At 40.6% G+C, this 56,270-nt stretch carries 63 protein-coding genes and 1 other RNA gene (1 of these 64 only partly in view); 17 read left to right on the forward strand and 47 right to left on the reverse strand.

The features are described from left to right. From NSQ70_RS09440 to NSQ70_RS09470, 7 genes are all read right to left on the reverse strand, one after another. A protein-coding gene (locus NSQ70_RS09440; RefSeq protein WP_342502124.1) for a YndJ family protein crosses the window boundary here: on the reverse strand, positions 1 to 340 show its 5' portion. It extends 1,286 nt beyond the left edge of the window; the window shows 340 of its 1,626 coding nt (coding positions 1-340); the start codon lies at positions 338 to 340; its stop codon lies off the left edge, out of view. After that, the gene (locus tag NSQ70_RS09445; protein ID WP_061419336.1) at positions 333 to 938 is read right to left on the reverse strand and encodes a DUF4166 domain-containing protein; all 606 of its coding nucleotides are present in this window, start codon (positions 936 to 938) and stop codon (positions 333 to 335) included. The genes NSQ70_RS09440 and NSQ70_RS09445 overlap by 8 nt, the downstream gene beginning before the upstream one ends. After that, entirely contained in the window at positions 901 to 1,782 is an 882-nt protein-coding gene (locus NSQ70_RS09450) for a hypothetical protein (RefSeq protein WP_096881530.1), read from the reverse strand. The genes NSQ70_RS09445 and NSQ70_RS09450 overlap by 38 nt, the downstream gene beginning before the upstream one ends. 151 nt (positions 1,783 to 1,933) lie before the next feature. Next, on the reverse strand, positions 1,934 to 2,506 hold the full coding sequence (locus NSQ70_RS09455) for a TetR/AcrR family transcriptional regulator (RefSeq protein ID WP_135009155.1): 573 nt from the start codon (positions 2,504 to 2,506) through the stop codon (positions 1,934 to 1,936). A 3-nt stretch (positions 2,507 to 2,509) separates the two neighbouring features. Beyond that, on the reverse strand, positions 2,510 to 3,229 hold the full coding sequence (locus tag NSQ70_RS09460; RefSeq protein WP_268373094.1) for an MBL fold metallo-hydrolase: 720 nt from the start codon (positions 3,227 to 3,229) through the stop codon (positions 2,510 to 2,512). A gap of 38 nt (positions 3,230 to 3,267) precedes the next feature. Next, on the reverse strand, positions 3,268 to 3,744 hold the full coding sequence (locus NSQ70_RS09465) for a GyrI-like domain-containing protein (protein ID WP_046526860.1): 477 nt from the start codon (positions 3,742 to 3,744) through the stop codon (positions 3,268 to 3,270). A 54-nt stretch (positions 3,745 to 3,798) separates the two neighbouring features. Beyond that, positions 3,799 to 4,722: a YafY family protein gene (locus tag NSQ70_RS09470; protein ID WP_342502125.1), complete on the reverse strand. Its 924-nt coding sequence runs from the start codon at positions 4,720 to 4,722 to the stop codon at positions 3,799 to 3,801. Between the two features lie 118 nt (positions 4,723 to 4,840). Between NSQ70_RS09470 and NSQ70_RS09475 the strand changes: the two genes are divergently transcribed. Further along, complete coding sequence (locus tag NSQ70_RS09475; RefSeq protein WP_144665611.1) at positions 4,841 to 5,365, forward strand: mother cell-specific membrane sporulation protein; 525 nt, start codon at positions 4,841 to 4,843, stop codon at positions 5,363 to 5,365. A 35-nt stretch (positions 5,366 to 5,400) separates the two neighbouring features. Here the strand turns inward: NSQ70_RS09475 and czrA are convergent, their stop codons facing one another. Then, positions 5,401 to 5,730 carry a Zn(II)-responsive metalloregulatory transcriptional repressor CzrA gene (czrA, locus tag NSQ70_RS09480; protein WP_007500691.1) on the reverse strand — a complete coding sequence of 110 codons (330 nt, stop codon included), beginning with the start codon at positions 5,728 to 5,730 and terminating at the stop codon, positions 5,401 to 5,403. Positions 5,731 to 5,917: 187 nt separating this feature from the next. Between czrA and NSQ70_RS09485 the strand changes: the two genes are divergently transcribed. Continuing rightward, a complete protein-coding gene (locus NSQ70_RS09485; RefSeq protein ID WP_342502126.1) occupies positions 5,918 to 7,243 on the forward strand; it encodes an APC family permease in 1,326 nt (441 codons plus the stop codon). Positions 7,244 to 7,340: 97 nt separating this feature from the next. Beyond that, positions 7,341 to 8,003 (forward strand): lysozyme family protein, encoded by a 663-nt coding sequence (locus tag NSQ70_RS09490; RefSeq protein ID WP_017359484.1) that lies wholly within the window; start codon positions 7,341 to 7,343, stop codon positions 8,001 to 8,003. Between the two features lie 34 nt (positions 8,004 to 8,037). Here NSQ70_RS09490 and prpB read toward each other — a convergent pair whose 3' ends face one another. From prpB to NSQ70_RS09510, 4 genes are all read right to left on the reverse strand, one after another. Continuing rightward, the gene (prpB, locus tag NSQ70_RS09495; RefSeq protein ID WP_144679497.1) at positions 8,038 to 8,955 is read right to left on the reverse strand and encodes a methylisocitrate lyase; all 918 of its coding nucleotides are present in this window, start codon (positions 8,953 to 8,955) and stop codon (positions 8,038 to 8,040) included. Positions 8,956 to 8,967: 12 nt separating this feature from the next. After that, on the reverse strand, positions 8,968 to 10,404 hold the full coding sequence (locus NSQ70_RS09500; RefSeq protein ID WP_342502127.1) for a bifunctional 2-methylcitrate dehydratase/aconitate hydratase: 1,437 nt from the start codon (positions 10,402 to 10,404) through the stop codon (positions 8,968 to 8,970). Positions 10,405 to 10,406: 2 nt separating this feature from the next. Beyond that, on the reverse strand, positions 10,407 to 11,549 hold the full coding sequence (gene mmgD, locus NSQ70_RS09505; RefSeq protein WP_019743303.1) for a citrate synthase: 1,143 nt from the start codon (positions 11,547 to 11,549) through the stop codon (positions 10,407 to 10,409). Positions 11,550 to 11,716: 167 nt separating this feature from the next. Then, positions 11,717 to 12,256 carry a DUF420 domain-containing protein gene (locus tag NSQ70_RS09510; protein WP_008346516.1) on the reverse strand — a complete coding sequence of 180 codons (540 nt, stop codon included), beginning with the start codon at positions 12,254 to 12,256 and terminating at the stop codon, positions 11,717 to 11,719. 204 nt (positions 12,257 to 12,460) lie between these two features. Between NSQ70_RS09510 and NSQ70_RS09515 the strand changes: the two genes are divergently transcribed. Further along, entirely contained in the window at positions 12,461 to 12,967 is a 507-nt protein-coding gene (locus NSQ70_RS09515; protein ID WP_008346514.1) for a GNAT family N-acetyltransferase, read from the forward strand. A gap of 152 nt (positions 12,968 to 13,119) precedes the next feature. Here NSQ70_RS09515 and NSQ70_RS09520 read toward each other — a convergent pair whose 3' ends face one another. The 8 genes from NSQ70_RS09520 to NSQ70_RS09555 form a co-directional block, all read right to left on the reverse strand. After that, positions 13,120 to 13,911: a 3D domain-containing protein gene (locus NSQ70_RS09520; protein ID WP_007500712.1), complete on the reverse strand. Its 792-nt coding sequence runs from the start codon at positions 13,909 to 13,911 to the stop codon at positions 13,120 to 13,122. A gap of 256 nt (positions 13,912 to 14,167) precedes the next feature. Next, positions 14,168 to 15,949, reverse strand: coding sequence for a DNA helicase RecQ (gene recQ / locus NSQ70_RS09525; RefSeq protein ID WP_342502128.1), 1,782 nt, complete (start codon positions 15,947 to 15,949; stop codon positions 14,168 to 14,170). Positions 15,950 to 16,084: 135 nt separating this feature from the next. Then, positions 16,085 to 16,270, reverse strand: a non-coding RNA gene (ssrS, locus tag NSQ70_RS09530) — 6S RNA. A 133-nt stretch (positions 16,271 to 16,403) separates the two neighbouring features. Continuing rightward, on the reverse strand, positions 16,404 to 16,904 hold the full coding sequence (locus NSQ70_RS09535) for a TraR/DksA C4-type zinc finger protein (RefSeq protein WP_024718582.1): 501 nt from the start codon (positions 16,902 to 16,904) through the stop codon (positions 16,404 to 16,406). Between the two features lie 90 nt (positions 16,905 to 16,994). Continuing rightward, entirely contained in the window at positions 16,995 to 17,642 is a 648-nt protein-coding gene (locus tag NSQ70_RS09540; protein WP_017367442.1) for an SDR family oxidoreductase, read from the reverse strand. Positions 17,643 to 17,819: 177 nt separating this feature from the next. Then, a complete protein-coding gene (locus NSQ70_RS09545; RefSeq protein ID WP_008346505.1) occupies positions 17,820 to 18,161 on the reverse strand; it encodes a PH domain-containing protein in 342 nt (113 codons plus the stop codon). A gap of 276 nt (positions 18,162 to 18,437) precedes the next feature. Then, entirely contained in the window at positions 18,438 to 18,575 is a 138-nt protein-coding gene (locus NSQ70_RS09550; RefSeq protein WP_017359491.1) for a YozQ family protein, read from the reverse strand. 49 nt (positions 18,576 to 18,624) lie between these two features. After that, the gene (locus NSQ70_RS09555) at positions 18,625 to 18,837 is read right to left on the reverse strand and encodes a DUF6501 family protein (protein WP_017367443.1); all 213 of its coding nucleotides are present in this window, start codon (positions 18,835 to 18,837) and stop codon (positions 18,625 to 18,627) included. 209 nt (positions 18,838 to 19,046) lie between these two features. On the opposite strand from NSQ70_RS09555, the gene NSQ70_RS09560 reads away from it, so the two are divergent. From NSQ70_RS09560 to NSQ70_RS09575, 4 genes are all read left to right on the forward strand, one after another. After that, positions 19,047 to 20,531, forward strand: a complete 1,485-nt coding sequence (locus NSQ70_RS09560; protein WP_144665619.1) for an aldehyde dehydrogenase family protein — start codon at positions 19,047 to 19,049, stop codon at positions 20,529 to 20,531. Positions 20,532 to 20,828: 297 nt separating this feature from the next. After that, entirely contained in the window at positions 20,829 to 22,706 is a 1,878-nt protein-coding gene (locus NSQ70_RS09565; protein ID WP_342502129.1) for a prenyltransferase/squalene oxidase repeat-containing protein, read from the forward strand. Positions 22,707 to 22,747: 41 nt separating this feature from the next. Continuing rightward, positions 22,748 to 23,521: a superoxide dismutase gene (locus NSQ70_RS09570; RefSeq protein ID WP_342502590.1), complete on the forward strand. Its 774-nt coding sequence runs from the start codon at positions 22,748 to 22,750 to the stop codon at positions 23,519 to 23,521. A 153-nt stretch (positions 23,522 to 23,674) separates the two neighbouring features. Beyond that, positions 23,675 to 24,625, forward strand: a complete 951-nt coding sequence (locus NSQ70_RS09575; RefSeq protein WP_060811914.1) for a bile acid:sodium symporter family protein — start codon at positions 23,675 to 23,677, stop codon at positions 24,623 to 24,625. 31 nt (positions 24,626 to 24,656) lie between these two features. Here the strand turns inward: NSQ70_RS09575 and odhB are convergent, their stop codons facing one another. The 7 genes from odhB to cdaS form a co-directional block, all read right to left on the reverse strand. Next, positions 24,657 to 25,913: a 2-oxoglutarate dehydrogenase complex dihydrolipoyllysine-residue succinyltransferase gene (gene odhB / locus NSQ70_RS09580; RefSeq protein ID WP_007500721.1), complete on the reverse strand. Its 1,257-nt coding sequence runs from the start codon at positions 25,911 to 25,913 to the stop codon at positions 24,657 to 24,659. A 14-nt stretch (positions 25,914 to 25,927) separates the two neighbouring features. Further along, positions 25,928 to 28,762: a 2-oxoglutarate dehydrogenase E1 component gene (gene sucA / locus NSQ70_RS09585; protein ID WP_017359494.1), complete on the reverse strand. Its 2,835-nt coding sequence runs from the start codon at positions 28,760 to 28,762 to the stop codon at positions 25,928 to 25,930. 224 nt (positions 28,763 to 28,986) lie between these two features. Next, a complete protein-coding gene (locus tag NSQ70_RS09590) occupies positions 28,987 to 30,903 on the reverse strand; it encodes a VWA domain-containing protein (RefSeq protein ID WP_342502130.1) in 1,917 nt (638 codons plus the stop codon). 11 nt (positions 30,904 to 30,914) lie between these two features. Then, positions 30,915 to 31,793, reverse strand: coding sequence for a MoxR family ATPase (locus NSQ70_RS09595; RefSeq protein ID WP_017359496.1), 879 nt, complete (start codon positions 31,791 to 31,793; stop codon positions 30,915 to 30,917). Positions 31,794 to 31,882: 89 nt separating this feature from the next. Beyond that, positions 31,883 to 32,461, reverse strand: a complete 579-nt coding sequence (locus NSQ70_RS09600) for a superoxide dismutase family protein (RefSeq protein WP_008346485.1) — start codon at positions 32,459 to 32,461, stop codon at positions 31,883 to 31,885. A gap of 77 nt (positions 32,462 to 32,538) precedes the next feature. Beyond that, positions 32,539 to 33,870, reverse strand: coding sequence for a peptidoglycan endopeptidase (locus NSQ70_RS09605; RefSeq protein ID WP_024718576.1), 1,332 nt, complete (start codon positions 33,868 to 33,870; stop codon positions 32,539 to 32,541). 402 nt (positions 33,871 to 34,272) lie between these two features. Beyond that, complete coding sequence (gene cdaS / locus NSQ70_RS09610; RefSeq protein WP_342502131.1) at positions 34,273 to 34,899, reverse strand: sporulation-specific diadenylate cyclase CdaS; 627 nt, start codon at positions 34,897 to 34,899, stop codon at positions 34,273 to 34,275. An 81-nt stretch (positions 34,900 to 34,980) separates the two neighbouring features. Between cdaS and NSQ70_RS09615 the strand changes: the two genes are divergently transcribed. Both NSQ70_RS09615 and NSQ70_RS09620 read left to right on the forward strand, forming a co-directional pair. Further along, positions 34,981 to 35,106 (forward strand): hypothetical protein, encoded by a 126-nt coding sequence (locus tag NSQ70_RS09615; RefSeq protein WP_003215647.1) that lies wholly within the window; start codon positions 34,981 to 34,983, stop codon positions 35,104 to 35,106. Between the two features lie 59 nt (positions 35,107 to 35,165). Then, positions 35,166 to 36,533: an MATE family efflux transporter gene (locus tag NSQ70_RS09620; RefSeq protein WP_342502132.1), complete on the forward strand. Its 1,368-nt coding sequence runs from the start codon at positions 35,166 to 35,168 to the stop codon at positions 36,531 to 36,533. Positions 36,534 to 36,554: 21 nt separating this feature from the next. Here NSQ70_RS09620 and bshB2 read toward each other — a convergent pair whose 3' ends face one another. From bshB2 to rarD, 4 genes are all read right to left on the reverse strand, one after another. Next, on the reverse strand, positions 36,555 to 37,220 hold the full coding sequence (gene bshB2, locus NSQ70_RS09625; RefSeq protein ID WP_024718573.1) for a bacillithiol biosynthesis deacetylase BshB2: 666 nt from the start codon (positions 37,218 to 37,220) through the stop codon (positions 36,555 to 36,557). A gap of 17 nt (positions 37,221 to 37,237) precedes the next feature. Beyond that, entirely contained in the window at positions 37,238 to 37,588 is a 351-nt protein-coding gene (locus NSQ70_RS09630) for a YojF family protein (protein WP_008346474.1), read from the reverse strand. Continuing rightward, positions 37,585 to 37,866: a hypothetical protein gene (locus tag NSQ70_RS09635; protein WP_041091271.1), complete on the reverse strand. Its 282-nt coding sequence runs from the start codon at positions 37,864 to 37,866 to the stop codon at positions 37,585 to 37,587. The genes NSQ70_RS09630 and NSQ70_RS09635 overlap by 4 nt, the downstream gene beginning before the upstream one ends. 78 nt (positions 37,867 to 37,944) lie before the next feature. Then, positions 37,945 to 38,856 (reverse strand): EamA family transporter RarD, encoded by a 912-nt coding sequence (gene rarD / locus NSQ70_RS09640; protein WP_039165518.1) that lies wholly within the window; start codon positions 38,854 to 38,856, stop codon positions 37,945 to 37,947. An 86-nt stretch (positions 38,857 to 38,942) separates the two neighbouring features. On the opposite strand from rarD, the gene NSQ70_RS09645 reads away from it, so the two are divergent. Further along, positions 38,943 to 39,416, forward strand: coding sequence for a spore gernimation protein GerT (locus NSQ70_RS09645; protein WP_039165520.1), 474 nt, complete (start codon positions 38,943 to 38,945; stop codon positions 39,414 to 39,416). Between the two features lie 40 nt (positions 39,417 to 39,456). Here NSQ70_RS09645 and NSQ70_RS09650 read toward each other — a convergent pair whose 3' ends face one another. Together NSQ70_RS09650 and NSQ70_RS09655 are read right to left on the reverse strand one after the other, a co-directional pair. Next, positions 39,457 to 39,675: a hypothetical protein gene (locus NSQ70_RS09650; RefSeq protein ID WP_003215921.1), complete on the reverse strand. Its 219-nt coding sequence runs from the start codon at positions 39,673 to 39,675 to the stop codon at positions 39,457 to 39,459. 75 nt (positions 39,676 to 39,750) lie between these two features. Then, entirely contained in the window at positions 39,751 to 40,083 is a 333-nt protein-coding gene (locus NSQ70_RS09655; RefSeq protein WP_251211170.1) for a winged helix-turn-helix transcriptional regulator, read from the reverse strand. Positions 40,084 to 40,224: 141 nt separating this feature from the next. Between NSQ70_RS09655 and NSQ70_RS09660 the strand changes: the two genes are divergently transcribed. From NSQ70_RS09660 to NSQ70_RS09670, 3 genes are all read left to right on the forward strand, one after another. Next, complete coding sequence (locus tag NSQ70_RS09660; RefSeq protein WP_017359679.1) at positions 40,225 to 40,842, forward strand: nitroreductase family protein; 618 nt, start codon at positions 40,225 to 40,227, stop codon at positions 40,840 to 40,842. A 238-nt stretch (positions 40,843 to 41,080) separates the two neighbouring features. After that, positions 41,081 to 41,299: a DUF3311 domain-containing protein gene (locus NSQ70_RS09665; protein WP_017359680.1), complete on the forward strand. Its 219-nt coding sequence runs from the start codon at positions 41,081 to 41,083 to the stop codon at positions 41,297 to 41,299. Then, on the forward strand, positions 41,284 to 42,777 hold the full coding sequence (locus NSQ70_RS09670) for a sodium:solute symporter (RefSeq protein ID WP_340959512.1): 1,494 nt from the start codon (positions 41,284 to 41,286) through the stop codon (positions 42,775 to 42,777). Before NSQ70_RS09665 ends, NSQ70_RS09670 begins: the two co-directional genes overlap by 16 nt. An 89-nt stretch (positions 42,778 to 42,866) precedes the next feature. On the opposite strand, the gene NSQ70_RS09675 is transcribed toward NSQ70_RS09670, so the two are convergent. Continuing rightward, positions 42,867 to 43,781 (reverse strand): class I SAM-dependent methyltransferase, encoded by a 915-nt coding sequence (locus NSQ70_RS09675; protein WP_340959511.1) that lies wholly within the window; start codon positions 43,779 to 43,781, stop codon positions 42,867 to 42,869. A 409-nt stretch (positions 43,782 to 44,190) separates the two neighbouring features. Further along, positions 44,191 to 45,576, reverse strand: a complete 1,386-nt coding sequence (locus NSQ70_RS09680; RefSeq protein ID WP_342502133.1) for a S41 family peptidase — start codon at positions 45,574 to 45,576, stop codon at positions 44,191 to 44,193. Positions 45,577 to 45,727: 151 nt separating this feature from the next. Between NSQ70_RS09680 and NSQ70_RS09685 the strand changes: the two genes are divergently transcribed. Further along, positions 45,728 to 46,426, forward strand: a complete 699-nt coding sequence (locus tag NSQ70_RS09685; protein WP_281215246.1) for a class I SAM-dependent methyltransferase — start codon at positions 45,728 to 45,730, stop codon at positions 46,424 to 46,426. 92 nt (positions 46,427 to 46,518) lie between these two features. Next, positions 46,519 to 46,770: a hypothetical protein gene (locus NSQ70_RS09690; RefSeq protein WP_326112865.1), complete on the forward strand. Its 252-nt coding sequence runs from the start codon at positions 46,519 to 46,521 to the stop codon at positions 46,768 to 46,770. A gap of 49 nt (positions 46,771 to 46,819) precedes the next feature. Here NSQ70_RS09690 and NSQ70_RS09695 read toward each other — a convergent pair whose 3' ends face one another. The 5 genes from NSQ70_RS09695 to NSQ70_RS09715 all read right to left on the reverse strand — a co-directional run bounded on the left by NSQ70_RS09695 (position 46,820) and on the right by NSQ70_RS09715 (position 49,727). Further along, positions 46,820 to 47,650, reverse strand: a complete 831-nt coding sequence (locus NSQ70_RS09695; protein ID WP_017367458.1) for a M15 family metallopeptidase — start codon at positions 47,648 to 47,650, stop codon at positions 46,820 to 46,822. A gap of 68 nt (positions 47,651 to 47,718) precedes the next feature. Next, the gene (deoD, locus tag NSQ70_RS09700; protein ID WP_007500754.1) at positions 47,719 to 48,414 is read right to left on the reverse strand and encodes a purine-nucleoside phosphorylase; all 696 of its coding nucleotides are present in this window, start codon (positions 48,412 to 48,414) and stop codon (positions 47,719 to 47,721) included. 110 nt (positions 48,415 to 48,524) lie between these two features. Further along, complete coding sequence (locus NSQ70_RS09705; RefSeq protein ID WP_007500756.1) at positions 48,525 to 48,842, reverse strand: hypothetical protein; 318 nt, start codon at positions 48,840 to 48,842, stop codon at positions 48,525 to 48,527. Between the two features lie 54 nt (positions 48,843 to 48,896). Continuing rightward, a complete protein-coding gene (locus NSQ70_RS09710) occupies positions 48,897 to 49,505 on the reverse strand; it encodes a phosphatase PAP2 family protein (protein WP_159159730.1) in 609 nt (202 codons plus the stop codon). A gap of 51 nt (positions 49,506 to 49,556) precedes the next feature. Next, positions 49,557 to 49,727, reverse strand: a complete 171-nt coding sequence (locus NSQ70_RS09715) for a YozD family protein (RefSeq protein WP_008346445.1) — start codon at positions 49,725 to 49,727, stop codon at positions 49,557 to 49,559. A 119-nt stretch (positions 49,728 to 49,846) separates the two neighbouring features. Between NSQ70_RS09715 and NSQ70_RS09720 the strand changes: the two genes are divergently transcribed. Further along, positions 49,847 to 49,981: a hypothetical protein gene (locus NSQ70_RS09720; RefSeq protein WP_017359686.1), complete on the forward strand. Its 135-nt coding sequence runs from the start codon at positions 49,847 to 49,849 to the stop codon at positions 49,979 to 49,981. On the opposite strand, the gene NSQ70_RS09725 is transcribed toward NSQ70_RS09720, so the two are convergent. The 7 genes from NSQ70_RS09725 to cgeC all read right to left on the reverse strand — a co-directional run bounded on the left by NSQ70_RS09725 (position 49,978) and on the right by cgeC (position 56,078). Beyond that, positions 49,978 to 50,658, reverse strand: a complete 681-nt coding sequence (locus tag NSQ70_RS09725; RefSeq protein ID WP_008346441.1) for a hypothetical protein — start codon at positions 50,656 to 50,658, stop codon at positions 49,978 to 49,980. The two genes, NSQ70_RS09720 and NSQ70_RS09725, sit on opposite strands and share 4 nt — an antisense overlap. Positions 50,659 to 50,805: 147 nt before the next feature. Beyond that, positions 50,806 to 51,030 (reverse strand): YozE family protein, encoded by a 225-nt coding sequence (locus NSQ70_RS09730; protein WP_003215834.1) that lies wholly within the window; start codon positions 51,028 to 51,030, stop codon positions 50,806 to 50,808. A gap of 79 nt (positions 51,031 to 51,109) precedes the next feature. Then, positions 51,110 to 51,391 carry a YokU family protein gene (locus NSQ70_RS09735; protein ID WP_024718564.1) on the reverse strand — a complete coding sequence of 94 codons (282 nt, stop codon included), beginning with the start codon at positions 51,389 to 51,391 and terminating at the stop codon, positions 51,110 to 51,112. Positions 51,392 to 51,393: 2 nt separating this feature from the next. Further along, on the reverse strand, positions 51,394 to 52,794 hold the full coding sequence (gene ablA / locus NSQ70_RS09740; protein ID WP_326112868.1) for a lysine 2,3-aminomutase: 1,401 nt from the start codon (positions 52,792 to 52,794) through the stop codon (positions 51,394 to 51,396). A gap of 116 nt (positions 52,795 to 52,910) precedes the next feature. Continuing rightward, a complete protein-coding gene (locus tag NSQ70_RS09745) occupies positions 52,911 to 54,287 on the reverse strand; it encodes a sigma 54-interacting transcriptional regulator (protein WP_335364644.1) in 1,377 nt (458 codons plus the stop codon). A 156-nt stretch (positions 54,288 to 54,443) separates the two neighbouring features. Continuing rightward, on the reverse strand, positions 54,444 to 55,739 hold the full coding sequence (locus NSQ70_RS09750; protein ID WP_342502134.1) for a glycosyltransferase family 2 protein: 1,296 nt from the start codon (positions 55,737 to 55,739) through the stop codon (positions 54,444 to 54,446). Between the two features lie 18 nt (positions 55,740 to 55,757). Further along, the gene (gene cgeC, locus NSQ70_RS09755) at positions 55,758 to 56,078 is read right to left on the reverse strand and encodes a spore maturation protein CgeC (protein WP_007500768.1); all 321 of its coding nucleotides are present in this window, start codon (positions 56,076 to 56,078) and stop codon (positions 55,758 to 55,760) included. Positions 56,079 to 56,270: the final 192 nt, after the last annotated feature.

Consider the following 56,270-nt stretch of genomic DNA (forward strand, 5'->3'; position numbering starts at 1 on the left):
GCTCATGAAGCGGATGGGCCCCTCTTTTCAGCAAACGGGTGAAACCAAATAAAGCCAGAATCATTGTAAAGAAAAGCCATCCCAATGCAAGCCAAAGAGAATGATAGATGAATGCGCCTGTTGCACATAGAGCTGCTACTGGAAAGGCTTTCATTATGAAACCGATCAGCCCCTTCTGCTGCCGTTTCTTCTCTTCCTGATAAAAAAAGTGTAAGAAAGCGGGAAGAAAAAATAAAATCGCGATGAGAACAAAAAATTCTGGTATGGGAGCTGTCGTCAAACGTGTAACGAGAAAGCAGGACATCAACACGATGCTACACATCAAATGCCATTTATTCATGAGGTGACACCCTTTCCGTAAACCGGCCCTTATAAGTAAAAAGAGTGCCAAAAAGGCGATTTTTCACTTGAACATCAATCGTATACTCACCTGCACGCTCATCGTACCCTTCTGTTACATCAGATTCACCATAAAGCCAAGAAGGGAGCGGCCACTCCCGCCCAAACAGCAAAAACTTTTGCTTACCTGATTGAATGTGCAAGAACCCTTTTTCCGTGACTGTAAAATGAAGCTCTGACACAAGAAGCCTAGGTTTTCCAAAGTAGTCTAGTACTTGATGGCTCTTCTGATCAATGATCATATCTGCATCAAAATGTCTTTCCTTTTCAGGAAAATAGAACGTTCGAAACCAGTGCATCCCTTCTTCTCCCTTACTTGTCGTAAAAGGCTTGTTCACAATTTGGAAGGGAATATTTCGCCCTCTTTCAGGAAAAAAACAGCGAAACAATGGACCGATTTTGAATAACAATCGGATGAGCTTTGTCCCGCCTCCTATTTCCTCCATGATACCTTCGGCCGTAAACGCGCGGTTATAACGTTCTTTTAATGTTGGATGCAGCTTATCGTAGTCCTTTACTTGATGATGATGAACGACCATGTCTACCTCCCCTTTTTCGTTTGATCGAAAACACATCTACACAATCTTTTAAATTAATCATTCCTGCAACGGATAAAATGAAAAATGCACTCAGCACCAGCGGCTCGTGCAGAGTCGTTTCTGGCGATAAAATCCCTATACCAAGCATCAGCAGCAGAAAGATGCTTTGAAGGATGAATATATATTTCTTTGGCAGTTTAGGCATGAGCCATGATACACCTAATAGCGCATAAAACAAACGAAATCCGGTGCTATGATCAAAAGCAGAAGGTGAAAAAGGAATGATCGCTTGACATAACCAGACGATAGCAAACAACAAACAAATGCCATAATGGGCAAGTGTTCTCTCTAGCAGCAACCGGGGATGCGTGCCCTTTTCAAGCCACGTCTTTAATGCGCCAAAGCTAAAGGCAGTCATAAACCCCATCATTGGTCGAAAAAACAAACGGTCTGCCCATTTCCACCCTTTTCCTTCCTTTGTTTCATAATCAAATTGCGTTTGAAACACAATGTGATCATTCGTTTTCATGTATTTCCAATACCCTCCGCCTTCTTTGATGAAAGACAAAGGGTGTGCCGATTTAAATTGAAGTGAGGATGCTCTTTCATGACGCTCATCCTTCACGCTCGTTCGATACGCTCCTGTCCCAGTTACACTAATGCCGAATCCAAGGTGTTTCTCATACAAAAAGGATTGGGGCTGTTCATCACTAGGTCCATTTAATGAAATGGTCGAAAATCGCAAATCCCATTGTTCATGAAGCTTTGGATTTTGCGTATACTCCCATACTTTTTCAATAGGTGCTTGAATGGTTGTTTCCACATAAACAGGCTTTCTTTTCATCTGCCTCTACTCCTCTATGTGAATTATTTCACATAATAAGCATACCATGTTTCACAAAACTGTCAAATCTTTATTGGTTTTTTGCCCAAAAAATGTTTTGATTTGTTTACATCTCCTTCATCATATCGGTTCGATACATAAAAAAGACCTGTCAATAGGACAGATCTTCTTGCTCTTTGATGCCTGCAATATAAAGACGGACCGCATAGCTCACACTATCTTCAAGCTGTTCTTTCCGTTGAAATCCTTTTTTGTTTGAAATATCTCCAAAGCCGTGCAGTAAGCTTCTGAGCCCTCTGACGACATGCGTCATGTCCTCTTCTTTTACACCAAAACGAGACATGATGGATTGGACAAAATCAGCAAGATTCTCTGCAGCCACACTGACTTCTTTTTCATTCATATGTGAAAAAGCAGCCTCATAAAGACCGGGATGCTGACGGACAAATTGAACATATTGTCTTGCAAATGCTAAAACAGCGTCTTCTTTTTCCAGCCCCGCTGTTACTTGTTTGCCGGCCTCACAAAGCATTGTCAGCCCCTTGACAGCAAGAGCTGCCTGTATTTCATGAAGACCGGATATATGGTTGTAAAGAGATGGTGGTCTGATGTTAAGCCGTTTGGACAATGTAGCAATGGTCAAAGCGGAAAAGCCCTCTTCATCGACAAATTCGATGGCAGATTCAACAATTTTTTCTTGTGTGATACCCATTCTTGGAGACATGGCTTACTGTCCCCCCTTTTGTAGCTGCTGCTTCCTTTTTTCGATAGCGGCTCTGAGCTTTGCCTCAGGCTCTATGATGAGATCACCATGCCCTGCTGCGAGACAAGACAAGGGAAGTGCCAGTAATTTTTCAGCGCTTTTTAGTGCTGTTTCTGCATCCCAAGTGGCAAAAGCCGGGAATGGGAAGGTGAAGCGAAACTCACCCGTTACAAATAAACCGCCTTTTGTCACAACTGCATCACCCGCAATGACAACCCCTGACTTTTCATCGTATAAAGAGATGCTTCCTGGTGTATGTCCTGGTGTGGCAATGACTTTCAGGGGCCCAATCTCGTCCCCTTCTTCAACAAGCACGTCTGGTTTTGTGTGAATGTCTTTTGAAAAACTGCCTTTGACTTTTTTCTCTGGCTCACCAGGAAGTAAAGAGAAATCGCCAGCAAATAGGCGAGCATCTCGTTTCGATAAATAAACAACTGCCTCTGGAAAAGCCTTTTTCACTTCATCTAGTGCGCCAATATGATCCATATGACTATGAGTCAGAATAATTTTGTTAATGGGTTTGTTTAATTGATGTGCAAATTCAATTATCGAGCTTGCTGCCATTTTCAAAGCTGCATCAATTAAGATGAGTTCATTCTCTTCCTCAAATACATAACAATTTACCGGAAAAATACGCGGCATTAATGTAAGCTGGTGCAAACGGTCAAATGTTGTCAATCTCATCTTGTTTTCCCCCTAAAACTAATATCGTTAGTTTTATATTAACTAATATCATTAGTTTTAGCAACTATTTTTTCATCGACAGCAATATAAATATCAATTTGCGCTTCTTTTGGATCAATCGATCGTTCGTCGTACCATTCAAAATCGCCAGTATATGTTCGCAAATAACGCTGATCCCAACTCCAAATCTGCTGCCATGTTTCAAACACAACCTCTTCAATCGGGCCCTTTCTCGTTTGAAATCTTGCGTAGGTGGAGCCTGGAATCTCTTTTGCATCTTGTGCTAGCTGCTGGTCAACCAATTGCCCCGCTGTGAACAAATAAGCGCCATTTTCATCCTTTTCATAATCTGAATACAGCCCTATGACTGGCGCATGTCCTCCGCGAAGCTGCTGCGTGAAAAATTGCTGCCAAAGCGGTGCAATCTTCCGCTCGTTTGTTTGCTCCATTTCATTTGTTGTTCGAACTGATAATCCCTTGATCCATTGTTTCTGTAAAATCACAATATCGTACATACATTCTCATCTCCTTTTTTTCCATCATATAAAAAGAAACCTGACAACATAGTGTCAAGTTCCTTTTGGTTTTTGAAATTGTTTCAACTTGAGATCAAACGCTTCCCGAACGGATGGCGGAGAGACAATCACGATATCTGGCCCTAAATAAAAAAGAAAGCTATATAACCAATCATCCTGAGGCAACGTGATTATGGCAAGATACGTACCATCTGCACATACGGTGAATTCATTTTCATCTATCCATTCCTTCACTTTACCAACAGAATCTTCAGTCAACCTGAGCGTTAGTGTACTGACGGAAGGTTCTTCGTGCCAAGAATCATTCCAAGGCTTTTCTTCATTTTTTATTCGTTTAGGAAGAAAAGATACTGAATGCGTGATAAGGTCTGACATTCTTTTGAGTTTAAACAGGCGAAACGCTTTTTTCACGCAGCAATACGCATACAAATACCAGTGTCTTCCTTTTAAGACAAGTGTATAAGGCTCTACTTTTCTAGGAAGTGTTTCGCCTTTTGCATTGCGATAGGTGAACTGGATATATTGATGCGCTGTGGCAGCGGTATGAATGAGCTGGAGCTTCTTTTCTAAATAGCTGTCTTTCCCCCAAGAGCTTAAATCAATAAATACATGTTGCTGTTTTTCATTTTGAGGCGGGATCAGGGATTTCATTTTCTTTAGTACATGTTCACTTTCTTTAAAGGTGTATGCACTCGTAATGCTTTCAAGAGCTGTTAAAATCAGTTCAATATCATCATCGGTGAATAATTTTTTCTCTAGACGATAGTCGTCAACGAGTGAAATTCCACCCCCTGCACCTTGTTTTGTGACAACTGGAATCCCCGCTTGATTGATCGTATCAATGTCACGGTATATGGTTCTCACGCTCACTTCATGTAGTTCAGCTAGGTCTTTCGCCTGTACTTGCCGTTTGCTAATCAGTATCATCACAATGGACAAAATGCGATCAATTTTCATGACTTTTCCTCTTTTTCATAAATATAGGTTTTGATTTGATAAAAAAAGAAAGAATGGTAATGATAAGTAACAGCCAGCATTCGTTTACATCCCTGCCTGTGCAGGAGGAGGTTGCATCATGACACATTACGTATGGCAGTTGTTCATGATCGGGATCGTCATGCTCGTCTGGATCATCATTCGAATGAATCGAATGAGACGCTATCAGCTTGTGCGCCCGGTAAATCTTTTCATGAGAATGTATGTATTTAGTCTCACTGCCCTTATTCTCTTATCAGAAGGATGGCAAAATCACAGTATTTTTATCTATGCCGTCATTGGCATGATCTTCGGGAGCAGTCTCGCCATTCACGCCTATCAGACGATTCAGATGAAATTAGAAAATGGCCGGCTGTATATGAAAACAAGTAAATGGATTGAAAGCTTTATTTTATGTTTGTTTTTATCTAGGCTTGCATTTAAATCGGTCAATCTGACAACACATGCGATCACCAAAATGGATATCGTTGAATTGTATCAGCATATTGTCAGCGATGATGCGCTGACAATACTCAGCTTTTTCCTTCTAGCGGCTTACTATATTGTGTTTTCTTATCAAATGATGAAAGCAAATAAACGATCAACCCAAGTACATCATGCATAAAAAACCTTCCTATATAAAAGTAGGAAGGTTTTTTCTCAATCATGCTGTGCATGGTGTATCATTTGTTCAAGCACTTCCATCACATGCTGATCTTCAGGACTGTAAAAAATCGAGGTCCCTGCTCGTCTAGATTTCACGAGACGAAGATTTTTTAAAAAGCGCAGCTGATGAGATACGGTTGATTGCATAAGGTTTAGTGTTTCTGCTATATCATTTACTGAATGTTCACCTTGAGACAGCAAATGCAGAATACGAATACGCGTCGGATCAGATAAGGCTTTAAATGTTTGGGAGACAAGAAATAGACTTTCTTCGTCCAGCTCCATCCGTTCCTGTTCTTGATTTGTATTCAGTTCTTCCTTCATTTCGCTTCACCTTTCTTGTCAGTCAACTCACGACTTATTCTATGTATCATCATATACCAAAACGTGTAGCATGCAAAGCTTCCACACCTTTTGAAAAAAGATTTATTCAAATAGCATTGACACGTGGTAGCATTCTTTTTAAAATGAGCATTATTTATTCATTTTTTTAGAGGAGCTGATAGGCAAATTGACTGAAGAGCCAAGACTAAAACGCAGCCTGACTGTTTTTCCACTTGTTGTGATCGGGCTTGCTTATATGGACCCACTTGTCGTATTTGATTCATACGGCATTGTTGCTCAGCTGACGAAAGGACACGTTGCTGCAGCTTATATCTTTACTTTACTGGCATTACTATTGACAGCGCTTAGCTATGGGAATATGGTGAAGGCTTTTCCAAAAGCAGGATCTGCATATACATACGCGCAAAAAAGTATTCATCCTCACATCGGTTTCCTTGTAGGCTGGACACTATTGCTGGACTATTTATTTTTGCCTATGGTGAATTTTGCAATCGGAAGTGCATATTTAACCGCAGCCTTTCCTGATGTACCTCATTACATTTGGATCATCATACTTGCTATCGCCATAACGACTGTCAATGTGATCGGTATACGTCTTACAGCCAACATTACAGCGCTATTTGTGACCTTTCAGGTGATTGTCGCTGTGACATTTGTTGGGTTTATTATTTATGGGCTCACGCAGCATGCAGGCACGGGAGAGATACTGTCAACCCGTCCGTTTTATTCAGCGAGCTTAGATCCCGCCCTTATTTTTTCCGGCGCGACGATTTTATGTTTTTCTTTTCTAGGATTTGATGCGATTTCGACCATGTCTGAGGAAACAATTAAACCAAAAAGAACGATTCCTCTCGCCATATTTTTAACGGTCGCTATTGGAGGTGTGCTGTTTACCCTTACCTCTTATTTTTTACAGCAGGTGTTTCCAAATTTTCAACAGTTCAAGCATCCAGATGCGGCATCACTTGAAATTGCAGAATTTGTGGGCGGCGCGTTTCTCCACTCATTCTTTTTAGCCGGCACCATGGTCGCTGTCATCTCTTCCTCCCTATCATCACATGCGAGTGCCGCAAGACTCTTGTATGCGATGGGAAGAGATCAATCATTACCAAAGCGTTTCTTCGGTTATATTCACCCAACATTGAAAACGCCTGTATTTAATATTTTATTAATTGGTGTTTTTTCGTTAACCGCAGTTGTTGGTGAGCTTGAGGTCATTTACTCGTTTATCAGCTTCGGGGCATTAATTGGATTTACGTTTGTTAACTTGTCTGTTTTCGCTTACTATTTCATCAAACAAAAACAAAGAGGTGTATTAAACACACTGAGGTATGCCATCATCCCTCTTTGCGGAACGGCTTTTTGTATTTGGCTCTTAACAAGCATCAGTACAAATGCATTAATCATCGGCATGGTGTGGCTCATGATCGGTTTTGTTTATTTCTGCTATAGACTGAAAACAAGAACAGAATTTACGTTTGGCTATGATTGAATATAAGGTTTTCACTTGGTATCCTGTGCAGGATATGGCATAATATAAAGGCTGTACTTCCCTTTTAAAAGCGGGGCAAAACAGGGGTGAACTGACCTTGAAAAAGAAAAAAACAGGATGTTTTGCCATTTCAGGCTGTTTCACGATTTTTCTGTTTGTTTGCGTATTAGCGGCCATTGTCATTTCCTTTAATCAAAAGGAGTTAAAAAAGCTGCCGATTGATACGGAATCAATTGTTTTGTCGAGACTGGATGATTACAAACCGCTTGTAGAAACAGAGTTAAGAGATCAAGATTTAGATCAATATACCGCGTTAATTCTCGGTATGATGTATCAAGAATCAAAAGGTAGAGGCGGAGATCCAATGCAGTCCTCTGAATCTCTTGGTTTGAAACGAAATGAAATCAATGACCCTCAGAAAAGCATTAAACAAGGAGTCCATCATTTTTCGACCATGTACAAGCATGGGAAGAAAAAAGGCGTTGATTTGGAAACCATTATTCAAAGCTATAACATGGGAATCGGCTATATTGATTTTGTTGCAAAAAACGGGGGAAAACATTCCGAAAAATTGGCAAAGCAATACTCCAAAAAGCAAGTGAAGCGAAACCCTGAAGTCTATACATGCGGGGGCGACAAAGACAACTTCCGCTATCCGTATTGCTACGGTGATTTCACTTATGCTGAAAAAGTAAAAGAAAAAACGAAAACAGTTGAAGAAAAGATGAAATTGGCTTCATCATCCACACCATCATCGTAAAAAAAGCACTTCCGTTTAGGAAGTGCTTTTCATTTTATGAATGCTCTTTCCCGATTTCCGGCAGGATCGTTTTGGCTAAATGCTGATCCATTTCTTCATATTCATCATAATGAATCGTTTCATATAGCTCTTTTCTCGTTTGCATGTCCTCCAGTATTCCCTGTTGCGTCCCCTTTTCTTTAATCTCTGTAAATAAACGCTCATACGCTTTTGCAGCAACTCTCAGGGATGACACTGGATAAATCACCATTTGAAAGCCAAACATAGAAAATTCGTCTGCATGATAATAAGGTGTTTTTCCAAACTCCGTCATGTTTGCAAGAAGCGGCCCTTTTATATTATTTGAAGCATACGTGAAATCTTCTGCTGTGATCAGCGCCTCAGGAAAAATGGCATCTGCTCCTGCTTCTAGATAGAGATTCGCCCGGTGAATGACATCCTCCATCCCGTTTACTGACTTCGCATCCGTTCTTGCGATGACGAGAAGTGTAGGTGCCGCTTGTTTGATCGCTTTGATTTTCGCCATCATGTCTTCTACAGAAACGAGTGATTTTCCGTTTAAATGTCCGCATTTCTTCGGCATTTGCTGATCTTCAATTTGAACAGCCGCTACCTTGCTCTCCACCATTTCTTTTGCTGCCCTGGCTGCATTTAATACCCCGCCATAGCCAGTATCCATATCAACTAAAAGAGGCAGCTGAGAAGCTCGAATGATTTCCTTTGCCTTTTCCGCCATTTCAGTGGAATGAATCATACCGAGGTCAGGAAGCCCTTTGCTTGCGCAAAAAGCGGCACCCGATAAATAAAGCCCTTGAAATCCCATTTTCCTCGCATAGAGCGCAGACATTCCATCGTGAACGCCTGGAATTTGAAATAAAGCGGATTTGTGCATTTGCTCTTTAAAAGCTGCGGCTAAGTCAGCTTGATTTACTTCATCATTCACGATCCACACACTAGCTCCCCCTTATATGACAAATAAATCCATAAATGCTGGTACTGTCGTTGTTTTTAATTGATTTGGATTTTGGCAAAGTGAAACAATTTGATCGACTTGTTTTTGTGGAAATCTCGTTTTCAAATGATATACCCATTTCTTTTCAAGCAGCGGGATCCCTTCCTGCCTTCTTCTGCGATGACCAAGCGGATATTCAATTTCAATTCGATCTGTCATCGTTCCGTCTTTAAAGAAGATTTGAACACAGTTTGCAATTGATCTCTTTTTCGGATCTAAATAGTCTTCTGTATACCGTTTATCTTCTTTGACGATCATTTGATCACGCAAACGGTCAATGAGCGGATTCTGCGCCGTCTCTTCTTCATAATGATCAGCAGTCAGCTCACCATAGATTAACCCAATGGCCGTAATATACTGCAAGCAATGGTCACGGTCTGCCGGGTTGTAAAGCGGTCCTTTTTTATCAATAATTCGAATGGCTGATTCATGTGTCGTAATCTCAATCCTGTCAATCTCATCTAAACGGTCTTTTACCGCATCATGTAGAATGACAGCGGCCTCAGCGGCAGTTTGCGCATGAAATTCTGCTGGATAGGCAATTTTAAAGAGTACATTTTCGATCACATATGACCCGAGCGGCTGGGCAAGTGTGAGTGGTTTTCCTTTCATTAACACATCTTCAAATCCCCACTTTTCTGCACTGAGGGGCGTCTGATAGCCCATTTCTCCTTTCAATGTCATCATCGCTAGTCTCACCGCACGGCTTGTGGCATCCCCTGCTGCCCACGATTTCCTTGATCCTGTGTTCGGGGCATGCCGGTACGTTCTAAGCGGTGAATTATCCACAAATGCTTGTGATAACACATGCTGCACATCTTCTTTCGTTCCGCCAAGCATTGCACAAACGACTGCACTTGATGCCACCTTGACAAAAAGAACATGATCCAAGCCATTTCGATTCAAACAATTTTCTAAAGCAAGCACACCTTGTATTTCATGTGCCTTTACAATCGCATGCAGTACGTCATTCATCGAAAGCGGTTCTTCTCCGTTTGCAAGCCTCGTTCTGCTGATATAATCGCTTACAGCCAATATCCCGCCCAGGTTATCTGAGGGATGTCCCCACTCCTGTGCAAGCCACGTGTCATTATAATCTAACCAGCGGATCATACATCCTATATTAAAAGCCGCTTGAACAGGATCTAACACAAATGAAGTGCCGGGCACTCTTGCTCCGTTAGGGACAACAGTTCCAGATACGATGGGTCCAAGATGCTTCGTACATTCTGGAAAGTTGAGCGCCAGCATACCGCAGCCGAGTGTATCCATGAGTACATACCGAGCTGTTTCAATGGCCTCTTTGCTCGTAAATTCTCCATCCACGGCATAGGCTGCGATATCTGCTAATAGTTGGTCTGTTTGATTGGCTACTGCTGTTTTATTCATATTCATTCCCCCGTTTTTCCATCATCATTAGAGACTTTTAATCCTCTTGGTCCTAAATACCTTACTCTCGGTCTAAAAATCCGATTGTGTGAATGCTGCTCGATGACATGCGCTGCTAATCCGCTTGCTCTCGCAGCAAAGAAAATCGGTGTATAAAGTGAAATAGGAATGCCGAGCACGTAATAAATAGGTGCTGCGTAATAATCAAGGTTTGGATAGAGGTTTTTCTTTTCTTTCATGTATGCCTCGCCTGCGACGCACATGTCATAAAGCGTCGTGTCTCCTTTTGATTCGGTAAGCGTTTTCAATGATCGTTTTAAAAGAGCCGCTCTTGGGTCCATTTTTCTCATGTATACCCGGTGTCCAAAGCCCATCATTTTTTCTTTTGCGGCTAATTTACGTTCGATGAGCGCAAGGAAACCTTCTGTTGTTTTGCCTTCGAGCAGCATGTGCATGACTGCTTCGTTTGCGCCTCCGTGTAAGTCACCTTTTAATGAAGAAATCGCTCCAGTAAAAGCACCATACATGTCAGAATGAGTAGATGCAATGACTCTTGCTGCAAATGTGGAATTCGGCAGCTCATGCTCACTATAAAGCGTGAGCGTTTGGTCAAATGCTTTGATTTCGTCTTGTGCCGGAGTGCGGCCTGTTAACATCGCTAGAAAGTTTTCAGTGTAGGATTTGGTCTGGTCTGGAGTAGGTGTGGTGTCTTGTGTGAGAATATGATAGCTTCCCGCAACAATCGCTGGTAGCTGGCCAAGTAATCGAACGGCACGCGCTTGTTGGCATGCTTCTGATCGATCATTCAATTGTTCATCGTACCCTGCAAGAGCTGATAAACACGTTCTCATGGCATCCATTGGGTGAGTGGTTTTTGGCAGTTTTGTCAAAATGGTTTGAATGGTTGGATGTAAGCTTGTTTGTGAGGAAATATCTTGCTGAAATTGGTGATATTCCATTGCATCTGGTAATCTTCCATAAATGAGCAGATAGGCTGTTTCTAAGTACGTCTTGCTTTGTGCCAGCTCGATGAGGTCATAACCGCGAATCACAATTTCTTCTTGCTGGACATCTAGGAACGAAATTGACGTTTCGCTTGCCACAATGTCTTCAAGCCCCGGTTTGTACTGCAATTGTTCAGTCATCATATAACCCCCGTTTCGTTCAATTGTGTTCTCCAAACGAGCAAACGGCCAGACATGATGTGATTCTATAGGTGGGAAGATACCGTGCAAGTCGGATACCCAATTCCCATTTTATCCAAAGCACTTCATCTTGTAAATAAAAGAACGTATGTCCAGATGGACATACGTTAGCTGTAGTATGGAGAAATCATGATATATACAATGACACCTGTTAGACTGACATAGAGCCAAAGAGGCATGGTCCATCTGGCAATTTTACGATGACGTTCGACTTGCATTTGTGCGCCTCTAAAGAGAGTGATCAGTGCAAGCGGTACAATGACGGCAGATAAGACGATATGTGTGATGAGAATAAAGAAGTAAATCGGACGAATGATTCCTTCTCCCCCGAAGTGTGTATCAGCTGCCATTGAATGATACGTCACATACGAAATTAAAAAGACAAGTGTTGTTGAAAAAGCCGCAAAGATAAATCGTCGATGGGCTTTAATGTTCTTTTGTTTAATCATAATGAGCGCTGAAAGTAAAAAGATAAACGTAAAACTGTTCATCACGGCATTCAGTAACGGCAGAAATGTAATATCCAGATGACTAAATTTATCTGTTTTTGGCATGAAAAATAATAAAGCAATTAAGCCGTTTATGGCAATTGTTAAAAAGACAACAATGCCGGTGAAATTTTTCGGTTTTTGATTCTGTTCGTTCATGTTTGAAAACCTCTCTTTATTAGTTCCGACTAAGAGTATGTTATTTAACTTTGTCTCTAAAGTCAATGAATTCGCTGTCTTCGTCGAATTTTAGACAAACTTGCCGATTGCCTGCCTTCTAGCGGCTTGAAAGATTCACTCACTTCCTTTAGAATGGGAATTTGTGTGGTTTTTATCAACTCTTCTATGAAAGGAGCAATAGACTTGTCAATCTTACAGGAAACAACAAAAGATGTGAAGACATTAGAGCAAGAATTACAGCAGTTGCAGTTCCAAATGTATCGAATGCAAGAAAATATAAAAGATATTTCAAAAAAAGCAAAGATTATTGGCATTGATCAAGCGAAGGAAGATGAATGGATGATCGTCTCTGCAATTGAGAATGCAGATACGTGCAAAATCATGTTAAGCGATTGTGAAAAAGCTTTTCGCGGACAATCTGATTTTTCCTTGATCGCGGAATATCCTGAAGAAGGAAAGATTCACATTGCCGATATTAAAGGCCCGCCTGATAATGGCTATGGATCCATTTGTATGAAGCATTTAAAAGAAATCGCAAGAGAGCAAAACATTCCAGTCATTACTGGGGATCTCGTCAAAAGAGATTGGAACCATGTGGACCGCCTGATTCATTTTTATGAAAAACACCATTTTGATGTCCAAATTAATTGGAAAGAGCAAAGCGGAGAAATTTATTGGGTGGACAGCTAACGACACAAAAACCAGCGTTGAGATGGACTTATACGCTGGTTTTTGTCGAAAATGCGAATTTTTCAGAAAAATATGTGTATTTCCGGCCAAAAAAAGGTATAATAAAAGCATCAGGCCGCCACCTGATGCTTTCTTCCAAAAACAATAGACTACTAGTTAAGTACTTTCACTTTGACTGATTTTACGCCCCAATTTTTAGCTTGGGATTTGCTTGGTACGTGTACATCAATTTTGTTACCTTTAATTGCGCCGCCAGTATCTGCTGCGATGGCTTCACCGTAGCCTTCAACATAAACCTTACTTCCTAATGGAATGACATTAGGATCTACTGCGATTACTTTTGCATTTGGGTTTTTGTTTAAGTTTACCCCTGTTGCAGTGATACCTGAGATGCCACCATCATTTGCTGTATAAGCCGTAGCCGTTACAGTCATTTCTTTTTGAACACTTTGACTAGCAGAAGATGATTCTGCTTTAGCTGTTTCCTTTTTAGGAGCAGCTTTTTTCGTTGTTTGCTCTTTTTGGACAGGTGCCTGTTTTTGAACAGGTTCTGAGCTTACCGGAGCTGAGCTTTGACCAGCAACACTTAATGTTGAACCAATCATAATTATATCTGAGTTTAAGTTATTCCAAGACTTAATATCGCTAATTGACACATTGAATTTTTGAGCGATTTTCCAGAGGCTGTCCCCCTTCTGGACTTTGTACTGCTCCTGAGTTTTCTCTTTTGAAGAGATTGTCAATTTATCTCCTACATAGATCATGTCTGTAGATAAATTGTTCCAACCCTTTAGGTCCTTTAGAGACACATCATTTTTTTGAGAGATTCCCCAAAGTGTATCACCTTTCTGTACAGTGATTTCCTTTGCAGAAGCTTGCTGTGCTCCTAATGCTGTTGTTGAGATTGCTGCAACAGCAACCAAGGACATAATAGTCTTCTTCATAAAGTAAATCCTCCCTTGTTAGCTTTTTATGGCGGCTAACGAGTGCTATCGTAACATATGTAAATGTCATTTCAATAACAAAACGATATGTTTTAGATTACAGTTCCTTTACATGAAACATCTCTCTCCATTGGTAAATCAGCCCACTAAATGGCTCAATTCCGCATCATATCAAGGTTTTAAAGGGATGGAAATCATCATGATGAAAACGCGTCCAAGTGAAACGAAAAAAATTTATTTTCCTTCTTCAAACTCTTTATTTTTTCTCTTTTTCTATAAATAAACGAATTTCTTCTAAAAAAACATCTCCATATTTCTCTCTTTTTTGTGCACCGACACCTTTAATATTTAAAAGTTCTTCTTCTGTTTTAGGCTCTACTGCTGACATTTCCTTCAATGTTTGATCAGAAAAGACAACAAATGGCGGAACGCCCTGCTCTCTTGCCAACTTCATTCTGACCATTCTTAACTGCTCAAATAATGCATCATTTTCTTGAATAGCCTCTGCCTTAATCGCCTGCTTTTTATAGACGGTCTCCTGCCCCACTAGCACTTTCTTTCCTTTTTGTGTCACTTTTAGTGTTGGAAAAGCTCCTTCAGACATGTGTATATACTCTTCCGTAATTAAAAATTCAATGAAATCACTGATATGTTGGGCTGAATGCTGTTTCATTAAAGCATAAGTAGGAAGCCGGTCGAAACCAAAATCAAGCACTTTTTTGTTTTTAGAGCCGGCTAATACTTGAGCAATCATCATTTTTCCGAATCGTTCGTTCATTCTAACGGTACACGACAAAACCATTTGTGCTTCTCTCGTGACGTCTTCACGCTCTCTCTCGTCTAGACAGTTGCTGCATTTTTGACAAGGGGCACTTGATGATTGGTCAAAGTAATCCATCACAAATTGCTGAAGGCACTGTTCCGTATGACAGTAGTCTACCATTTGTCTCAACTTGAGCAATTCATGCTGATACCGCAATTCATCTTCTGTTGATTGTTCAATGAGAAAGCGCTGCACGCGTACGCCTTGCGGTGAAAACAGCAAAATGCATTCACTTTCAAGCCCGTCTCTCCCGGCACGTCCTGCTTCTTGGTAGTAACTTTCAATATCTCTTGGAATTTGATGATGAATGACAAAACGTACATTAGATTTATTAATCCCCATACCAAATGCAGATGTAGCTACCATTACTTGAATATCATCATTTAAAAAAAGATTTTGCTGTTCTTCTCTGACTTCATCATCTAATCCTCCGTGATAAACACCCGCTTTGATCTTTTGCTTTTTTAGACGATGATAAATTTGATCTGCTTCTTTTCGTGTGGCTGTATAAATAATGCCTGACTCAAGACTGTTTTTCTTCATATATTGTGTGATGAATTGGTCGCTGTTTTGCCCTTTCACCACTTGAAAAGACAAATTTTCTCTAGCAAAACCAGTAAAGATTGTTTCTTCTTCGTCCATGCCAAGTTGCTCACATATATCCTGTTGGACCTTCTTTGTAGCAGTGGCTGTTAATGCTACAATAACAGGCCTTTTTGAAAGCTTGTTTACACATTCTTGTATAAAGCGATAGCTCGGTCTAAAATCATGTCCCCACTCAGATATACAGTGCGCTTCATCAATAGCCATTAAAGGAATCGTCAATCGATCAAGCAGCTGAAAAAAACGTTCATTTTGTAAGCGTTCAGGGGTGATATAAAGCAAATCATACTCCCCCTGTTCACATTTTTTCAGCCTTGTATTCATTTCACCTGCTGAAAGTGTACTATTTAAAAAGGACGATCGTATTCCCATCTCATTTAACGCATCAACCTGATCTTTCATTAAAGAAATAAGCGGAGATACAACGATTGTCGTTCCTTCCATCATAAGGGCAGGAATCTGGTAGCAAACCGATTTCCCTCCGCCTGTCGGCATAATGCAGACCGTATCCTTCCGTTTATTCACAATCGATTCAATGGCTTGTTTTTGTCCTTGTCTAAAAGCATCAAAGCCATAATATTGTTTAAGAAGTGCTTCTGCTTGTTGTAACATCCAATTCCCTCTCCGTCGTTTGTTTTGTCTATTTTAACATACATTTGTACATCCACATTCGGTCTGTTCAAAATCGTATTTTGGACAAAATAAAAAGCCATTTTCCAAAAATGGAAAATGGCTTGAATCATCCTAGGAAAAGCTGCGGATGCCGTAATCTAAGTAAGAAAGTTTTAAACCACCACTCCTCAAAGTGGGTGTTTGCAGAAACGTTCCTGTCTTCCTCTCGAAGGAGGCGTGACATTCCGGCTTCAATATAAAACTCCCTATTACAGCTTAAAGGTTAAAACTTAATTAACATTACGCGCATCGCAGCCTTTAAACTATACTACACGAAAGTTTATTAAATTTCAAGATATGTTTTTTCTAAAAAAATACTCATGTATACAAGATTTTTGTCCATGTAGACATGGGAAAACATTATGTTGAGAAAACATAAATTCCTCTCATCATGTTATTTTTCCTCATCTACATCAACATCTTGCTCTTCTTCTAGCCTTTCATACGTATCTGAATGTAATTGATCCATTGTTTCTCTATTTGTTAAATCACGCATTTGCTCAGAGAACGAACGGTCAAATTCATTTGGATCTTGATTGATTTCTTCATTTTTCTTTGCATCAATTGAATAACGAGTATAGGGTACTGCTTTCAAACGTTCATATGGAATGTCTTTTCCTGTTTTTTCACAAATTCCATATGTTCCGTCTTCCATCCGCTTAAGCGCCGCATCAATTTCACCTTCGATCTGATCATCGACTTGATCCAGCGTCTGTTCGGTCATGCGATCTAAATAGATGCTTCCGTGATCTGCGATATGGTTTCCAACACCATTTGAAATCTCATTCGATTCGACCAGCATGGATTCTTCTTTCTTTTTTGATCCTTTCACATCTTCTTTTAATTGAATAAGTCTTTCATATAAATCAGCTTTTTGCTCTTTCGTTAAGCTCACGGTCAATCACTCCTTTCACTTTACCTTCCCGCTCCATGCGAAATGAAAACATCAAAAAAAGCCGCCGCCTTTGGCAGCAGCTTTCTTCATTTAAAGATTGCGAAGTGCTTCTTCTACTGGTGTATCACCTTTGATTAAGTCAAAGGCTTTATTTTTCACATTGGATTCCGTTAAGCTTTCCACTAAGACAGTGGCTACATCTTCTCTTGAAATCTCAATGTCACGATCGTCTGGAATATGAGCAGCCGCTTCTATTTTCCCTGTCTTCTCCTCATGCAGCAGTGCTCCTGGCCGCACAATGGTGTAAGAAAGACCAGACTGTTTTAAATGTTCATCGGCTTTTCTTTTCGCTTCATAATAAATCTCCATACTGCCTTGTCCTTTTCCTTGATGAGGATCGTCGGCATTATAAGAACTCAGCATCACAAAATGCTGAATATTTTCTTTTTTGGCTGTATCAACGAGGCGTTTTGCCCCCTCTTGATCAACAGCGATGGTTTTATCTGCACCTGTTTTTGAGCCTGAACCAGCTGCAAAGATGACAGCTTCTGCTTGCTTCACAGCATCTGTCACATCCTTTTCAAGATCACCGATGACAGGCGCTGCACCAAGTTCTTTTAGCGCATCTGCTTGTTTTTCATCTCGAATGAGAGCAAGCGGCTCATGTCCTTTTTCTTTTAAATATCGAATGACAAGTCTCCCTGTATGTCCGTTTGCTCCAGCAACTAATACTTTCATTGTTCATTCTCCTTTCTGTATCTGTTTCATCTTTATCCTTTTTTGATGTGATTCAAACACACGAATAGAAAAAAGCCTTCCCCACTGTGATGGGAAAAGCTCAAGGGATATGCGATAGATAAAAATAAGAACAAAGAATGAGAAAAGTGCATGTGATCTATGTAATCGCATCGTTGATCAGCAAAGATGTTTTGTTAAAATGGCCTGCACGTCACTCAAATCGGTATCTTTAGAAAAATCGAGTTCAAATACTTTTGAGCTTGTAACAAGCAGCATACCAGTGTCCTGATCAAACACGCCAGCTTCTTGAATGGCAAAACTTTCAATTGATCGATACGGCAAGGAGACCCTGACTTTCTTTTTAGAAAATACGCGGTTATCGCCAAAGATCAGTCGTTTATTGGTGAAACAAATTTGGTCGTGACGCAGTCTGTAAACAGCCTCAATTCTTTCTCCTTCAATTAATAAGGATTCGAATTTTTTATGATCATTTTGTTTACTGACAGAAAAAATACCCACGTAAACCCCCTCTTCCTGCATCAAATTCCTTTATGACAAAACGGCCACACGGCTCTGTGGGTACGTTTTATTCTCACTTATAGAATACGCTATAAATCGTCGTTATTCCATTACGAATAGATTAAATTTCATTTAACTTTTTCTTTTTGATCCGATGCTCTTTCCTCTACTTATTTAGACTGTTAAAGCAGGAAAAAAGTTTCAGGTTTTTCAAGAAATCATTCGTTATGAGACCATAAAAAAACAGTGATTATGTAAAATCACTGTTTTAAATGACTATTCATCTTTCGGGGTATCAATCGTTCCTTCGGCATACACATCAGAAATTTGCTCAAGTGTAATCGCCATATCAGCATCTTCATTGTCATGCCAAGCATTTTGATGTTTCTGCTCTTCTTGCTGCTGCTTTTTCATCATCATCACCCTTTACTGTTTTTCTTAGTATGAGTGATGACCATCAAAATCATTCAGCAGAATTGTCTTCGAAATACTCTTTGTAATACCCGCCTACTTTACCCGTATTATCAACGACAAAGAGAAATTCCTCTGTTTCATTTTTCACATCATATGTGTGCCCAACCGTTAATGCCCGGTCAACCATATATTTTTTCGCATTTGTATGTACACATTTTACTTGTTTTACCGTTTCAGCCGTTTGCCAGTTTTGATGGATCATGATTTAAAAACTCCTTTTTTCATCTATACATTTATTGTAGCCAATTTTTCGTGAAATGCAATGAGTGTTATCGATTGCTTTCAAAGATGTCGTGTAATATGATAAATGTATACGTTTACATGTGTGTGCGTATACAAATGGCTTCATGTCCACTTTTTCCACCTAGAACTCGCAGAACAACCCATATCTTTAAGGAGGTTTGTTTATTTATGAGCTCTACAACACTTCAAATCAGTTCAAAACTCGAATCTTTTCTCCAAGGGACGAAAAAACTCTACATTAACGGTCAGTTTGTCACAAGTCATGATAACAAAACATTCTCTACGCCTAACCCTGCCACAGGAGAAACCCTTATTGATGTATATGAAGCAGGTGCAGCCGACATTGATGAGGCAGTAAAAGCTGCTAAAAAGGCGTTCCATGGACCTTGGCGTTCTATGTCTGCAGCCGAACGTGCCCGCTTGATGTTTAAGCTGGCAGATTTAATGGAAGAACACCAAGAAGAACTGGCTCAGCTGGAAACACTTGATAATGGAAAACCAATTAATGAAACAACCAATGCGGATATCCCTCTTGCCATTGAGCACATGCGCTATTATGCAGGGTGGACCACAAAAATGACTGGACAAACCCTTCCTGTCAGCCAGGGATATTTTAATTATACCCGCCATGAGCCTGTGGGCGTTGTGGGACAAATCATTCCTTGGAACTTCCCGCTGCTCATGGCCATGTGGAAAATGGGTGCTGCACTAGCAACAGGCTGCACCATCGTTTTAAAGCCAGCTGAACAAACGCCACTATCTGCTTTATATTTAGCTGAATTAGTGGATAAAGTCGGATTCCCAGAAGGCGTGATTAACATCGTTCCTGGATTCGGTGAAACAGCCGGTGAAGCATTAACCGATCACCCTGATGTCAATAAGCTGGCTTTCACTGGATCAACAAGTGTTGGGAAATTGATCATGGAGAAAGCAGCCAAATCCATCAAGCGTGTTACTTTAGAGCTTGGCGGAAAATCGCCGAATATTATTTTACCAGATGCTGATTTAAAGAAAGCCATTCCAGGTGCATTAAACGGCGTGATGTTTAACCAAGGTCAAGTGTGCTGTGCAGGATCAAGGGTCTTTGTGCACCGGAGCCAATATGATGAAGTCGTCGATCAAATGGCTAAATATGCGACATCATTAAAACAAGGAGCTGGTCTTCATCATGATACCCAGATTGGGCCTCTAGTGAGTAAAGAGCAGCATGAACGTGTGTTAGGTTACATCGAAAAAGGGAAGTCAGAAGGTGCAACAGCCGTAGTCGGTGGTGACTGCCCTTATGAAGCAGGCTATTTCGTCTCCCCTACTGTCTTTAGAGATGTAGAAGATGAAATGACAATCGCAAAAGAAGAGATCTTCGGTCCAGTTCTATCTGCGATTCCTTACGATTCCATTGATGAAGTGGTCAAACGGGCCAATCAATCTGACTATGGGTTAGCGGCAGGACTTTGGACAGAAAACTTAAAGCATGCTCACGATATCGCTGCACGCCTAGAAGCAGGAACCATTTGGGTCAACTGCTATAATGTCTTTGATGCCGCCTCCCCGTTTGGCGGATATAAACAGTCAGGCCTTGGCAGAGAAATGGGATCATATGCCCTTAACAACTATACAGAAGTCAAAAGCGTGTGGATTAATCTGCAAGACTAATCACGCTAAAGCCGGTGACGATGTCATCGGCTTAATTTGTTGACAAAGGGATAAAATGAACTTTATTTTAGCCCTTTGTCTTCTTTTCAGCGTGATAGAAAACCTTTGCAGCCCTAGGAAGGACGAGTACTGGCGCGGAGCGAATTTGACATTCGTGAGCACCAGCACACAGGACTGCGGGCGCATGCGAGGGTTTGTCTACACGCAGAGCCGGTGACGATGTCATCGGCTTTTTTTGTGCTGGCATGTGACAGGCCGACTCCTGAATATAGTGATAAAGGAAAGGAGCATGGCCGAATGCAAGATTTTAAAACGAGAGTCAACGAATATATCGATGAACTGCACATGCAGGTAGAACGCAGACAAAGAGAAGATGGCGCATTTATTTTCTGCTTTGAAGGACCTATGATAACAAATGCTTTTTTCATTATGCTGTTAAAAGCCGTTGGTGACCCTGATCAGCAATTGATCCATCAATTGGCCGAAGCAATACATGCCAAACAAAATGAAGATGGTTCCTTTTCTTTGTATCATGACCAGTCGGGACATCTCACAGCTACAGTACAAGGTTATTGCGGCATGCTCGCATCTGGCAGATTTCAAAAAGACGAGCCCCATATGGAAAAAGCAGCACAATATATTCGCTCAAAAGGTGGCCTAAAGAACGTTCATTTTATGACAAAATGGATGCTTGCCATAAATGGCATGCACCCTTGGCCCTACTTCTATGCACCTCTTTCCCTTTTACTCATCCCTACGTCTTTTCCGCTGCACTTCTACCACCTTAGTGCCTATGCAAGGATTCATTTTGTACCCATGATGATCGCACTGAACAAACGGTACACCTCTCATGCTGCGTTTCCATCATTAGCCCATCTTGATGAAAACATGTCTAAAAATCCATTTGACTGGTTTATGGCAAGAGAAGAACGTTCGACTGATGACTTCCTCATGTATATGCGGTCATATACAGCCCTCGACAGCCGGCTCGACTTTTTCGGATATGAAGCGGCAAAGCGATACATGTTTGACCGTCTTGAAAAAGATGGGACGCTGTACAGTTACTTAAGTGCAACCATCTTTATGGTCTATGCCCTCATGAGCCTTGGGTACTCCCCTGGACATCATCTCATCCAAAAAGCAGTCAGAGGTATGAAAAAGCTCGTCACCTCCTGTCAAGGCAAGATATATGCTGAGAATTCCACCTCGACTGTGTGGGATACAGCGCTTGTCAGTTACGCTTCTCAAAGAGCAGGAAGAAAACGAGAAGATCCCATGATCATGAATTCCTTCAACTATTTGCTGGACCGACAGCAAATGAAGAAAGCGGATTGGGCAGTTCATAACCGTCATGCTGCTCCCGGGGGCTTTGGTTTCTCACATATCAATACGAATAATCCTGATTGTGATGACACGCAAATTGTGTTAAAAGCGATCCCAAAAGAATACGCTCCACTTCAGTGGAAACGAGGATATGACTGGCTTCTCTCCATGCAAAACCGTGATGGCGGCTTTTCTGCTTTTGAAAAAAATCAAGATCACTTTCTACTTCGTCACCTTCCGCTTGAATCTGCGGAGGATGCGGCGATTGATCCGTCAACTCCTGATATTACTGGTCGTGTGCTCCGTTTGATTGGTTTAGAAGAAAAAGATACTGCTTCACCCTCGATTCTCAGGCAAAAAGATCGATGTGTAAAATGGCTCATTGACCACCAAGAGAAAAACGGATCATGGTTTGGCAGATGGGGTGTTTGTTATATTTATGGAACTTGGGCAGCGTTAACAGGACTGAAAGCGGCCGGCGTTCCCTCCTCACACCCTGCTGTGCAAAAAGCGTGCCGTTTTCTAAAGCAGATTCAGCTTGAAGATGGCAGTTTCGGAGAATCGTGTAAAAGTGCAGAACTGAAAACCTATGTCCCGCTTCCCTTTGGCACAGTGGTTCAAACCGCATGGGCGACCGAGGCGCTCCTCCAATATGAGAAAGCAAATAACGCAGCCATTTTGAAAGCTGTCTCCTTTTTAGTGAACCATCACCATACTGAAGAAGCCATGTACTATCCAGTCGGCATTGGACTGCCAAAACAATTTTACATCACCTATCATAGCTACCCATTTGTGTTTCCGATGATGGCTTGTTCTACATTTTTAAACGAAATGAGGCGTATACATGAATAAAGAAGAATATCCGCTCACAGCTCAAAGAGTGGCTTAGCACCATTCAACATGTGTGGCAAGATGATAAAATTCATCGAAAAGTGGAAAATTTACGACTCAAAATGGAGGAAGATCATTCGAGTGAACAAGAATGGTACGAACTAGCCGAAAGGATTGCAGAAGACATGCAGCCACACGAAGAAGTGCGCGATGTAGCAGCTGGAAATCATCAGTTACCACCACTGCCTTATCGGTATGACGCGCTCGAACCTTATATTTCAAAAGAAATTATGTACTTGCACCATCAAAAGCATCATCAAACTTATGTTAATGGTCTAAATCAAGCTGAACTTGCGCTAAAAAAAGCAAGAAGAACCAACGACTTTACGATGATCAAGCATTGGGAACGTGAACTTGCCTTTCATGGGGCAGGACATTATTTACATTGTATCTTTTGGTTTTCAATGAGTCCTTCAGGAAAAAGAAAACCTACTGGTCAAATGCTTCGTCTCATTGATCAATCATTTGGCAGCTATGAGGCGTTCAAGTCACATTTTTCAGCTGCTGCCAAACAAGTAGAAGGTGTCGGATGGGCGATCCTTGTATGGTCCCCGAGATCTCAGCGTTTAGACATTTTACAAGCAGAGCGCCATCAGTTCCTCTCGCAATGGGACATCATCCCCCTTCTTGCTCTTGATGTGTGGGAGCATGCCTATTACCTCCAATATCGAAATGAGAAGGCGCAATATGTAGACCAGTGGTGGAATGTCGTTGACTGGCGTGAGCCAGAAGCAAGACTAAAACAGGCTCAACAAGTGAAATGGACACCTTTTTGATCGCATACTCCACATAGTTCATATACTATGTGGGGTTTTTTATTAGTTTACATAATAATATTATGAGCACCAGATGCAAAATCATAGGTTGTTTTTTCAGAAAATTCATTTAAAATAGAAAAGATATGAAAAGAAAGAGAGTTGAAAGATAGTATGAACACCCTTTTACACATTAGTCACTTTGCGGGAAGAACATTTGCTATATGGGTCATTGTCTTTGCTTGTCTAGGTTTTACTTTTCCTGCGGCATTTTCTTTGATTGGACCTTATATCCCTTTTTTACTTGGCATTATTATGTTTGGCATGGGGCTGACGCTGTCTTCTGAAGATTTTAAAGAGCTTTTTAGAAAGCCTCTTTATGTATTGATCGGGGTTTTAGCGCAGTATACACTGATGCCACTCATTGCATTTTTATTGGCCTATGGGTTACATTTGCCTTCTGAAATCGCTGTTGGTGTCATTCTCGTCGGCTGCTGTCCAGGCGGGACTGCATCCAATGTAATGACCTTTTTGGCGAAAGGAAATACGGCCTTATCCGTTGCCGTGACAACGATCTCGACCCTACTTGCTCCCATTTTGACCCCTGTTTTCATTTATATCTTTGCAAAATCTTGGTTATCTGTATCACCGGGTGCTTTGTTTTTATCGATTGTCCAAGTTGTCTTAATTCCGATTATTTTAGGGGTCATCGTCAAATTGTTTTTTAAAAAACAAGTGACGTATGCTGTACAAGCACTCCCGCTTGTATCTGTGGTTGGCATTGTCGCCATCATTGCAGCTGTTGTCAGCGCAAATAAAGAACAGATTCTGCAATCTGGACTGCTTATTTTTGCCGTTGTTGTTTTACATAATGCTCTTGGTCTATTATTGGGTTACCTCATTGCAAAATGGTGTAAAATGGACATTCCTTCTCAACGAGCAATTTCAATAGAAGTAGGGATGCAAAATTCTGGACTTGGCGCAGCCCTTGCAACCGCACATTTTTCTCCACTTGCCGCCGTTCCCAGTGCCATTTTTAGCGTATGGCATAATTTATCTGGCTCTTGGCTGGCAACATTTTGGTCAAAAAGAGGCTACCCAGAAAATAAAGACCAAAAAAGCTAGTACCCTCATCGGTACTAGCTTTTTCTTTCGATTATCCTTCAAGCAATAGCTGTTCAGGATCTTCAAGTAGATTTTTAATCGTGACAAGGAACCCAACAGCTTCTTTACCATCGACAATACGGTGGTCGTATGAAAGAGCTAAATACATCATTGGACGGTTTTCAAAGCGTTCTTCATCAATTGCAACAGGACGAAGCTGAATTTTATGCATACCTAAAATTCCAACTTGAGGACTGTTTAAAATTGGTGTTGAAAGCAGAGAACCAAATGTTCCTCCGTTTGTGATCGTGAATGATCCACCTTGTAATTCATTGAGCGATAATTTGTTATCTCTTGCTTTTTTCGCAAGATGACCGATTTCTTTTTCAATTCCAGCAAATGATAGTCTGTCTGCATCACGGACAACTGGTACCACAAGCCCTTCATTGGCGGCTACAGCAATACCGATGTCATAGAATTTTTTAATGACAAGCTCATCACCTTGAATTTCTGCGTTGAGAAGTGGATATTTTTTAAGTGCTGCTACCACTGCTTTTGTGAAGAAGGACATGAAGCCCAGTTTCACATCGTTTTGTTCAAGGAAGGCATCTTTGCGACGCTTTCTTAGATCCATGACAGCTGTCATATCGACTTCATTAAATGTTGTCAGCATCGCTGCCGTTTGTTGAACTTCAACTAAACGTTTTGCAATGGTTTGTCTGCGGCGTGACATTTTTTCACGCTCAACTGGTTTCCCTGCTTGATCATTTTGCACCGCAGCATTTGCTTTTGGCGCGGCTTTCGGTGCACTTGCAGGAGCTTCATTCTTTTGGTAAGAAGCTACATCCTGCTTTCGTACCCTGCCCAGCGGATCTGCGGTTGGAATCTCAGATAAGTCTAACCCCTTCTCTCTTGCTAGTTTTCTAGCTGCTGGAGAAGCGATCGTTCTGCCATTACCAGATTTCGGCTCTTCTTTTGCTGCCTCTTCTTTTTGTTCAGCTGCTGGTTCTTCTTTCGAAGCTGGTGCAGAATCTTGCTCAGGTGCTGGAGCTGCGGACTCGCTTCCGCCAGCTTCACCTGCTGCAATCGTTCCGATGACTTCTCCAACTTGGACAGTGTCACCAGAATCTTTCAGTACTTCTTTTAGAACACCAGATTCTTCAGCTGTCAATTCGACATTGACTTTATCTGTTTCAAGTTCTAACAGGTATTCCCCCTGCTCAACATAATCGCCCGGCTGTTTTAGCCATTGAGCAATTGTTCCTTCCGAGATTGATTCCGCTAGTTCAGGTACTTTAATTTCCGCCATTTTTCATTTCCCCCTTAGTTTTTGCGAGTCAAGCTATCAGATACAATTCGTTCTTGTTCTTTTTTATGAACAGTTGGATCACCCTCAGCCGTACTTGAACGTCTTCTGCGGCCGATGTAACGTACTTTTACTTTTTCAGATGCAATTTCACGTAAATATGGCTCAATATATCCCCAAGCGCCCATATTTTGCGGTTCTTCTTGTACCCATACGATTTCTTCTAAGTTCGTCAGTTTTGATAAAATGGCTTTAATATCTTTGGCTGGGAATGGATATAATTGTTCCACTCTCGCAATATGAAGCCAATCTTTTGAGTCTTCCATTTGAGTAAAACGATCACTAATATCGATTGATACCTTCCCGCTTGATAGCACAAGGCGTGTTACTTTTTCATGATCATGTACAAGGCCCGGCTGTTCAAGAACTGGACGGAACTGTCCATCTGTTAGCTCTTGGACTTCGGATAATGTGTTCGGGTTACGAAGCAGACTCTTCGGTGTCATGATGACAAGAGGACGAATCTCTTCACGAAGCAGCATTTTCGCCTGTCTTCTAAGAATATGGAAGTATTGAGCTGCACTTGTCAGGTTCGCAACTGTCCAGTTATTCTCAGCAGCTGATTGCAAGAAGCGTTCTGTTCTTCCACTAGAATGTTCTGGACCTTGTCCTTCATATCCATGTGGCAAAAGCATCACAAGCCCTGACTTTTGTCCCCACTTGGCGCGGCCTGCTGAAATAAATTGATCAAAATACACTTGAGCCGCATTTGCGAAGTCTCCAAATTGAGCTTCCCAAATCACTAATGTTTCAGGAGAATAGACATTATAACCATATTCAAACCCGATGACAGAGCCTTCTGACAGTGGACTATTATGGACTGTAAATGATGCATTTGCATCACTCAGTTCATGAAGAGCAATGAATTCATCTCCCGTTTGACTGTCGTGAAGAACAAGGTTTCTTTGAGCAAATGTGCCTCGCTCAGAATCCTGTCCGGTCATTCGAATCGGCGTACCGTCTTTTAATATAGATGCAAATGCCAGTGCTTCACCAAGTGACCATTCCACTTTGCGATCATCTGTAAACACTTTTGCACGTTTTTCAAGGATCCGCTTTAGCTTACCGAATACTTGGAAGTCTTTCGGCCAGCTAATTAATTCTTCATTCAGCTTTCTTAATACATCAAACTCTACAGATGTATCAACTGCAGGGAAGCCGTTAGATACAGGCTCTGGCAGTTCGATTTCTTGAATCGTATGTTCTTTCTTTGAAGGCACTTTTTTATAAGCTTCTTCAATTTTTGCCGTGACAGCCTGCTCAATTTCTTCTCTTTGTTCTTTTGACAGAAGGCCCTCAGTGACAAGCTTATCTGCGAAGATATTCTTGACCGTTTTGTGCTTTCTGACCGCATCATACAGCATTGGCTGAGTAGTAGATGGCTCATCCATTTCGTTATGGCCATATCTGCGGTAGCCAATCAAGTCAATTAAGAAATCCTTTTTAAACCGTTTACGGTATTCTACCGCCAGCTGAACAGCTGCTAAACAAGCTTCTGGATCGTCTGCATTGACGTGAACAATTGGAATCTCGAAACCTTTTGCAAGGTCACTAGCGTATTTTGTTGAACGAGATTCATTGCTTTCTGTGGTAAATCCAATCATATTGTTGGCAATGATATGGATCGTTCCCCCCACTTGATAGCCAACTAATTGACTTAAATTTAATGTTTCTGCGACAATTCCCTCTCCAGGAAATGCAGCATCCCCATGAATTAAGATGGCTAACGCTTTTTCAACGTCTTGAACTGGATAGCCTTTTTGAGTACGCGATTCTTGAGCTGCACGAGTGCTTCCTTCAATAATCGGGTCAATAAATTCCAAGTGACTTGGGTTATTGGCAAGTGTGACTCTTGCACTCTTTGTATCTTCATCTTTGATTTGGCGGTCAGCACCGAGATGATATTTTACATCCCCTGTCCATCCGTAGCTGATGCCGATAGAGCCTTCTGATGGTACAAGCTCTTTATTAGGCGCATGCTGGAATTCCGAGAAAATGATCTCATATGGCTTTCCTAACACATGTGCTAATACATTTAAACGGCCTCTATGTGCCATTCCAATGTTAATATTTGAAGTCCCTTGTGTAACAGACTCGGATATAATTTCATCAAGTACTGGAACAAGTGCGTCTAATCCTTCAATAGAAAAACGCTTTTGTCCAACAAATGTTTTATGAAGGAACTGCTCAAATTGCTCAACTTCTGTTAATCTTTTGAATACAGAAACTAGTTTATCTGCTGGTTTTTTCTTAAATAATTCGCCAGACTCAATAGATTTAGAGAGCCAGTTGCGCTCTTCGAAGTCATGTACGTGATCAAACTCAAATGAAATGGTACGCTTATACGTATTTCTCAAATGGTTAATGGCTTCTATGCCGTTTGAAATGTGTTTAGGTGCATCTGGACTAATAATTGATATTGGAATATTCTTAACGTCTTCTTCAGTTAAACCGTATTCCTTTAATGGAAACAGCTCTTGTAATTCCTTTTCTTTGCGAAGAGGATTGACGGAAGCATTTAAATGGCCATACGTTCTGATGTCTTCTGCCAGTTTAACGACTGATGCTATCTTTTGGATTTGTTCAGAAGTAACTACGCTATTTTCTTTTTTCCCAATTTCCTCCTTCATTTCACTCGGTGGTGCACCAAGTTCATCAAATATGCCTCTTATGTCTTCATCAACACTAGTAGGATCCTGGACATATTGATCGTAGAGCTCGAGCACGTAGCCGAGGTTCGGACCATGAAATTCTTCCCAACTCAACGGTTGTTTCACATCATTTTGAAACATTTTGAACACTACCCCCAACTTTGATCATCAAGTGATTGAACACTATCTCGATATAACTTCCAGAACACAATGACCAAATTTATGTAATAAAACGCTTCCAATCATATTCTACCACTGTTTCGGATTACTTTCTACATTCTTTGTTCAATTAAAGATAAAAAATTCAAAGAAAAACAAAAAATTTAAATCATTCCGAAAAATATTTTAAAGAAAGGGGCAAAACCTTATGCCCCAATGCTTTTATGCAGCAATTTCTTGAGTAATGGATATAGCACATCTGGCAATGTATCGACATCCGGTACAAAAATGCTGAACTTGCCATACATATCTTGGATCGTTTTCATCTGCGCCTCTTCAATCGGAGAATTGGATAAAAACACATTGATCACTTCAATTCCCTTTTTTCTCGCTTCGAGAACCGCTTCATGTGTATCCACGATCCCATTTTGTTCGTAGCTGAATGCAGCTGGCTCTCCGTCTGAGAAAACAATGAGGAACTTTTGCTCTTCTCTTCGTTTTAAAATCATTTTTGTCATTTGGCGAATCGCATAGCCGTCCCGGTTATCCTCCTCTGGCTCAAGTGACATAATGGATGGTCCTGCGTCAAATAAGGAATCTTTGAACGATACGACGGTGTTAAAGTAGTTCGGCTGACTTGTTTCAGTTGCGTCATTTGTATCTTCCCAGAACCCTACAATTTGATGAGGTACCTGCACTGATTTTAAAGCTTCATGAAACAGAACAATCCCTTTTTTTGTCTCATCCATCTTGTCAAACATACTCGCAGAACAGTCAACTAATAAAGTGAACACAGCATCAATTTGAGAAGATGGCGCTTGTTTTTTATAAAATAGTCGAGGGTTAGACTCTGTAAAATAACGAATGAGCTTTTTACTGAGACGTCCTGCATGAAGATCTGTTTTTGGCCATGATTTTTTATGCTCAAGTGTTTTTTGAATCATTTGTTTTAAGCGTTTCTGATAAGGCTCGATTGCCTTTGCGTGCTGCTTGTACACATCTATTTGCTCTGGTGAAGGAGGTTCTGGTGAAATCATGACTGGAAATGCATATTTGTTTTCTTTTCCATTCTCATGCGCATCTGCCCCGCTTTCTTCTCCTTCTGCCTCTTCTAGTGCTTCAAGCTTTGAATAGTCTTTTCGATGAGTTTGTTTGGCTGAACCTTGAACCGTTCCAAGCGCCTGATCTCCATCGTCACCTTCTCTTGCCGCATCTTTACCGAGATCGCTTTTACCACCGTGTTCTAAATCAAATTGAAGGAAACTTTTAGATGGTGCTTCCGTTTCTCTATGCCATACTTCCATATACTCCTGGTGGATGTCTTCATCCCCCTCTTTTTCCCGATCGACTTTTATATCCTCACTTAATTTTGGCTTTCTTTTGAGGTCATGGAAAAGCGGTTCTTTTGCCGCTTTTTCATAGTCCAATTCTGGGAAGAAAAAGTATGTGTTCAGCATATCCTTTTCAAGGAGCTCATCGAAGCCTTCTGTCAATTCCTTCACAATGATGGCGATATCAGATGTCGAGCGTGCGTCATATACACGTTCAAGACTTGACTCAATAAACGGAATCATTGGATCTATCCGCTCATGAAGGGGTGGAATTTCTTCAAGCGGAGATTCGGCTGTCAGCTTCACGTATATCGCACAAAAGAGTGCATCTGTTAAAATACTGCGCTCTTGGTTAATCGTTAATTGTGTTTTAAAGTGACGTCTGTAAAGCTCTCTTCTCCGTTTAAACACCTTTTTTGTTCCTGGGCGGTCACGTTTAATCCGCTCTTCAATGCGGATATCTTCAAACAGCATAAACAATTGTTTGCACACATCAGGAATGGATAATGTGTGGGCATAGCGAATGATGTCTTCAAATACTGTAAGATCGCTATACACTGTCCCTACTGCTCGCAGGAACACATCACTTTTTAGGCCTGCCATCATATCCTCTTGATGACGATCATCCCAAAAATGGCTGATGAAAATTTTCTTTTCAAACGGTTCATAGTACGATTGAACACCGTATTCAAGCTCCACATCATCACTTTTGGCAAGTGTTTTGGCTAAATCCGTTAATTCCATAAATAGAAATGAATCGATTCTGCTGTCATTAAATTTGATGAATTTCAAAAGTCAGAACCTCACTCGAATAATGTTTGAGCGATATTTCTTACCGCTGCTTTTTCCCGGTCATCTTCTAGCTTCTCTACAATTCCTCGTTCAATTGCACGAAGCGGCGGGATATATTGCGCAAGATCACATGTATCTAACAGTGCGCGAATGGATGCGGCTTCTTCACTGACCTGTCCATTGTGTGCTTGGACGATGAGATCTGATGAAAGCTGTACGAATTGATCGATTAAACGCTCATCCTTTAATACGGATTGAGTGTGCAGTACTTCTTTTAAAATGCCGCCGCCAATGTAAGGAACTTCAATGACAACAAAACGGTTTTTCAGCGCTTCATTGAGCGGCACTGTCCCCACATATCCCTCATTGATTGCTGCAATCACGCCAAAACCTTCTTCTGCTCTAACGACTTCACCTGTAAATGGGTTTGTCATCATTTTTCTGTAATCAAGCACACCGTTTAAAATAGGCAGTGTTTCTGGTTTTGCCATGTTGATTTCATCAATATATAAAAGGTGTCCTTTTTTCATTGCTTTTGTAACGGGTCCTTCAATGAATTCTATAGAAGCAACTTGTCCATCATTATGGATGGTTTTATAGCCAATTAGACTTTCTGCATCAAGGTCAACTGAGCAGTTTACACTATGCATCGGCTGTTGAAAGAAAGCTGATAAAGTTTCTGCTAGTTTTGTTTTACCTGAGCCCGTCGGTCCTTTTAACAGAACATTTTTTCCTAGGGCAAGTGCAATCATGGCATCTTGAATAATAGACGTATCTTGTGATTCATAGCCGCCTGTTCCGATAAGCGGACGAAATTCTTCTTCGAGAACTTTTCCTTTTGCTTCGATCATTGCTTGAATTTCTTCTGGGAGTGCTGGTTGGTTAAACATATATGATTAATTCCTCTCTTCGATCATTTTCCTCACCAAGTATACTAAAAAAACCTTTATGCACTCAATACATAAAGGTTCGACTTCTGTTATTTTACCATTTCTTTTGTGATGGCTCCGCAAGCAATGCGTTTACCTGAGTTGCCAGAAGGGTTGCTTAAGTAATCATCTGCTTCTGCATGGATGATGAAACTTCGCCCGTTTTGATCAACCAATTGATTCGGGCCTCCTTTGACCGTCACATTCGGAACATTCACAACGACGTCAATTTGACCATCTGCCCCTACTTCTAAATTAGGCATATCTCCAGCATGATGCCCTTTTGGGTTGTCGAAGCCATGCTCTCTATGTGTCGGATTAAAGTGAGCCCCCGCCGTTTCAAAATCTGGCGTTTCACATATTCCTGTTTCATGAATATGAAAGCCGTGAGGACCTGGCGGCAGTCCTTTCGCTTTCACATGCAGATCCAGCCCATTTTCTGAGGACTCTCTTATTTCAATGCTCCCTATTTTTTGCCCGCTTTCGTTTATGAGTGACGTTGTGACTGGTGCTTGTTTAGGTGCGGCAACTTCTCTTGTTTCTTCTGTCGTTTCTTTTTTCGGCGGTGCATGACATGCTGATGCGGTAAAGATCAAACATATCATGATCATCCACACTGACTTTTTCATTTATGACTGCCCCCTTTTGTTATCAGTATGGACAATCACAGCAACGGGCAAACAAAAAAAGCCGAAAATCGGCTTTTTTAGAAGAAACGTTTCGCACCTAGGTAGGCTTTTTTCCAATAAGGATTGCTTAAGTTTGAAATTCCTACTCCACTGTCACTTGCATGAAGGAAATCTCCTCCACCTAGGTATAGTCCCATATGAGAAGGACCTGCTTTGTACGTTGTGAAATAAACAAAATCTCCAACTTGTGGTGTGCTGACAGGCGTCATCATATTCCAGTATCCTGCTGTACTCAATCTAGATACTGATGAAACCTTATTAATAAGATAGTAAACAAAGCCGCTGCAATCAAATCCAGCTGGTGTATTGCCGCCCCATCTGTAAGGTATGCCTGTGAGCTTTTTACCTTCTTGAATCATTGTCGTGATTTTTGCATTCATTGGAACGTCATTTTTATTATTGTTGACCGGTGTTGTTGAACCGTTTGACGTAGAACCATTAGATCCAGTTGAACCGGAAGCTGTTCCGTTGATTTTTAATACTTGTCCAATTCTCAGCACATCACTTTTCAAGCTGTTTGCTGTGCGGATTGATTGAACCTGCACCTTAAACTGATTCGCAATTTTCCATAATGAATCACCTGATTTAACCGTATAAGATGTGGTTTTACTACTTGAAGACTGATTGCTGTTTGAAGGCGTGCTAGGTTGAGCAGGTGCTTTCGGCTGACTTGGTTTTGACGTCACCGTTCCTTTTACCTTCAATACTTGATTTGGATAAATCGTATCAGATTTTAGCGAGTTCAATGTTTTAATTTCACCAATCGACATATTTAACGAATTGGCAATTTTCCAAAGTGAATCGCCTAATTTCACTTTATATGTACTAGATGCTGACGACGAACTATTAGAATTCGTTGATTTGTTACTTGAGCTAGAATTAGATGTTGAGTTTGAATTTGAGGACTGGCTGCCGCTCGTTTTCGCTGTTCCAGACACTTTCAGCTTTTGTCCAGGACGAATGAGGTCACTGTTTAAGCTGTTCAAACTTTTCAAACTTGCAACTGACATTTTGTGATTCTTCGCAATCAGCCATAATGAATCCCCAAGCTTGACTGTATAGCTAGATGTTGTTGAAGCACTTGATTTCGTTGCTTTTGAACTTGTTGATGAGCTGGATTTTGAACTTTTTGCACTAGGAATCTTTAAGCTTTGTCCTGCAAAAATCATTGTCGTTTTTAATTGATTAAGAGATTGAAGTTCCGAAATACTTGTGTTGTACTGTTCGGCAATCTTCCAAAGTGAGTCACCGCTTTTCACCTTGATCGTCTGTGCTTCTGCCGGTGCAGCAATAACAGCTGAGCCTGCGATCGCTGAAACTGTGAGGCCGGTTACTACTTTTTTCTTCATAGATGAATCTCCGCCTTTCATGATTTCGTCCCATAAGACTTATGTACTAGTTTTGAGTTTAGCATTTAATGGTTCTGCTTCTCTTGCACTATTTTATCTTTATTTCTATTATATTACTCGACATGAAGACGTTGGGCAATACTAAATAGGTTAGAGCAGCAAACTCAAAATGCTAAAACAAAGCCATATCGTTTCTATCGGCTGTTTGCTGTATTTATAAACAATATTTAAGGAATTTTTAAGTTGACGTTTAGAAATTTGTCAAAACAAGCACGTTGCTAGTTTCATAGTTCTATTCTACATGACAAATTTTTCTGTATCAAATGACTTTTTACTTAATTGCCTGTTTTTTCTCCTCAATAAAAAAAGCACCCTTCCCAATGAAGAATGCTGTGTTCATGTTTACTTTTTGATTTCTTGATCTTTTACAGTTAACGGATAGAGGACGCCTTCTTTCGCAAACGACATTTTTCCTGTTTCTTCTGATACCACAAGAACAAGGGCATCAGTCATGCCAGAAAGTCCAATGGCTGCTCGGTGTCTTGTCCCAAGAGAAGGGCTGACTTTTTTTGAGGTGAGCGGTAGGACATTTGCAGCGGAAACAAGCGTGTTTTCTTTTACTAAAAGGGCGCCATCATGAAGTGGGTTTCCAGGATAGAAAATGCTTTCTATTAATGATGCGCTAATTTTCGCATGGAGGTTTGTCCCTTTTTGTATATAATCCTCCACCTCATCTCTCCTTTGAATCACAATCAGTGCGCCATGCTTTTGTTTTGATAAGTTCTCAATGGCTAAAGAAAATTGAGCAAAACCCGGTGTGAATTCTTCCATATATGCTTGTAAATAAAACGAGGAAGCCTCTGCATGCATTTCATTAAACTGATCATGCAATGATTCGAGTTCACAAAGAAGGCATTGTTCCGTCTGGTCAAGCGAATCGACGATTTTCCTTGCATCCATCATAATTTGCGTTAAATGAGATTTCATTTCTAACTTAAACATCGCTTCTTCATTTGTGCGATTGATCATCTCACCATATCCCTCCTTCTTTCGCTTGTGTCATAAAATAACAAATTGTGCACATTCTATTTGTATGGAGGTGAATTCAATATGACCATTCAAAAAGTGATTCAATATGCTTGCAGCATTTTAGGTGTTGTCAGTCTTTCTTTTATTTATGCCCAAATGTTCAAAAAAACGAAGCCCTCAAAGAAAAATAATCCGACGGAGAATTGATTTTTTTACATAGCGTGATATAATTCCTCTCGTTATTTCTGTTCAGAGAGGAACTTATGATGAGAGAAACGAATAGTATTCGAGCAAAGTTGGCACAATTTTTAACCATATTGATTCCGATTTTAATTACACAAGCAGGTCTTTCGCTCATCACATTTTTAGACACGGTGATGTCTGGAAAAGTGAGTGCAGAAGACCTAGCAGGTGTAGCGATCGGTTCGAGCATTTGGACACCTGTTTATACTGGTCTCGCTGGTATTTTAATGGCTGTTACCCCTATTGTAGCTCAGTTAATGGGCGGCGGCCGCAGGGAAGACGTTCCTCGTGCAGTCTTCCAGGCCATTTATTTATCTTTTCTTTTAAGTATCGTGGTGATTGTCATTGGATCGTTGTGTGTTCCTTTTATTTTAGGGAGACTTGGGCTTGAACCATCCGTAGAAATCATTGCCCGTCATTTTCTCAGCTTCCTTGCTATTGGAATCATCCCGCTTTTTGGTTATTCAGTCATGAGATCGTTCATTGATGCATTAGGAAAAACACGTGTGACGATGTTCATTACGTTAACCGCACTTCCTATTAATTTTGTTTTAAATTATCTCTTTATTTTTGGAAACTTTGGGTTTCCAAAGCTTGGCGGTGCAGGGGCAGGTCTTGCATCTGCGATGACGTATTGGACGATTTTCATCATGAGTATTTGTATTGTCATCAAAGCCGAACCGTTTGCATCCTTTCGGTTGTTTCAGACATTACCTCGTTTTAACGTCTCCCGAATGGGTCAAATACTGAAAATCGGTATCCCTATTGGGTTTGCGATCTTTTTTGAAACAAGTATTTTTGCAGCTGTCACGCTCTTAATGGGTCACTTTGATACCGTGACAATCGCCAGTCACCAAGCAGCGATGAACTTTGCTTCTATTTTATATATCCTGCCGCTTAGTATCTCAATGGCTTTAACGATTGTTGTAGGTTTTGAAGCCGGTGCCATGCGTTATAAAGACGCAAAAAGCTACAGCTATATTGGCATTGCAACAGCTGTTTTGTTCTCATTATGTACCGCAGCCCTCATCTTGTTATTTAGACCTGAGATCGCTGGTTTATATACAACTGAATCAGCTGTTTTACAAATGACACAGCACTTTTTGATGTATGCGATCTTTTTCCAGCTGTCAGATGCGATCGCCGCACCAATTCAGGGAGCTCTACGCGGGTATAAAGATGTGAATTATACACTGATTGCTGCGTTTGTCTCTTACTGGGTCATCGGCCTTCCAGCTGGCTACTTGATTGGCACGTATACCTCATTTGGAGCGTTTGGTTATTGGATTGGGCTGATTACTGGGCTTGCGGCAGGTGCCATCGTCCTATTTGTTCGTCTTAGGTTGATTGAAAGACGTATGCATTCTGATACAACAGGAAAAGGCAGCTGACTGAAGTCAGCTGCCTTTCATTTAGTCATTCCATTGATACGTCCAGAAAATTTCTTCATCAAACCATTTTTGAACGACTGGTTCTTTGTTTTTCAACTTTTGTTCAAGCTCTCTTAGCATGCCTTCTGTTTGTGTTCTATGCGCTCTTAGTGCATTTAATTTGATATCGGCTACATCCGTAATATCAATCACAATATCGGCATTTCCTAGCACTTCTTCTCGATTTTTCGTAATGGCCATACAGTATGTGACGGGACGGTCTTCTTTTTTCTTTCGGTATAGAGCACGAATGACCGCTTCACCTGTCGCGTCATGATCAGGGTGTACACCATGACCTGGATAAAATGTGACAATAAGGGTTGGTTTCACTTCATCAATAATACTTTCCATCACATCCGCTAAATACTCATCATCTTCAAATTCCAACGTTTTATCCCGAAGACCAAGCATTCGCAAGTCTGTGACATCCATTTCTTTACATGCATTGATTAATTCCTGTTTTCTTAATTCAGGAAGTGTCTCACGGTTAGCATATGTTGGACTTCCCATATTTCTTCCCATTTCTCCAAGTGTCCCGCATGCATACGTCACTGGAATTCCACGTTTTCTGCTTTGCGCGATGAGCCCTGCGACCCCGAAGGATTCATCGTCGGGGTGAGGCAGCATCACAAGTACATGTTCGTTCATCACTGTTCCCCTCTCTCCTACACCTGAAATGGTGTTTCACTAATTTGTAATGAGATCGCTAGTTTTCCGTCTGGCAGGTGTCCTGCTAACAGCAGGCGGCCTTGTTCATCAAACACGTAATCGGTTAAACCTTCTGCGTAAATCCAGCCATCTTCTGTTTTCATCCCGACACGGTATGGACCTTGTCCTTTTATTTTTGCCTGTGAATAGACGACTTTTGCGTTGCGGATATACGCCACGACCGTCATATTTTGCTCATTCACATGAGCTGAATAAGAACCAGTTGTCGTTTCAAGATGAACGAAGACTGGCCGATTTAAAAACGATTCAAGATGTGCTGTGACATCTTCCGTTTGAATTGGTTTCATGAGTGGTTCCTTCCTTCATTTTGAATTAGTTCTCGCAGCTTTTTTGTATGTAAGCTGATCAGCTGTAGTTGATGACCCTGTTCAATCGTGCTTTCTAAAATTCTTTCCACAGCGAGTACATACTTTTGATGTAATGACTTTCTTGCGCGAGGATGGGTGCGTGCATCAAGCAAATCATCTTGTATCGCCTCGTGTAATGAAGTCATATCCACTACATCAAGCTGCCGATTTTTCCATAAAGATTGATAAGCGTGTGCAAGCTCATCGACTGATGACATGTGATCACCTCTACAGTTTTGGTAACAACTTATTATGACATGATCCGCCTGCAAAAAAAAGCAAACTGCTTCGTCTCTTTAATGAGAATTCGCTGTTTTTTTCATTCGCAGTTGAGAGGTTGTAAATAGTAAAATCGCCACCCAAATACAGAGGAATGTCACGATTTTTGCTGCAGATAAGTGTTCGTGATACACAAACAGCCCCAAAAAGAGTGTAATGGTCGGTGCAATATACTGCAAAATACCAACTTGATATAAAGGAATTCTTTTGGCCCCTTCAGAAAATAAAAGAAGCGGTACAGCTGTAAAGACACCTGCAAAAAATAATAGCCCAAGAGAGCCGAAGCTGCTCGGATTCATCGTGACAACAGGTTCTTTTAAGAAGAAGAATAAGTAAACAAGCGCAGCTGGTGCAAGAAGCAGTGTTTCAATGGTTAATCCAATGGCACTCGTAAAACTCATCCTTTTTTTAATCAGCCCATAAAACCCAAAACTAAAAGCCAATACGAAAGCCACGACAGGAAATGAGCCGTACTGAACAGTTGAGATGATGACCCCAGCTGCGGCAATGAGAATGGCGGTGGTTTGCATTTTATTCAGTCGTTCTTTTAAGAAAATGATGCCTAGTAAAACTGATACAAGCGGATTAATATAATACCCTAAACTCGCTTCCAGCATAAGATCGTGATTTACCGCCCAAATGTATACATACCAATTGACCGAAATTAAAATAGCCGATAAAAGTAATGAAAAAAGTGCTTTTCCATCTATCATCAGACCTTTCACAGTCTGCATCGCTGGACGGACTTGCTTTAAATATAAAAGAATACCGCACATAAAAATAAAGGACCATACTATTCTGTGCGCTAAAATTTCGCCTGACGAAATATGCTCCATCAGTTTCCAATATAATGGGAACAATCCCCATAATGTAAAAGATGCAGCCGTATATAAGACACCTTTTGATTGTTGTTCGTTCAATCTAACCATTCCTTTCTAAACCTATCGTATATTATAGCACGCACATCACTTTATGGGCATATACTAATTCAGGGCATTTAGAAAGGATGATTTGCATGTTTGACTGGAACCGATTATTTCCTTTTCAAAAGCAATTTTCAAAAGAAGCGTTAAAAAATTCAGATCCTAAAGACGTTGAGCAATATGTCAATCAAGTCATGGAAAGTGTTTTCGGCTCCAATTATTCTGCTCAATTCCCCTTTCAGGATCCGCTGTCTCAGCAGAAGAAAACAAGAGAGACAGACGATAAAAAAAAGAAAGAGCCGAATGTTGAAGTATTTGAGACGACAGATCACGTGTTTGTCAAAATAGAGCTCGATCGTCCGAACACGGAAAAAGTAAAAATCAAACATACAGCCAATCTGCTGTTTATTGATCATTTTCCTGAAGAGAATAAACAAAAGAAGGTTGTCCTGCCTGCTGCTGTGAAAAGAAAAGGAACAAAGGCTTCGTATCAAGATGGTATTTTAGAAATTATGTTTTTAAAGCATGATGATCCAGGCATTTCTGAAATTGATATTCCATTATAAAAAGCCTGCTTTGAAATGGAAGCAGGCTTACTCTTTTTTCTTAATAATATGGTGGATATCCGCCGCCATAAGGTGGTGGAACAGGCGGTGGTGGTGGCGGGTAATATGGACGAGGATAATTAAAAATCGCACTTCCTAGAAATCCGCCAAGCAGTCCGCCGACTAAAGGAGCGCCAAAACCAAAAAACAAAGGGACTCTAGATTCATATGGCGGAATGCCAGGGGCACCGCCTCGAAAATACGGAGTATGAGGGTACATGCTTTTCTCCTCCTTTGTCATGTGCCTAACATCAGCATATTCATTAGGAGACAAAACGTTTGGGCAAACCTAAAACTAGGCTTGCTCCTTTTTTACATCAGATCCAGCATACTCCCCTGCCCAGCGCGATACTTCTCCGAACACACCATGTAATGCACTCCCTTTTTCGGTTAGACAATAGATGACTTTGACTGGCGTTTCAGGAAGTACAGTGCGCTTTATGATTCCTTCTTGCTCAAGCTCTTTTAAGCGTTCTGCGAGCATTTTTTGACTGATGGATGGAATAATGTCCGTCAGGTCTTTAAACCGCTTCGGACCATCAAGCAATACATGAATGATGAGACCATTCCACCTTTTGCCAAGAAGCAAAAAAGCTTGCTGAATGTTTGGACATAATTGAAATTCCATATATTTCAGCCTTTCTTTTCATAATCGTTTGACAAACTAACGGTATACAATTTAAAATATATCTCTAGTTACAATAAGTAAGTTTCTCACTTTTTTATTTATTGTACCATACTATTTGCAAAAACGGGAGGAAATATCCATATGGCGAGCGATCAAAAAACGATTGACATTTTAAAAGAAAGAGCTTCAGTAAAAGAGTATGATACAACTCATGAAATGACAAAAGAAGAGTTAACAGAGCTTCTTGATATCACAACAAAAGCACCATCTGCTTGGAACCTTCAGCATTGGCATTTCACTGTTTTCCATAGTGCTGAATCAAAAGCAAAGCTTCTTCCAATTGCTTACAACCAAAAACAAGTCTCTCAAGCATCAGCTGTGATTGCTGTGCTAGGTGACCTTGAAGCCAATCTAAAGGGGGAAAAAATCTACAGTGAGCTAGCAGAACAAGGCTTCATCACAGAAGATATTAAAGAAACACTGATGACGCAAATCAATGGTGCTTACCAAAGCGAGCAATATGCACGTGAAGCTGCGTATTCAAACGCTTCGTTAGCTGCTATGCAGTTAATGATTGCGGCGAAAGCAATGGGATATGATACATGCGCAATGGGCGGTTTCAGCAAAGAAGCGTACGTGAAAGAATTCAATGTGAGTGGTCGATACGAACCAGTGATGTTGATTTCTGTCGGGAAAGCAGCAAAAGAAGCTCACAAAAGCAATCGTTTTGACATCGAAGAAGTATCTGATTTTCTATAAAAAACGGCACAGTCTCAGCGTCATGCTGGGGCTTTTTTTATTTGCTCTAAATATTATTTTTCCATACTTATTTTCAAGTCTTCCTTTCTCATTCTTCAGTATTTACCTCTTTTTAAAAATGAAAGCGTTATATTAGTATGATATTCATAAAAATGATTGTTTTTTCTGAAAATGGTCTTGTGATCTAATCTGACAACTGCTATTATTATGAAATTACAAAATATTAGAGGAGGAAAACATGAACAAAAAACTGATACTGGCGCTACTCATCGCGATTCCATTCATTGGACAGCTTGCACTGCTCCCCTTTGTGAATCGTATTCATCCATTTGTCATCGGGCTGCCTTTTTTCCACTTCTGGCTCTTACTATGGATTGTACTCACACCCGTTTGCACATTTATCATTTACAGGATGCAACATTCAAATGGAGGAACTGACGAATGCAAGGAAACTTAACAGCTTTATTGATTACTGCAAGTATCATTTTCATCGTCGTGGTCATCGGTTTTGCCGCTGGTCGTGATAAATCATCAAGACAATCAGTCGAAGAATGGTCTGTTGGCGGGAGAAAATTTGGCGGGCTTCTCGTCTGGTTCCTTGTTGGCGCAGACTTATATACTGCCTATACCTTTTTAGGGCTCACAAGTACAGCTTATACAGCGGGAAGTGTTGCTTTTTTCGCTATCCCCTATTCCGTTCTTGCTTATTTTATTGCGTATTTCTTCTTACCAAAACTTTGGACGGTTGCAAAAAATCACAAGCTGACAACACTTGCTGACTATGCACGTGAGCGATTTGACAGTAAACTGTTATCTAGTTTGATTGCCATTGTTGGTGTACTCATGCTCATTCCATACATTTGTCTTCAGCTAAGCGGGATTCAAGATACGTTAACTGTCGCTGGAACGAGTTATATTAATGTGAATGCAGTTGTTATGATTTCATTTATTTTAGTTGCACTTTATACATTTTTCAGTGGTATTAAAGGTCCTACATATACAGCCATTATTAAAGATATTCTTGTTTGGGTGATCATGCTCTTTATGGTCGTTTCCCTCCCGATTATTCATTTTAACGGCTGGACACCAATGATGAATACGTTAGCTAAGGAAGCTCCACAGCTTCTGACGATTCCTGAAAGCGGCCCTAAAGGCATTTTGTGGTTTATTACCGCATCAGGTGTTTCTGCACTCGCATTATTTATGTGGGCTCATGCAGCAACTGGTGTTTTCACAGCCAAAAGCGCAGATGCCATCCGTAAAAACAGTATGTTTTTACCTCTTTACAACATTGTATTGATTTTGGTCATCTTCCTTGGCTTCATTGCCTTTTTAGTCTTACCGGAAGATACAAATCCAAGATTTGCTCTTCTTCATTTAATTCAGACGTCATATGGCGGCGTGATGCAGGGGCTTGCGTATTCGACGATTGCACTTGCTTCTCTCATTCCATGTTCGATCATGGCCATTGGGGCATCGAATTTATTTGCCAATAATTTGTACCGTGATTTAATCCATCCAAATGTGTCACCTAAACGGTTAACGATCATTACACGTTCGATGGTATTTATCGTGATCGGGCTTGCTCTTTTATTCGGTATGCTGTTCCCGACTGCGCTTGTCACGCTTCAGCTGATCGGTGTTTCTGGAATGGTTCAAATTTTCCCAGCCATTGCCATCAGCTTGTTCTGGAAAAAACAATCAAGAGAAGCAACGATTGCGGGTTTGGTTGTTGGCATCATCGTCACCTTTACAGCTAATATCTCCCAAGTCACGTTTGGTCTTTATGAAGGATTTCTTGGTTTACTAGCAAACGTTGTGGTCATCCTGATTTTGAATCCATTCTTCCAAAAGAAGATCACATCCAATTCTGTCATGAATGATCTATTTGAAAAAGATCACGACAAAACAGCGACGACCGTAAACGAAGTGTGAGATTAAAAAAGCAGTCCTCATATGAGGACTGCTTTTATCTTGTAGACAAAGTCTACAAATTTTTGGTATAACACCATGTTCGTTGTGTTTTATTTTTTTATAGCATGAATGTAATGAATGGTCTCAAAAGCTGATAGGTAATCTTCTCTATTGTTAAAATACAGTTCATTAACTTTTTCAGGAGATAAATGTTCATAAATAAGTAGATCTGATTTTTCTAACATCTTTTCGATTTCAAAGTACGAAAAACATGATTTCATCGGTTCTCCGCCTATTGAAGCCATTTTCACCATATTCTCAACTCTATTAGAGATTCCTTTTTCTTCGAATAGTTTTTCGTCTGCATAATCAAAAACGATTGAACTTCCTGATGGAACATTGGTGAATAGATAATCTATTAAGCTTGTAACTTCCTCTTTAGTTAAATAGTAAGAAACACCTAAAAGACTAAAAAACGTCTTTTTGTTATCAAATCCTCTATCTTTTAGGTTTTGATAGGATAAATTTTTGGTGAAGTCCATAGAAATAAAATGAAGATTACTTGGGATTTTTAATTTAGCCTCTTCCAACCTTTGCTTTTTAAATTCCTGTGTAGCGGGATGATCAATTTCGAATATTTCTAAGCTATTTTCCAATTCTGGATGTCGGAAACTAAAAGTATCTAATCCAGCACCAAGTATGACGTATTGTCTTAATCCTAACGCTACCTCAAGAAGTAATACTTTTTCGCAATACGCAGCTCGTGACAAGGTGATTGGAGAAAGTTGGACTTGTGTAATCCATTTTAATATTTCTTCTGTATTTCCCTCGAATTTTTGTGCGTTATCTTTGTTGAAGAAGTGTATGCCTTGGACCATATTTTCTTTGATATCAGTGAATTCTTTTTCCGAAATGAATTCTTTAGCTAAATAATCATTAAAGATTTTAGGGGTATCAAATTGACTATGATAGGATCTGGCAAAAGCCGATATTAATGAAGTCACACTTGATTCATCTTTCTTCATACAAACACACTCCTTCATTTTAGAACAAAAAAATAGGGTTCTCCTGGCCAGGAGAACCCTATTATATACTCAAAAAATATAAAAGTAAATTATAGCATAATTGAATTATTTTGTCAAGATAAATTATTTGTCACAGCTTTTTTCGGACAAATATTCACACTTAGCAAGTGTTAGATGGCGCAAAAAAAGAAGAAATTCTTACCTTATCCCAAAAAGGTTTCAGTGCATGCAATGCTTACTTCCACTGCCATGAATTTTAAAAAGCCACGAAATTGGACAAGGAAAGAACCATATCCAACGTAAAATACTTTAAGTTTTTATCAAAAAATATAAAAACCCCACTTTACTTATAAAGTAAAGGTGGGGTTAATCTACAGTTCGAAACCAGTCCTCTAATGAGACTGTTTTTTTATTTCATTTCTTTTTTCAACACTTCAATGGCTTTTTTCATTTGCGTATCATTTTTCTTGAGCTTATCTTGGATGTTTGTCATCAGTACCGTCGTTGTGTCCCCTGTCAGAATACCATCAGCCTTTAGATCGTGATCTGATTGGAACCTTTTCACGACCGACTGGAATGCTTGATCATATTCTCCATTGGCTTTTGCTTTGTAGCCAAGCGCTTGGAACATTTTTTGAGCCGCTTTGACTTCATCTCCATCATCATTCAGTTGATACGTCTTTTTCGGACTTAAGTATGGCAGCTTCGCATAACTCGGCAGAGATGCTTTCACCTGTGGCTCAATTCCTTTTTTGTGAATCCAAGACCCGTCTGGTGTCAGCCACTTGGCTATGGTTAATTTCACACTAGAACCATCATTGTAGCTTTGGGCATTTTGAACAGTCCCTTTACCAAATGTCTTTTCTCCAACAAGTTGAATGCTGGAGGATTGGTGCAGAGCTGCCGCCATGATTTCAGCAGCACTCGCTGAACCGCCGTTTACAAGAACAACTGTCGGCTGATGAACTTTGCGTTCTTTTTCCGCTTTGTACACTTGTTTCTTTCCTTTTTCCTCAACCTGCATAATGACTTTTCCTTTATCGATAAAGTCATTGCTCATTTCAATTGCTTCTGTCATAATGCCGCCTGGATTATCTCTCAGATCAATGACAAAACCTTTTGCCCCTTTTTTCTCGAGGTCATCAATCGCTTTATCCAACTCTTTAGACGTGGTTTCAGCAAAAGAAGTGATTTGGATTTCGCCTATTTTATCTTTTGTTAGTTTTGCATACACCGTTTCAAGTGGAATCGTATCTCTTGTGATCGTGACATCCACATTTCCAACACCTTGTCGGTTCAAATGCAGTTTGACATCCGTTCCTTTTTTCCCTCTGATAAGAGAAACGGCTTTATTCACTGACATACCTTTTGTACTTTTACTATCCACTTTTAAAATACGATCATGAGGTTTCAAACCAGCTTTTTCAGCAGGAGAGCCTTTAATCGGTGCGACAATTAAAATTTGTCCATCCTTCTCTTCTACTTGTGCACCAATTCCTTCAAATGAAGATGAAATGGTGTTGTTAAACCCTTCGGCTTCCTCCTGATCCATATATGTAGAGTATGGATCATCAAGTGATGCAATCATGCCTTGAATCGCACCGTCTACTAGTTTTTGATCATCCGTTTTTTCGTAATACTCGTTTTTTACCTTCGTATATGCAGCCATGAGTTTACTAAACTTCTCATCTCCTGAAACGCTGACAGCACCTTGTTTTGTGATCACAAATGTAATCACTGAGGAAAGCGCTGCTGTCACCAGAATGGCTATCACGAACTTGAATTGTTTTTTCAAAAAAACACCACCTTTATCTCCTTTCATTATTATCAAGGACGATTCTTCATCCGTCAACCAAAGGATCAAACTTCTATTTGAAAAGATAAGCCATTTCGCCCTGCAATGCATAATCTTTAGAGAGAAACATGATAAGGAAAGAAGGGATTCCATGAGTGACTATGTAGAAATGCTTGCCTATTTTGGTGTATCAGGTGCCCATCCTGGTGGAATTGAGCTAACAAAAACGATGATTGAGCAACTAAACTTGACGTCTGAAGATCGTATACTGGATGTTGGATGCGGCACAGGACAAACAGCCGCATATTTAGGACATTTAGGTTATGAAGTAGAGGCGATTGATACACACCCTTTGATGATTGAAAAAGCCAATCTGCGATTCGAGCGGGAACAACTACCTTTCCGTGCACAGCAAGCATCGATCGAACACCTGCCATTTGCGGATGACTCGTTCTCTCTACTGATCAGTGAATCTGTTTTAAGCTTCACCCATTTACCTGCTGCGCTTGCTGAGATGAAACGGGTACTTGCTCCTGGAAAACAATTGATCGCTAATGAGGCTGTGTTAAAAGTGCCGCTTCCCTCAAAAGACCAGGCAGCCATTCGGGAGTTTTATGGGTTTCACTCCCTCTTTTCATTTTCTGAATGGCAAAAGCAGTTAGCGTCCGCAGGATTCCGTGAGATTCGGATTCTCTCATTCGATGAGCACATGGTGCAAGAGGAGCCGACCGAAATGGAATTATCAGATCAAATACCACCTTCTCTTTATGATACATTGCAGACACACTATGACCTGATTCAAACACACCGAGAACATCTGAGTCACCTTGTATTTGAATGTACAGTATAAAATGAGCGAATCTCCTATATGTTTTGTCCAAACTCTATGAAGTCTTTCGCATAGGATAAGAGTGAAAAGAGTTTGTCATAAGGAGGGAAAACATGGAGCGCTACTATAAACTTTGTCAGCAGCATATGGGGAAAATAGCTAGAATTACTGATCGAAATGGCAGAGTACATGTTGGACGTATTGAGCGGGTGTCAAACCGCAAAGTTTATATCCGGCCAGTCGGCGGGTCCCGCGGGGGCTTTGGTTATGGATATTACGGAGGTTATTATGGCTGGGGTGCAGCTTATGGCATCGGTCTCGGTTTTATTACCGGCTTCGCTTTAGCAGGTTTGTTCTTTTTTTAAAACGGCGTATAAAAGAAGGCCTCCCAGCTTCGGGAGGCCTTTTATTTGTTTATATTTTCTTCACTTTGTTCATGTATTCTTCGAATGTTAAATCATGATCATGCATCGCTTTTGCAGCTTCTTTCCCTACATAGCGCAGGTGCCACGGCTCATATTCATATTTCGTGATGTCTTCTTTCCCTTTTGGATAACGGATGATAAAGCCATATTTGTAAGCATTTTTGGCTACCCATTTACCATCAGGTGTTTCACCAAATTTTTCAGAGATTTCAAAGCCGGCACTTTTTGAGGAAATATCCATAGCTAGACCTGTTTGATGTTCACTTTCGCCTGGTAAGGCTACGGCTTCTTGGGCTTTTTCTTTCCCTTTTAGTTTCACTTCACTATCAAAAATGACTTTTTGACGGTCATAGGAACGATAGCCCGATACTGCAGCAAGCTCAAAGTTTTCCTTTTTAGCACCTTTGAATAACTTCGCAAGTGCCTCCGCTGCTTCTTTTCGAATATATCGTTTTTCAATATCCTCTGAAAAAGAGAATTCCACTTTTGGTACAACGAGATCAGAAGGTTTATAGGTTCCTGGCAGTGCATATTCTTTGTTCACTAAAGCAAGCACATTTTCAGGGTTTTGAATGGTCTTCAGTCCGCTCACTACCTTGATGTCATTGAAATATTCACTCTTTAACGTCAGCTCTTGATTAGATGAATCTGCCGTATCGTTTGAGTTTTGCTGGGGTGATGAACTTGCTGCGTTCTTTTGTTCGTTTGTTTTGTTAGATTCAGTGGTACCGCTTTTCTGATCCAGCAACTGACAGCCTGATAATGCGGCCGTCAAACCAAGAATCGATGCGATTGAGAGTATTTTATAGCTTTTCTTCATGACATACCTTCCTTTTGCTCTACTAAAAAAATAAAGATGCGCTACATCGTAGCACACCCTTTATACTATTATAAAACAGAATCTAGTGCAATTAAGATCATTTCGTCAAATGTCGTTTGACGCTCTTCAGCAGTTGTTTCTTCTCCTGTCAGCACATGATCACTCACTGTCAGAATCGACAACGCTTTTCTGCCAAATTTTGCAGCAAGCGTATAAAGAGCCGTTGTCTCCATTTCGATCGCTAGAATTCCATATTGGTCCATCAGCTCAAGTGGTTTTTCATTATAAAACTGGTCTGCTGTAAATACATTCCCAACACGCACAGCTACATTTTTCGCTTCTGCTGTGTCGTAGGCTTTTTTCAGTAAACCAAAATCAGCACATGGTGCGTAATCAATCGGTCCAAATGCCACACGGTTCATTTGAGAATCTGTTGATGATGTTTGAGCTAAGATGACGTCACGTACATTGACATCTTTTTTGATCGCTCCGCAAGAACCGACACGGATTAAGTTTTGAACATCATAGCTTTGGATCAGCTCATTCACATAGATCGAAATAGACGGTACGCCCATCCCAGTACCTTGTACAGAAATGCGTTTTCCTTTATATGTTCCAGTATAACCATACATGCCGCGCACTTCGTTATAGCACACAACATCTTCTAAATATGTATCTGCAATATATTTCGCACGAAGCGGATCGCCTGGCAGCAATACCGTTTCTGCAATTTGTCCTTTTTCTGCTCCAATATGTACACTCATTTTTTAGCCTCCACTTACGTTTAACATGTGTTTAGTCCCATTTATTATAAACGATTGAGATCAAAAAAGAAAATACCAGCTGAAAGTAAAGCTGGCATCGTCGTTTATATTTAACTCATCGTCATTAGCCGTTCACTGCGTTTCCATCCTGCCGGAAAGAGCTGGTAGTAGCACTTCCCTTTTTTCTGGTCATCAATCACAACGATATCCCCTGTTGTGATAAACCGTGCATTGTAATCATTAGGGACTGTATCTTGTACATTAAAAGTCGAGAATGCTTTTTCCAGTACATCAAGGTGTGTCCTGCCGCCAATCTTTGTCCGGTACACAGGCTGATGTCCGCTTTCTGCACCATATTCAGGTGTTTGATAAATGGTTAAGTGATAAGCTGAAGGTTTCTTTTGAAAAAATCTCAACGTCAATTGCATTCAAATCCCTCCCCTTTTATATAAAATTGGCTGGGATCTATGAATTTCCTTCTTCTATTTTTGTCGAATGACGGACAATTTTTCGTCAATCTTTTTACATATGAGAAATAAAGCTAGTCCTATCGCAAAGCCCCCTGCTACATCAGTGACATAATGAACACCGATATACATCCTGCTGATGCCGATCATCAGCACACAACACCCTGTCACCATGTAGACTGCTTTTTGTCTCTTTTTCAGCCATGGAATCATTTCAATTAATAGATAGGCGATAAATGGATAGATCGTTGCCGCATTCATAGAATGACCGCTCGGAAAGCTATAATAGGTCTCATTCACTAGATGATCAAAGGCTGGACGCTCTCTAGCAAACAGTCCTTTCAGTTCATGATTGACCGTTTTTTCTGCTATATATAGTAGAAAAAGCAGCATAATAGAGTGGTAGCGTTTATACATAAACAGCACCACGCTAAAGATGAGCATGATTGGGACAAGCAGCGCACTGATACCAAAGTCAGTCAAAGTCAGCATGACATCATTTAAAAAAGGAAGTCTGATGTTTTCAAACGATAAGATGATCTGGTTGTCCAACTCCTGGAACATGCCAGACACCATAAGCGCTGCGATGGCGCCAAACAAAAGGAAAAAAATGATGACATACACGCGAAACAATTCCCCTCCCTTTCTACTCAGAATCTCTTCAAAGTATAGTGCCTACCGCGCCTCTTCTTCAACTATCATTGCTTTCCTCAGCATATATTCAAATGTAATATCGGCAAGCTCAAACGTTTCCAGCTCAGATGGTATGTACCCTCTTTTGACCAGCTCCGTGTAGAAGAATTCTGCAATTTCCTCTGTATCAATCACCAAATCTGCTTCTTTCATTGCTTTCCGCCTCCTTTTTTATGATGTATGAACGCTGCCTTATTTTTATTACAGTTTGTCATAATGGCTTATTCCATACATATAAATGCAGTAAACGAAAAGAAAAGGGGCATGAGGCAATGAAATGGTTAAGCATTTTAGATGGACATACTTTTGATCAGGTGATGGGCCGTATCTTGAGGGGATGGTTTTATGTGATTGCTTTTTTCTGTGTTCCTTACTTTTTATTCGTGTTAGGACAAGTCTTCTTTTAACCAAAATGTTCGTTTAAACTTTCCAAAATAAAGTCCATCATATCCTTATATTCTGGGTCTTTGAAAAATTCATAGAGAATTTTATAATCATTGTAAATATCAAGAAGCTCATCCACTATAGATACAGCGAGAAATTCTAGTGATGCTTCGCTTTCTTGTTTCTCTTCTAACTGTAATAGAGCGGTTTGCACCATATCTTCCTCTATTTCTTTTGAGGTTTCTCCAACGTAATGCACAAAAAGAAGTTGATGAACAAACTGATCCATCTCATATTTTCTTAGGACAAGCGTCAAGTCTTCTTCTTCTGTTTCCAGCCATTCTCCGTCTTTTAACCTTGTCAGTTCATAAATGACATCTTCCCAGCCATCTTCAAGGTAGCGCCATATCTCAGTCCGATGGCCAATGATTTTAAATAGCTCTTTCCCGTAATCCTTTACATATACAACATCGCCAATGAGGAACTCATATTCAATGTCCAGCTTTTCTGTATCTACAATCACCCCGTCGTACTCATCGTAAAGCTGAAGTGATGTTTCAAAATAAAGCACCTCATTATGATTGACCTCATATAGATAATGTTGGTCAATTTGATGGACTTTTGTTATCGTTCCAACTGTGCCGTACATGACAACGACGACAATATCCCCTACTTTATATTTTGGTGCTTTCGCCTTCATTCTGTCTCCCCCTTGCCCGACTTTTGGTCTTAACGTATCGTATGCCGGCGCAAGGAATTCTGCATGGGCAACCACACCATGCAAAACGCCATTTTATTTCTTCATGAAAAAACCGCTTCTTCCATACGGAACAAGCGGTTGTGTGTGTTATTTTTTTTTGACTTCTACTTCGTATTGCTCAAAAGCCTCATCAAATGTCGTCATGGAGCTTAAATAGTCCCCATTTAACTCTAAATAGGCACATAGCTCATGATAATCAGTGGATGCTTTAGGAAAGCTGTGATCTTCATAAGCAGCATTTGCAAAATGACTGATTTCATCCTTCGGTTTTGGATGTCTGTACTTCATTAAATAATGGTAAAACGACTTCACCTGTTTTTCCCTCCGCGACACTCTATTTTGTTGTTATATTATACAGGAATTTGATGACTTGTATAGGCGGAGGTACAACTTATGAAGAAAAATCAAAGTAATTACGCTTTAATAACCGCTCCATGCTCATTAATTCTTCATATGAAATTTTTTCTGGAAGTTTTGTTTGATCGACTAAAATTAATTGATCTTCTATCTCTTTTACTGTCTCATCCTTCTGATACGTCATCCCGCAATGCGTGCAAGAAATCGAAGGCGTTTCCAAAATCTCAATCGATTGTGTGCCCGTGATGAGTTCCCAATAGACTGTGGTCTGTCCTGCGTTCGCTTTCTTCTCCTCACACCAATCACATGTCAGCAACGTTATTTCTCCTCCTTTACGGTTTGTTCTTTTTTGAGCTGGGCTTGATATTTCTTCTCTTTTAATTCATCTCGTTTTTCGCGTTTGTTTTTGAGCGTATCATGTTCAGGATTCGTTTCATAAGACTCTCTTCGTTTCATTCGGCTTAAATTTTCAGGCGTAAAGGATCTTGCTTCATCCTCAAATAGAGCTGTTATGCCAATGGCGGGTTCTTTCTTTTCTTCATAGATTTCATTAAAATACGCATCTGCTTGGCCTACGACGTAATGTTCCGGCTCTGGATAAGAGGTGATCACACCTTCAAAGTTACGCAGGACCACTTTCTCTGGGCTTTGAGATAATAAATAATTTGGCTGTAAGGTGATCTTACCTCCTCCGCCTGGTGCATCTACAACAAAGCTTGGCACAGCATAACCACTCGTATGTCCTCTTAAGCCTTCAATGATTTCAAGGCCTTTTGAAACCGGTGTTCTAAAGTGGCCGATCCCCTCAGATAAATCACATTGATAAATATAATAAGGTCTGACGCGAATCATGACGAGATCATGCATCAGCTTCTTCATAATTGGAACACTGTCGTTAATTCCTGCTAGGATCACCGCCTGATTACCAACAGGCACACCAGCATTGACAAGTCGCTCACACGCTTCTTTCGCTTCTTTTGTGATTTCAATGCTTGTATTAAAGTGAGTGTTCAGCCAAACCGGATGATATTTTTTTAAAATCTCACACAATTCATCTGTAATTCGCTGCGGAAACACGACCGGTGCACGTGTTCCAATTCGAATGATTTCAACGTGAGGAATGTCTCGTAAGTTTTTCAAAATGTATTCAAGCACTTGATCATTAATTAACAGCCCGTCACCGCCTGAAATTAACACATCCCGCACTTCAGGGGTTTCTCTAATATATCCAATGGCGGCATCTAATTGCTTTTTCGGCACGCCCATCCCGATCTGACCGGAAAAGCGCCTTCTCGTACAATAGCGGCAGTACATGGAGCACTGATTTGTGACAAGAAACAGCACACGATCTGGGTAGCGGTGCGTTAAACCTGGAACAGGTGAATCCTCATCTTCATGGAGCGGATCTTCGAGGTCATATTTTGTTTTATGAAGCTCCTCTGCAATCGGTACAGACTGCATACGAATTGGACATCTTGGATCGTCTGGATTCATCAGTGAGGCATAGTAGGGTGTTATGTTGAGTGGAATGGTTTTCGTGGAAATCTTCACCCCTTCTTTTTCCTCTTCTGTTAAGTTCACGACTTTTTCTAAATCTTCAAGCGTTTTGACCGTATGCGTCAGCTGCCAAATCCAGTCGTTCCACTTTTCCTCGGGTACGTCCTTCCAAAGTTCAATGTCCTTCCAATGTCGCGCAGGTTGATACAGTTTTTGATTCATATCCATTCCCCCTATCAGCATTCACTTTATACTATGCAAGTTATGTGCCAACATGGGAAAATGCCCCTATTCTTTACAAAAGGAGCTTTTCCGTCACATTCACATGTTTGAAGTGCCTACTTTTCGGCATCTGTATATTTTTTTAGTTTATACTGCAATGTTTGTCGAGGAATTTTTAAAGCGGCTGCCGTTTGCTTAATATTCCCTGCGTGCTGTCTTAAAGCTTCTTGAATCAGCGTTTGTTCAAATGACGTCACTTGACTTTTTAATGAGGACTCTGGCGGATGACTTTCTATCTGATGCGTCCGCAAATGGGCAGGGAGATATGCTGGGGTGATTTCTTCTGCTTCCTTTGGCATCATCAAGACGGCATGCTCGATCGTATGTTTTAATTCTCTGACATTCCCTGGCCACTGATGGGCCATAAATACTTGGACGGTTTCTTCAGAAAGGCGGTTGACGTTTTTAGAAAATTGCTGATGATACGTTTGAATAAAGTGGCGGGATAACAGCTGGATATCATGCTTCCTTGTGCGAAGCGGCGGGATATGAAATGATGACACATGCAGTCTATAAAATAAGTCTTCTCTTAACATTTGTTTTTTAACGGCTTCAAATGGGTCGATATTGAGGGCAGTAATCACTCTGACATTTACTTGAACCGCCTTTGCATCACCTATCCGGCGGACAACACCATCCTCTAACACACGCAGTAATTTTGTTTGAAGCGTAAGCGGCATCGCTTGCAGCTCATCAAGAAAAAGCGTACCGCCATCTGCTAACTCAAACAGCCCCTTGCGATCTATTGCGCCCGTATAACTTCCTTTGACAGACCCGAATAAAAGACTTTCAAGCAGCGATTCTGGAAGAGCAGCGCAGTTTTGCGGGATAAAGACTTGATCTTCCCGATCAGATGCATGAACAATCGCTTGTACGAGTACCTCTTTTCCTGTCCCAGTTTCCCCGAAGACCATAATCGATGAAGGATATGCAGCAGCTTTTTTCGCTTTCTCCAGCATCTCTTTTAAGTGTGGATCATTTGTTAAAAATGAAGAAAAATCGAGCATTTGAGTGGTCTCTGCGGCACCATCCGTTCGTTTTTTTTGATCTAAACGATTCGAAAGCGCCGACAGCTTCGACACATCCTTCGCTACTTCTACCGCCCCAATTAACTTGCTGCCTTCCATAATGGGCAGTGTGGTGTTGACGGTCTCAATTTTTTCTCCATTTTTATTCAAATAGGTTTGCAACGAATGATAAATGGGTTTTCCTGTTCTAAGTACATGCATGAGTGTACTTGTCTTTTCAGTTAATGAAGGATACACATCCAGTATGTACTTGCCAATCACCTCTTCTTTCGCTAAACAGTCGAACTTCGCTGCATTATGATTATAAAAGATGGTGACCCCTTGATCGTCTACAACGTGAATCGCTTCATCGATGGCTTCTAAAATTAATTCAAACCAATCCGCTCTTTCGACAACCTTCCCCACTATTTCCCCCTCACTTTCTATGCCAAAAATCCGGCACTGTATTGCCCAATTTTCAGCGGCTTGATGATATTCAACGTGTTCCCCTATCCTTTTCACGTTTCGCTTTTTCCTTTCGATCTCCTGCTTTTTTCGTCAATTCTAAAAAAAGCACCCCTCTTAGGAGGAGTGCTTTCGCCCTGACGTTTGATAAAGAGACAAGTCAAATTCCTGAAGAGACTCCATATACAGCGGCACAATTGGCTTTCCTTCTTGAAAAAATGTAAATTGAGAAGGTTGTAGTTTGATTGGCTGATGGTAAAACGCAAATATTTTCACTACCTCGGGGACAATTCGGCAAAAGGTATCATGCACAAATAAATAGACATCTTGTTTCCATTTAAACAGCCGTCTATTTGGCGGGCTGAATATAGGAGATACTTGAATGATCTTGCCATCCTTAAACGTCTCCAGCTGCTGTTTTGTGACCGTGTATATCTCCTTTTGATGAAACTGAAAATATTGCACATCACGTCTTGAAGCAAACCGTCTTTTTGTCTGATGTTCAATATAATAAAATGTTCTGCCGTTATCTGCGGTGACGACTGTATAATTTGGGACTGTCAGCGGCTCGTTCATTTCATATTTCATCGTACATAAGGAAGGAACACGAATCGCACGCCTGTTCTTTTCATTCACCCAGCGCTTGTCAATGCGATGAAGATATCCGCTAGCGATTTGATAATAAGCGCCTTCTCTTTCAATCACAGCTCCGTCAATTAAATCGTAGGGCATACTCGCAAACATATGATGGAATGATTGTGGCGTTTTATATGTGGTATCAAGTACTTCTTGTAATGGAAAGAACGCAGCAAAATGATTCAGTCTCATCCAAAACACAGAGTCAGCATGATGCCAATGTTTTGGTTCGTCGGCCCAGTATTGTCCGTATTTTTCATGAATAAGCGAAAGCAGCCGGCTTCTATGCATAACAGAGCAATGGTCGACTTGAAAGGATGCATGCTCCAACACTTGATCTGCTTCTCGAACGAAGCTCGCCGTTTCCACCAAATGCTGATTCACATGCACGACACGCTGCGAGGAATAGACGATATCTATGTGAGGCTTCGATTGAAAAACCTCGACCATTTTCTCTAAACGATCTTTTCTGTAGACTGTATCATCAGTTACATAACAAACCAGCTCACCTGTTATACGTGTTAATGCTTCATTAATTAGCGTTGCATAACGTACAGTCTTCAGCCGGTTTGCAGGATGAATTTGATGAGAATACAATTGAATGCGTTTATCCACTAAATAAGGCTGCATCTTTTGGATCGTTTCTTGTTCAGAGCCATCATCCATGATCAAAAGCTCCCAATGCTGATACGTTTGTTCTACCACACTCTTTAGCACACGTTCAATGAAATCAGGTTTGTTGTAGCTTGTTAATATCACTGATACTTTCATGACCATTATCCTTTTTTAAATAGATTAAAAAGCCCCCCAGCTGACAATGTTCACATAAGGAACACTTACTCTTAGCTGATTTGTCGCATTTTTAAAGACTGCTACTGAGTCAAACAATTGTACGACAACCACGTTTTGCAGCACATCTCCATTGACTAAATGAACACGCGGCAGCGGAATGCCGAGCTCAAGCCACGGGCGCAGCAATTCTTTAATCTCTGACGCACTCCCTTCCTCACTTTCCTCTAAAAGATGAAGAAGAAGTATAATCAACACAACTTCAAGTATTCCTTCTGTTTCTAGTAATTCTTCGTTCCAGCCATTTAATAGTTGTTCAAATTCCATTCAGATTCCCTCTTTCTTCTCGTTTGATCTTTACTAGAGTATGAGGATCACTTCATTTAGCATCAGCATTTGAAAACATTTTTCAAAAATGTGTGAAGTCATTAAATGAAAAAAAGAACAAGGAATGAGCATTCTGCTTATACCAAAAAAAGAGAACGGCATATACATAGTGGTGTGTTTGAATGGATGAAG

Source organism: Bacillus sp. FSL R5-0397, from assembly GCF_038593395.1.
Lineage (GTDB): Bacteria > Bacillota > Bacilli > Bacillales > Bacillaceae > Bacillus > Bacillus altitudinis.

What these genes read in the sequence shown, in the direction of transcription:
- NSQ70_RS09445 (WP_061419336.1), bottom strand. Translation starts at nt 938, where the DNA reads ATGGTCGTTCATCATCATCAAGTAAAGGACTACGATAAGCTGCATCCA.
- NSQ70_RS09450 (WP_096881530.1), bottom strand. Translation starts at nt 1,782, where the DNA reads ATGAAAAGAAAGCCTGTTTATGTGGAAACAACCATTCAAGCACCTATT.
- NSQ70_RS09455 (WP_135009155.1), bottom strand. Translation starts at nt 2,506, where the DNA reads ATGTCTCCAAGAATGGGTATCACACAAGAAAAAATTGTTGAATCTGCC.
- NSQ70_RS09460 (WP_268373094.1), bottom strand. Translation starts at nt 3,229, where the DNA reads ATGAGATTGACAACATTTGACCGTTTGCACCAGCTTACATTAATGCCG.
- NSQ70_RS09465 (WP_046526860.1), bottom strand. Translation starts at nt 3,744, where the DNA reads ATGTACGATATTGTGATTTTACAGAAACAATGGATCAAGGGATTATCA.
- NSQ70_RS09470 (WP_342502125.1), bottom strand. Translation starts at nt 4,722, where the DNA reads ATGAAAATTGATCGCATTTTGTCCATTGTGATGATACTGATTAGCAAA.
- NSQ70_RS09475 (WP_144665611.1), top strand. Translation starts at nt 4,841, where the DNA reads ATGACACATTACGTATGGCAGTTGTTCATGATCGGGATCGTCATGCTC.
- czrA (WP_007500691.1), bottom strand. Translation starts at nt 5,730, where the DNA reads ATGAAGGAAGAACTGAATACAAATCAAGAACAGGAACGGATGGAGCTG.
- NSQ70_RS09500 (WP_342502127.1), bottom strand. Translation starts at nt 10,404, where the DNA reads ATGAATAAAACAGCAGTAGCCAATCAAACAGACCAACTATTAGCAGAT.
- mmgD (WP_019743303.1), bottom strand. Translation starts at nt 11,549, where the DNA reads ATGACTGAACAATTGCAGTACAAACCGGGGCTTGAAGACATTGTGGCA.
- NSQ70_RS09510 (WP_008346516.1), bottom strand. Translation starts at nt 12,256, where the DNA reads ATGAACGAACAGAATCAAAAACCGAAAAATTTCACCGGCATTGTTGTC.
- NSQ70_RS09520 (WP_007500712.1), bottom strand. Translation starts at nt 13,911, where the DNA reads ATGAAGAAGACTATTATGTCCTTGGTTGCTGTTGCAGCAATCTCAACA.
- recQ (WP_342502128.1), bottom strand. Translation starts at nt 15,949, where the DNA reads ATGTTACAACAAGCAGAAGCACTTCTTAAACAATATTATGGCTTTGAT.
- NSQ70_RS09540 (WP_017367442.1), bottom strand. Translation starts at nt 17,642, where the DNA reads ATGAAAGTATTAGTTGCTGGAGCAAACGGACATACAGGGAGACTTGTC.
- NSQ70_RS09550 (WP_017359491.1), bottom strand. Translation starts at nt 18,575, where the DNA reads ATGAAAAAGCAGCAGCAAGAAGAGCAGAAACATCAAAATGCTTGGCAT.
- NSQ70_RS09555 (WP_017367443.1), bottom strand. Translation starts at nt 18,837, where the DNA reads ATGATCCATCAAAACTGGCAAACGGCTGAAACGGTAAAACAAGTAAAA.
- NSQ70_RS09560 (WP_144665619.1), top strand. Translation starts at nt 19,047, where the DNA reads ATGAGCTCTACAACACTTCAAATCAGTTCAAAACTCGAATCTTTTCTC.
- NSQ70_RS09565 (WP_342502129.1), top strand. Translation starts at nt 20,829, where the DNA reads ATGCAAGATTTTAAAACGAGAGTCAACGAATATATCGATGAACTGCAC.
- NSQ70_RS09575 (WP_060811914.1), top strand. Translation starts at nt 23,675, where the DNA reads ATGAACACCCTTTTACACATTAGTCACTTTGCGGGAAGAACATTTGCT.
- odhB (WP_007500721.1), bottom strand. Translation starts at nt 25,913, where the DNA reads ATGGCGGAAATTAAAGTACCTGAACTAGCGGAATCAATCTCGGAAGGA.
- sucA (WP_017359494.1), bottom strand. Translation starts at nt 28,762, where the DNA reads ATGTTTCAAAATGATGTGAAACAACCGTTGAGTTGGGAAGAATTTCAT.
- NSQ70_RS09595 (WP_017359496.1), bottom strand. Translation starts at nt 31,793, where the DNA reads ATGTTTAACCAACCAGCACTCCCAGAAGAAATTCAAGCAATGATCGAA.
- NSQ70_RS09600 (WP_008346485.1), bottom strand. Translation starts at nt 32,461, where the DNA reads ATGAAAAAGTCAGTGTGGATGATCATGATATGTTTGATCTTTACCGCA.
- NSQ70_RS09605 (WP_024718576.1), bottom strand. Translation starts at nt 33,870, where the DNA reads ATGAAGAAAAAAGTAGTAACCGGCCTCACAGTTTCAGCGATCGCAGGC.
- cdaS (WP_342502131.1), bottom strand. Translation starts at nt 34,899, where the DNA reads ATGATCAATCGCACAAATGAAGAAGCGATGTTTAAGTTAGAAATGAAA.
- NSQ70_RS09615 (WP_003215647.1), top strand. Translation starts at nt 34,981, where the DNA reads ATGACCATTCAAAAAGTGATTCAATATGCTTGCAGCATTTTAGGTGTT.
- NSQ70_RS09620 (WP_342502132.1), top strand. Translation starts at nt 35,166, where the DNA reads ATGAGAGAAACGAATAGTATTCGAGCAAAGTTGGCACAATTTTTAACC.
- bshB2 (WP_024718573.1), bottom strand. Translation starts at nt 37,220, where the DNA reads ATGAACGAACATGTACTTGTGATGCTGCCTCACCCCGACGATGAATCC.
- NSQ70_RS09630 (WP_008346474.1), bottom strand. Translation starts at nt 37,588, where the DNA reads ATGAAACCAATTCAAACGGAAGATGTCACAGCACATCTTGAATCGTTT.
- NSQ70_RS09635 (WP_041091271.1), bottom strand. Translation starts at nt 37,866, where the DNA reads ATGTCATCAGTCGATGAGCTTGCACACGCTTATCAATCTTTATGGAAA.
- rarD (WP_039165518.1), bottom strand. Translation starts at nt 38,856, where the DNA reads ATGGTTAGATTGAACGAACAACAATCAAAAGGTGTCTTATATACGGCT.
- NSQ70_RS09645 (WP_039165520.1), top strand. Translation starts at nt 38,943, where the DNA reads ATGTTTGACTGGAACCGATTATTTCCTTTTCAAAAGCAATTTTCAAAA.
- NSQ70_RS09650 (WP_003215921.1), bottom strand. Translation starts at nt 39,675, where the DNA reads ATGTACCCTCATACTCCGTATTTTCGAGGCGGTGCCCCTGGCATTCCG.
- NSQ70_RS09655 (WP_251211170.1), bottom strand. Translation starts at nt 40,083, where the DNA reads ATGGAATTTCAATTATGTCCAAACATTCAGCAAGCTTTTTTGCTTCTT.
- NSQ70_RS09660 (WP_017359679.1), top strand. Translation starts at nt 40,225, where the DNA reads ATGGCGAGCGATCAAAAAACGATTGACATTTTAAAAGAAAGAGCTTCA.
- NSQ70_RS09665 (WP_017359680.1), top strand. Translation starts at nt 41,081, where the DNA reads ATGAACAAAAAACTGATACTGGCGCTACTCATCGCGATTCCATTCATT.
- NSQ70_RS09670 (WP_340959512.1), top strand. Translation starts at nt 41,284, where the DNA reads ATGCAAGGAAACTTAACAGCTTTATTGATTACTGCAAGTATCATTTTC.
- NSQ70_RS09675 (WP_340959511.1), bottom strand. Translation starts at nt 43,781, where the DNA reads ATGAAGAAAGATGAATCAAGTGTGACTTCATTAATATCGGCTTTTGCC.
- NSQ70_RS09685 (WP_281215246.1), top strand. Translation starts at nt 45,728, where the DNA reads ATGAGTGACTATGTAGAAATGCTTGCCTATTTTGGTGTATCAGGTGCC.
- NSQ70_RS09690 (WP_326112865.1), top strand. Translation starts at nt 46,519, where the DNA reads ATGGAGCGCTACTATAAACTTTGTCAGCAGCATATGGGGAAAATAGCT.
- NSQ70_RS09695 (WP_017367458.1), bottom strand. Translation starts at nt 47,650, where the DNA reads ATGAAGAAAAGCTATAAAATACTCTCAATCGCATCGATTCTTGGTTTG.
- deoD (WP_007500754.1), bottom strand. Translation starts at nt 48,414, where the DNA reads ATGAGTGTACATATTGGAGCAGAAAAAGGACAAATTGCAGAAACGGTA.
- NSQ70_RS09705 (WP_007500756.1), bottom strand. Translation starts at nt 48,842, where the DNA reads ATGCAATTGACGTTGAGATTTTTTCAAAAGAAACCTTCAGCTTATCAC.
- NSQ70_RS09715 (WP_008346445.1), bottom strand. Translation starts at nt 49,727, where the DNA reads ATGAAAGAAGCAGATTTGGTGATTGATACAGAGGAAATTGCAGAATTC.
- NSQ70_RS09720 (WP_017359686.1), top strand. Translation starts at nt 49,847, where the DNA reads ATGAAATGGTTAAGCATTTTAGATGGACATACTTTTGATCAGGTGATG.
- NSQ70_RS09725 (WP_008346441.1), bottom strand. Translation starts at nt 50,658, where the DNA reads ATGAAGGCGAAAGCACCAAAATATAAAGTAGGGGATATTGTCGTCGTT.
- ablA (WP_326112868.1), bottom strand. Translation starts at nt 52,794, where the DNA reads ATGAATCAAAAACTGTATCAACCTGCGCGACATTGGAAGGACATTGAA.
- NSQ70_RS09750 (WP_342502134.1), bottom strand. Translation starts at nt 55,739, where the DNA reads ATGGTCATGAAAGTATCAGTGATATTAACAAGCTACAACAAACCTGAT.
- cgeC (WP_007500768.1), bottom strand. Translation starts at nt 56,078, where the DNA reads ATGGAATTTGAACAACTATTAAATGGCTGGAACGAAGAATTACTAGAA.